Below are 57671 nucleotides of genomic sequence, written 5' to 3'. Positions count from 1 at the left end.
GCGGCGCGGACGTCGTGGTCACCGGCCGGGTCACCGACGCCTCGCTGGTGGTCGGCCCCGGCATCGCCCACTTCGGCTGGCAGCCCGGGGACTACGACGCGCTCGCCGGCGCCACCGTGGCCGGGCACATCCTGGAGTGCGGCGCCCAGGCCACCGGCGGCAACTACGCGTTCTTCACCGAGCTGCCCAACCTGGACCACCCCGGCTTCCCGATCGCCGAGCTGCACGAGGACGGCTCGTCGGTCATCACCAAGCACCCCGGCACCGGCGGCGCGGTCACGATCGACACGGTCACCGCCCAGTTGCTCTACGAGATCGGCGCACCGGCCTACCTCGGCCCGGACGTCACCACGCACTTCGACACGATCCGGCTCACCCAATCGGACCAGGACCGGGTCGAGGTGCGGGGCGTCAAGGGCAGCCCGCCGCCGGACACGCTGAAGGTCGGCACCCCGACGTTCGCCGGCTTCCGCAACAGCATGACCTTCGTCCTGTGTGGACTGCAGATCGAGGAGAAGGCCGCCCTCGTCGAGCGCCAGCTGCGCCGAAGACTGCACCACGAGCTGGAGTTCACCCTCGCCAGGACCGACCATCCGGACGCCGACGACGAGCAACGGGCGAGCGCTCTGCTGGCCGTACACATCAAAAGCGTGGATCAGAAACAGGCCGGCCGGGCGTTCTCGCAGGCGGCGGTCGAGCTGGCCCTGTCGTCTTATCCCGGCCTCACCCTGACCGGGCCGCCCGGCGACGCGACGCCCTTCGGGATTTTTCAAGCGGAGTTGGTGCCACGCAGCGCCATCCAACAGGTAGCGGTCCTGCCGGACGGCACGACGGTGGAGGTCCGATGAGAGTGCCGCTGGGGACGCTGTTCGGCGCCCGGTCCGGTGACAAGGGCGGCGACGCGAACATCGGCGTCTGGGCCCGCACCGACGAGGCCTACGCCTGGCTCAGGGCCACCCTCACCGAGGACCTCCTGAAGGACCTGCTGCCGGAAGTCCAAACCGTGGAGCGCCACGAGCTGCCGAACCTCCGCGCGCTGAACTTCCTGATCCGGGGCATCCTCGGCGACGGAGTCGCGGCCAGCACCCGTTTCGACCCGCAGGGCAAGGCACTCGGCGAATGGCTGCGATCGAGAGTCATCGACATCCCCGACGAGTTGTTGCCATGATCGACGCCTTCGCGAAGCCCGAACTGCGGGACCTGGTGCGGAATTTCACCCGCCGGGAGATCGTGCCGCACCTCGGCGACTGGGAGCGGGCCGGCGAGGTGCCCAGAGACCTGCACCGCAGGGCCGCCGAGGTCGGGCTGCTCGGCATCGGCTTCCCGGAGGAGGTCGGCGGCGAGGGCGGCGACCTGATCGACTCGATCGTGGTCACCGAGGAGATCATCCAGTCGGGTGGTTCGTCGGGCCTGATCGCGGCGCTGTTCACGCACGGCATCGCGCTGCCGCACATCGTCGCCGGCGGCGACCGGGACCTGATCGACCGGTTCGTGCGGCCGACGCTGCGCGGCGAGCTGATCGGCTGCCTGGCCGTCACCGAGCCGGACGGCGGATCCGATGTCGCCGGGATCCGCACCACCGCGAGGGCCGACGGCGACCAGTACATCGTCAACGGCACGAAGCTCTTCATCACCAGCGGCGCCCGGGCCGACTTCGCGACCACCGCGGTGCGCACCGGGGACGGCCTCAAACTGCTGGTGATCCAGGGGTTCACCGTCACCAGGACCCTGGAGAAGATGGGCTGGCACTGCTCCGACACCGCGGAGCTGTCCTTTGTGGACGTGCGGGTGCCCCGCGGCCACGAGGTGGGCGGCATCCACACGCTGCTGGCGCACTTCGCCGCCGAGCGGCTCTCCCTCGCCGTGCAGTGCTACGCCACCGCGCAGCGCTGCCTCGACCTGACCCTCGCCTGGGTCCGCGACCGGCACACGTTCGGCCGGCCCCTCGCGAGCCGGCAGCTGGTCAGGCACCGGCTCGCCGAGATGGCCCGGCAGGTCGACGTCGCCCGGACCTACGTGCGACACGCCGCGAGACGTGTCGCAAGCGGCGAGCTACTCGTTACGGAGGTGGCGATGGCGAAGAACACGGCGGTCGCGGCCTGCGACCACGTCGTCGACCAGGCCGTGCAGCTGCACGGTGGCCTCGGGTATCTGCGCGACGCCGAGGTCGAGCGTCACTACCGGGACGCTCGGATCATGGGCATCGGCGGCGGGACCACGGAGATCATGAACGAGATCATCGCGAAGCAGTTGGGGGTCTAGAGGCATGCCGATCCTGAACAGTGCCCTCGACCCGCGTGGGCCCGCCTACCTGGACAACCGGGAGGCGATGCTGGAGCGGCTGACCGAGCTGGACTCGGCGCTGCGACAGGCGCGCGGCGGCGGGGGCGAGAAGTACGTGACCCGCCACCACGCCCGCGGCAAGCTGCTGCCCCGGGAGCGGATCGAGCTGCTGGTCGACCGCGACTCGCCGTTCCTGGAGATCTGCCCGGTCGCCGCGTGGGGCACCGACTACCCGATCGGTGCGAGCGTCGTCACCGGCATCGGCATCGTCGAGGGCACGCCGTGCGTGATCGTGGCCAACGACCCGACGGTCCGCGGCGGCGCGGTCAACCCGTTCTCGCTGAAGAAGACCCAGCGGGCCGGTCAGATCGCCCGGGAGAACCGGCTGCCGATGATCAACCTGGTCGAGTCGGGCGGCGCGGACCTGCCGCAGCAGGCGGAGATCTTCATCCCCGGCGGGGCGGCGTTCCGCGACCTGACCCGGCTGTCGGCGGCGCGCATCCCGACGGTCGCGGTGGTGTTCGGCAACGCGACCGCCGGCGGTGCGTACGTGCCCGGCATGTCGGACTACACGATCTTCGTGCGGGACCGGGCCAAGGTGTTCCTCGCCGGTCCGCCGCTGGTCAAGATGGCGACCGGCGAGACGGTGGACGACGAGACCCTCGGCGGCGCGGCGATGCACGCCACGCGCTCGGGCCTGGCCGACTACGTCGCCGAGGACGAGCGCGACGCGCTGAGGCTCGCGCGGAGCTGCGTCCGAAATTTCGGATACAACCTGGCAAAAACCTACGGACCCGAGCCTAAATACGAGGCCGACGACCTCCTCGGCATTCCCAGCGCCGACCTTCGCGTGCCGTTCGACCCCCGCGAGATCCTGGCGAGGGTCCTGGACAGCAGCGAGTTCGACGAGTTCAAGCCCGCCTACGGCCAGGCGCTGTGCACCGGCTGGGGCGCCATCCACGGACACCGCATCGGGGTGCTCGCCAACACCCGCGGCGTGCTGTTCTCCGCGGAGGCGCAGAAGGCGGCCCAGTTCATCCAGCTCGCCAACGCCGCCGGCACCCCCCTGCTGTTCCTGCAGAACACCACCGGCTACATGGTGGGCAGCGAATACGAGCAGGGCGGCATCATCAAGCACGGCGCCCTGATGATCAACGCGGTCGCGAACTCCAAGGTGCCGCACCTGACGGTCAACATCGGCGCGTCCTACGGCGCCGGCAACTACGGCATGTGCGGCCGCGCCTTCGAGCCCCGCTTCCTGTTCACCTGGCCGAACGCCAAGTCGGCGGTGATGGGACCGCAGCAGCTGGCCGGGGTGCTGTCGATCGTCGCCCGGCAGGCCGCGGAGGCCAAGGGGCACGCCTACGACGAGGAGCAGGACCGCACCATGCGGTTCATGGTCGAGCACAAGGTCGAGCAGGAGTCGGCGGCGCTGTTCCTGTCCGGCCGCCTCTACGACGACGGTGTGATCGACCCCCGCGACACCCGCACCGTGCTCGGCATGTGCCTGGCGCTGGTCCGTGCCGGCGAGAACGACGCCAACTTCGGCGTTTTCCGACTCTAGGAGACATCGTGATCAGAAGGCTCCTGGTCGCCAACCGGGGCGAGATCGCCAGGCGGGTGTTCGCCACCTGCCGGGCGATGGGCGTCGAGACGGTCGCCGTCTACTCCGACTCCGACGCCGACGCGCCGCACGTCGCCGAGGCCGACTACGCGGTGCACCTGCCGGGCAACGCGCCGACCGCCACCTACCTGCGCGGCGACCTGCTCATCGCGGCCGCCCGCAAGTGCGGCGCCGACGCCGTGCACCCCGGTTACGGGTTCCTGTCGGAGAACGCCGACTTCGCGCGGGCGGTCATCGACGCCGGGCTCACCTGGGTCGGGCCGTCGCCGAAGGCGATCGCGATGATGGGCTCGAAGCTGGAGGCGAAGGCGCTGCTCGCGGACGTCGGCGTGCCGATGCTGCCGACCGCGGTGGAGCCCGAGCAGGTCGACACGTTCCCGGTGCTGGTGAAGGCCTCCGCCGGCGGTGGCGGCCGGGGCATGCGCATCGTGCGGGACCGGGAGTCCCTCGCCGAGGCGGTCGCGGCGGCGCGGCGCGAGGCCGCCTCCGCGTTCGGTGACGGGACGGTGTTCTGCGAGCGGTACGTCGAGCGGGCCCGCCACATCGAGGTCCAGATCATGGCCGACTCGCACGGCAACGTCGTGACGCTCGGTGAGCGGGAGTGCTCGATCCAGCGGCGGCACCAGAAGATCGTCGAGGAGACGCCGTCGCCGGCGGTCGACCCTTCGCTGCGGGACCGGCTCTGCCAGGCGGCGATCGCGGCGGCCCGCGCGGTGTCCTATGTGGGCGCCGGCACGGTCGAGTTCCTCCTCGCGCCGTCCGGCGAGTTCTTCTTCCTGGAGATGAACACCCGGCTGCAGGTCGAGCACCCGGTGACGGAGTGCGTGATCGGCGTCGACCTGGTGCGGCTCCAGCTGGTCGTCGCGGAGGGCGGCCCGCTGCCGTTCAACGGCCCGCCGCCGCTGCGCGGGCACGCGATCGAGGTCCGCCTGTACGCCGAGGACCCCGCCTACGCCTGGATGCCCTCGACGGGCACGCTGCACCGTTTCGACGTGCCGGGCGTCACGCACGCGTTCGGCCCGCTGCCCGGGCCGGGCCTGCGCCTGGACTCCGGGGTCGCGGACGGCTCCGTGGTCGGCGTGCACTACGACCCGATGCTCGCGAAGCTCATCGCCTGGGCGCCGACCCGCGCCGAGGCGGCCCGGATGCTGTCCAACGCGCTCGCCCGCGCCCGCTTCCACGGCGTCACCACCAACCGGGATCTCCTGGTGCGGGTGCTGCGGCACTCGGCGTTCCTGTCCGGCGGGACCGACACCGGCTTCCTGGACCGGCACCCCGAGGTGTTCGCGCCGCTGCTGTCCTCCGTGGACGCGGTGCGCCTGTCGTGCCTGGCCGCCGCGCTGTCCGGCGCCGCCCGCCGGGCCAAGTCGGCGACCCTGCCGGGGCTGCCCTCCGGCTGGCGCAACGTGCCCAGCGCGCTGCAGACGGTGGTGTACGAGGGCCCGACCGGCACGATCGAGGTCGGCTACCGGCTGGACCGCTCCAACGACCTGGCGGCCTGGGCGGTGCGCCGCATCGACCCCGAGGACATCGGCCTGCCGGGCGCCGCGCTCGACCCGGCCGGCTCGCCCGACCACCCGCCGGCGCAGATCCTGTCCGCGACCGGCGACCAGGTCGTGCTCGACGTCGCCGGGGTCCGGCTGCAGTTCGCCGTGCACGAGGTCGGCCCGGTGTCCTTCGTGGACAGCTCCGAGGGCTCGGTGACCCTGACCGAGCTGCCCCGCTACCCGCTGCCGGTCGCCGAGCAGCCGGAGGGTTCCCTGATCGCGCCGCTGCCCGGCGCGGTCGGGCGGGTCCTCGTCGTGCCCGGTCAGCGGGTCGCCGCCGGCGAGCTGCTGCTGACCGTGGAGGCCATGAAGCTCGAACACCCCGTCCACGCACCCACCGACGGGGTCATCAGCGACCTGCGGGTCACGGCCGGCTCGCAGGTCGAGTCGGGAGCCCTGCTGGCGGTGCTGACCCCCGCGTAGCCTCAGATTGGAGCCCACCCCTCATGGACTTCGACTACACATCGGAACAACAGGACCTCCGCGACGCGGTGGCGAAGCTCGGCAAGCGCTACGGGCACGAGTACTTCGTGCGCAAGGCCAAGGCCGGCGAGCACTCCGACGAGCTGTGGGACGAGGCGGCCAGGCTCGGCTACCTCGGCGTCAGCGTGCCCGAGGAGTTCGGCGGCGGCGGTGGCGGCATCACCGAGCTCGCGATCGTCTGCGAGGAGCTGGCCGCGGCCGGCGCGCCGCTGCTGCTGCTCGTCGTGTCGCCCGCGATCGCGGCGACGATCGTCAGCCGGCACGGCACGGCGGCGCAGCGGGCCCGCTGGCTGCCCGGCTTCGCCGACGGCACGCGGAAGGTCTGCTTCGCCATCACCGAGCCCGACGCCGGCTCCAACTTCCACAAACTGTCCACAGTGGCCCGCCGGGACGGCGACGACTACGTCATCACCGGGCGCAAGGTGTACATCTCCGGCGTCGACGAGTGCTCGCAGGTCGTCGTGGTGGCCCGGATGGCCGACGAGCGCACCGGCAAGCTGAAGCCGGCGCTGTTCATGGTCCCCACCGACGCGCCCGGGCTGACACTGTCCAAACTGGACATGGAGATCGTGTCGCCGGAGAACCAGTTCCTGCTGTTCTTCGACGAGGTGCGCGTCCCGGCCGCCGACCTGATCGGCGAGGATCCGGAGGCGGGCCTGCCGGCGCTGTTCTCCGGCCTGAACCCGGAGCGGATCACGGTCGCCGCGATGGCGTGCGGGACCGCCCGGTATGCCCTGGAACGGGCCTCGACCTACACCGCGACCCGCTCCGTGTGGGGCCGGCCGATCGGCAGCCACCAGGGCGTCGCGCACCCCATGGCGCACGCGCACATCCAGGTGGAGCTGGCCCGGCTGATGGTGGCGAAGGCGGCGGCGCTCTACGACGCCGGCCGGGACCTGGAGGCCGGCGTCAACGCGAACATGGCGAAGTACGCGTCGGCGGAGGCGTCGGCGCTCGCCGTGGACACCGCCATCCAGGCGCACGGCGGCAACGGCATGACCACCGAGTACGGCGTGGCGACGCTGCTCGGCGCCACCCGGGCCGGCCGCATCGCGCCGGTCTCGCGCGAGATGATCCTCAACTTCGTCGCCCAGCACCTGATGGGGCAGGAGAAGTCCTACTGACGCGCAGCTGCTGGCCGGTGAACGTGCTCGGCGGGTTGCCGGCCAGGCAGCGGAAGACCGTGGGACCGGCCTGTTGATCGGCCGGTGTCGGCAGGAGGACGTCGACCTTCAGGTTCGCCGCCCGCAGGTCCACCAACAGCAGCGTCTTGAGACTGCACACCTCGTCGACCGGGCTGTCCCTGGCGGTCTTCACCTGGCTGCCCTTGGCCAGGTCGCCGTAGGCGAACTCCTCCCAGGTGTGCGCACCGGCGCACGGGACCGCCCGCTTGTCCGCGTCGAAGCACTCCACCGTCGGCGAGCAGCGGGCCAGCTTCGTCACGGCCGGCGGGCACGCGACCGCACCGGCGGCCTGGCTCTGCGCGGAGGTCGGCGGGGCCGACGGGCTCCTGGTCGGATCGGGGCCGGCTCCGGCGTTGAGGTTGTACGCGATGCCGGCGCCCACGAGCGCGACGACGAGCAGTGCCACGGCGGCGACGATGAGCAGGAACTTGCGGGCGCCCGGCGGGCGCTGCGGCGTGTCGAGGATCACGCCGTCCGCGGGCGGACCGACCGGCGGCGGGCCACCACCCAGCCACGGCGCCTCCACCGCGTGCTGGACGGTCTGTTCGGCGTCCTGCTCCTCGCCGGCCATGAACGGCGAGCCGAGAATACGGTCCGGCGGGGGCGGAGGCGGCGGCGCTTTCGAGGTGTACACCGGTTCGACCGGCGGCGAGCCGAGCGGCGGCACGACCACCTGGGGCACCGGCTCCAGCCGCAGGCCGATCAGCAGGTCGCGCAGCTCGATCGCGCTCGGCCGGTCGGCCTCCTCGTTGGCCATGCCGGCCCGCAGGACCGCCATCAGGTTCTCGGGGCAGCCGGGCAGGTCGGGGACCTGCTCGTTGAACATGTCGACCAGCGACAGCAGGCTCGGCGCCTGGTCGTCCCGCCAGCGCGGCGGGCGGCCCCGCATGAGCGCATACAGCGTGGCGCACAACGCGTACACGTCCGCGGCGGCCGCCGGCGGTGACTGCCGGAACGTCTCGGGCGGCGCGTAGGCCGGGGTGAGCGTGTCGAGCGTCATGGACTCGTCCCGCCATTCGGCGAGGATGGCCAGGCCGAAGTCGGCGAGGGCCGGCTCACCGAACCGGCTGAACAGGATGTTGGCCGGTTTGACGTCGCGGTGCAGCACCCCGAGCGCGTGGGCGTCGGCGAGCGCGTCGGCGATCTTGAAGCCGACGTCGCGGGCCTCGGCCGCGGTGAGCGGCGTGTCCTTCATGCGCTCCGCGTAGGACCCGTCGCAGAGTTCCATGATCAGGTACGGGTGGCCGAGCTCGGTCACGCCGGCGTCGAACAGGTCGACCACGTGCGGGTGGCTGGACATCCGTCCGGCGGCGCGGGCCTCGCGCAGGAACCGGCGGCGGTCCCGGTCGGTCTCCAGGGTGCGGTTCTCCACCTTGACCGCGACCTCACGGCCGACCGATTCCTGGGTCGCCCGGTAGACGGTCGCGTACCCACCGCGCGCAAAGACGGACAACCCGGTCATCCCGGGCACCGTCGGCAAGGGGGCGGCTGCGGTCACGGCTAGAACGGTACGACAGCGACCGGATATTCGCCGTCACGCATCGGCCACAACGCCCGCCGTCGTCAGTGCCGCGGTGACGACCGCGGCCTCGTCGCACTGGCCGTTGGCCTCGAGGGCCTCGGCGAGGATCCGCGCCGCGTAGATCCGGCTGCGGACGTCCTCCCCGGCGAGGGTCTGCGCCTGCCGGGCCCAGTCGAGCGCCTCGACCTGCCGCCCGGCGGCGAGCAGCGCGCCGGCGTAGGAGGCGACCGCGTGCCGGCGGGAGAACATCACCGACGGGCCGGGCCGCTCCGCGGCCACGCAGCCGAGCACCTCCAGGGCCGCCGCCAGGTCCCCTTGCGCCTGGCGGGCCAGGCCGAACAGGACCCGCGGCGCGACCTTCGCCGCCTCCAGGACGTCGTGGGTCTCCACGACCTGGAGCACCGCACGGGCGTCGTCCTCGGCCGCCACGGCGTCACCGCGGTCCAGGCTGACGAACCCGCGCATGGTCCGGGACATGCCGATCAGCAGCGGGTGGCCGGTCTTCTCGCCGTACTCGGTGGCGTCGGTGAGCAGGTCGTAGGCGTGTGCGGGCTCGGCCAGCTCCCGCGCGACCACCCCGCGGACCACCAGCGCCAGCCCGCGGCCCCAGTCGTCACCGGCGGCGGCGAAGTCCCGGTAGGCCCGGCGCGCCTCCCGGTCCGCGTCGGCCAGGTCGCCGCTCTCCGCGGCCGCGAAGGCCTCGACCGCGCGCAGCGTGCCGACCGCCCACGCGTCGCCGACCCGCTCGCCGAACGGCAGGAACGCCTTGGCGAGGCGCCGGGCCTCGCCGAGCCGCCCGGCGAGCAGGCGCACGAAGGCGGTGGTGCCGCGCAGCCAGGCCCGGCCGACGGGGTCGCCGAGCTCGGCGAAGCGGCGGGCGGCCCGGCCGAGGGCCGCGTCGGCGCCGGCGAAGTCGCCGCGGGTCGTGGTGACCCAGGCCAGGTGCTGCAACGACCACGCCTGCGCGCGCCGGTCGCCGGCGCTGACCGCGATCTGGAAGGACTCGGCGAAGCGCCCGCCGGCCTCGGCGAGGCGCCCTTCGAGGAAGTCGGCCATGCCGAGCCGGCGCATGGCGTCGCCGCGCTCGTAGGTGAGGCGGGCCTCGGTCGCGGCGTCGAGGGCGTCGTTCAGCGTCTGGTAGCTGCGGCGCTGGTCACCGGTGGCGCGATAGGCGCGGCCGGCGACGAGGAGCGCGCCGACCCGCACCGCCGGGTCGTCGGGGGTGTTGGCCGTCACCTTCTCGGCGTTGGCGAGGGCCTCCGGCACCCGGCCGAGCTGTAGCAGCGCCCGCGCGTGGACGAGCCGGTCGCCGGGCGGCACGACACCGCCGCCGAGCACCGCGGCCCGTTCGGCGGCCTGCGCGGCCTGGGCGGGCTCGCCGGTCGCGAGGGCCTCGCGGGCGGCCCGGCCGAGCGCCTGCACGCCGAGCGGCGCGGCGGAGCGGGCCAGGGAGTCGGGGCGCAGCCCGACGACGTCGGCGAGCCGCGAGGCCCGTTCGGCGTGCTCGGCGATGAACGCGTCGGCGGCACCGGCGGTCATGTTGAGGCCGGTGACGGTGCCGGCCACGTTGCCGGCGCTCTGGTGGGCGGCCATCGCCGCGGCCGCCCAGCGGGACAGCGCCGCGTGCCGTTCGGCGAGGTCGGCCTTGCCGATGCCGGCATAGGCGGCCTCGCGCAGCAGCGGCGTGGCGAACGCGAACCCGCCCCTGGCGCGCCGCAGCATGCGCCGCTGGAGCAGCTCCTCGACGGCGCGCTCGAGCTCGACCGCGGCGACGACGGCGGGCCGGGCTGGCTGCCCGGGCGGGTTGAACCGCAGCGCCTCCAGGGCCCGGCCGGGCACGGTGTCGCCGATGACGGCCGCGTCGCGCAGCACGGCCCTGGTGTCGGCGGGCAGCGCGTCGATGCGGGCGGCGAGGACGGCGGCGAGGTCGCGGGACAGCAGCCGCCCGCCGAGGGACCCCGGGGTGAGCCGCCAGCCGGTCGGGTCGCTGCCGGGCACGGTGCTCAGCGCGCCGCGCTCCTGCAGCAGCGTGACCAGCTCGGCGAGATAGAACGGGTTGCCCTGGGCGGTGGCCAGGAGCCGGTCCTCGTCGGGCGCGGCGAGCCGCCCGCCGCCGAGATACGCGGTGAGCAGCCGGGCCGCGTCGGCGCCGCGCAGCGGCGGGATCGGCACCAGCTCGGCGTCGGGGACGCGGGTGAGGACACCCGCGGAGCGGACCAGCTCGGGCCGGCCGAGCAGCACGATGAGGACCGGGCCGGTGATCCGCTCGATGGCGGCGCCGAGCGCGTCGACGGTCTCGGCGGTGGCGTCGTGCAGGTCGTCGACGATGACGACCAGGGGCGTCTCGGCGGCCATGCCGGACAGCAGCTCCGCGACCGCGTTGGGCACGGCGTGCAGGTCGAGCTCGTCGGCCTTGGCACCGGGCGCGACCCAGGACGCCTCGGCGAACGAGCCGGAGTAGCCGATCAGGCTCAGCAGCAGGTCGGTGGCGAAACGGGGCGGCTCGGGCCGACCCCGGGCGGCGCGGGCCAGCCGCTGGGCCAGGCGGCGCAGCCGCTCCTCGACCGCCTCACGGGTGAGGTTGGTGGCGTCCGGTGGCAGGCCGATCGCGGCCCGGACCAGGTCGGCGAGGGGGGCCAGCCGGCGGCGTTCGCCGAACGCGGCGCAGTGCACCGAGAGCACCCGGGCCCCACCGCCGGAGGCGAACCCGGCGCTGGGCGTGTAGCCGGCGCTGCCGAGGTAACCGGCGGCGAAGCGCTCGATCTCGCCGGCCAGCCGGGACTTGCCCAGCCCGGCCTCGCCGGTGAAGACCAGGACCCGGGTCTCCTGCCGGTCGGCGATCTCGGCGAGCCGGCCGGAGACCCGGGCCAGCTCCGCCTCGCGGCCGACGAACGGGGCCTCGTCGCCGAGGCCGGAGCGGGTGCCGGGGGCGTCCAGGAGGCCGAGCAGCTCGAACGCCTCGACCGGCTCCCGCTTGCCCTTGAGCCGCAGCGGCCGCAGCGCGCGCCAGGAGGCGAGTCGCCGGGTCGTGGCGGAGGTGCGGTCACCCGCGTAGACGGCGCCGATCGCGGCGGCGTCGGCGAGGCGGGCGGCGGTGTTCACGGTGTCGCCGATGACCGTGTATTCGATGCCGGCCTGGACGCCCGCGACGACCGTGCCGGTGTTGAGCCCGATGCGCAGCCCGAGGGGGGCGCCGCCGCCGCGCTCGTCGTCGAGCACCCGGCGCACCGCCCGCTGCATGGACAGCGCCGCGCGGACGGCCCGCTCGGCGTCGTCCTCGTGCGCGACCGGGGCGCCGAAGACGGCCATGATGCCGTCGCCGGTGAGCTTGTCGACGTGACCGCCGAAGGTCTTGACCGCGCCGGCGAGCGCGGCGAGCACCCGGTCGGTGACGGCACCGACCCGCTCGGGGTCGAGGTCCTCCGACCAGGCGGTGAAGTCGGACAGGTCGCCGAAGAGCACCGTCACGATCCGCCGCTCGGCGGCCGGGAGGGTGGCGGCAGCCGGCAGCGCCGAGCCGCAATGGTGGCAGAACCGCGCACCGGGAACGGCCACGGTCCCACACACCGAACACGTCACGTTGCGTCCAACCCTGGGTGGGGTGGTTGTGATTCCCGCCTCAGGTAGGCAAGTTGCGCGCGCACCGACCACTCGGCGGCGGCCCACAGGCTCCGGTCGACGTCGGCGTAGACCCGGGCGACCACCTCGGCGGGCGCTTCGGCGCCCGCGGCCAGGGCCTCCCGGACCTGCCGCAGGCGCGCCAGGCGGTGCTGGTGGTAGAAGCGGGCGGCCACGGCGGTGTCCGTGAGCGCCGGGCCGTGACCGGGCAGGGCGGGCACGCCCTCGAAGCCGGCGAGCCGGTCCAGGCTGTGCAGGTAGTCGCCGAGGTCGCCGTCGGGCCAGGCGACGATCGTGGTGCCGCGACCGAGGATGGTGTCGCCGGTCAGGATCAGCCGCTGGTCGCCGTGCCGGGCGGCGAAACACACGGAGTCGGCGGTGTGACCGGGCGTGATGACCGGTTCGATCAGCACCCCGTCCACGTCGAGCGTCGTGTGTACGGGTGGCAGGTGCACCGGCGCGCCCGTGAGCTCGGCGAGCCGGGGCACACCTTCGGTGTGGTCCTCGTGGCCGTGCGTGAGGATGATCGCCGCGATCGGTGCGTGCCCGGCGACCGCCCGCAGGTGGCCTTCGTCCAGCGGGCCCGGGTCGACGACGACACAGCCGCCACCCGGCGCCCGCAGGAGCCAGGTGTTGGTGCCGTCGAGCGTCATCGGGCCCGGGTTGGGCGCGCGGACCAACGTCACCCAGTCGGGCAACGACGTGAGGACCTCGGCGGTCGGGGCGGTGACGTGGCTTACCACGAAGAGATCGTACGGCGGGCCGCTTCGCTCGACACGTCACCCGACCGGCCAGGGGGGTGCGCCGGAACCCGCTTCATCCGCACCGGTCGGGCAATCGCACCGTCTCAGGCGACCTCGAAGATCGCCTCGACCTCGACCGGGGTGTTCAGCGGCAGGACGGAGACGCCGACGGCGCTGCGGGCGTGCTTGCCGGCCTCGCCGAAGACCTCACCGAAGAGCTCGCTGGCACCGTTGACGACGCCCGGCTGGCCGGTGAAGCCCGGCGCCGACGCGACGAATCCGACGATCTTGACCACCTGCACGACCTTGTCCAGGCCGACCAGGGCGTGCACGGCGCCGAGGGCGTTGAGCCCGGCCTGCCGGGCGAGGTCCTTGGCCTGCTCCGCGGTGACGTCCGCGCCGACCAGGCCCGCGGCGGGCAGCTTGCCGTCGATCATCGGCAGCTGGCCGGAGACATACACGTGGTTACCGGTCCGCAGGGCCGGCACGTAGGCGGCCACCGGCGGCACGACCGGAGGGATCGTCAGCCCGAGCTCCTCCAGCCGGGCGAACACCTCACTACCCATGTCAGCCCGCCTTCGGCCGCTTGAAGTAGGCGACGAGGTTCTCCGGGTTGAGGCCGGGCACGATCGCCACCAGCTCCCAGCCGTCGTCGCCGAAGTTGTCCAGGATCAGCTTCGTGTTGTGGACCAGCAGCGGTGCGGTCAGGTACTCCCATTTCTGCATGACGCGAGACTATCGGTCGCCCGGTGCACACCGGCCCGATCGGGTCCCCCAATGCATGCGTGCTGCGGCTACCCTGAGGGCCGCGCCGCACGGGTCCCGGACGCCGGACCGCCGGCGGACCCGGCCGTCGCACACGAGGTGGAGACATGACACAACCGCCCCAGTACCCTGGGCAGCCCGAGTACCAGGGCCAGCCAGGTGACCCTTACGCCGCGCCGGGACAGCCACCGCAGGCGCCTCCGGGGCAGGGCTGGCCGCCCGCGCCGGCGGTGCAGGACCCGTTCGCGCCGCCCACCTCGGCCCCGCCGACGTCCGGCCAGCCGTATGAGGTGCCGGTCCAGCCGCCGTTCCCGCAGCAGGCCGGATATCCCCAGCAGCAGCCGCAGCCCGACCCGACGCAGTACGGGCAGCAGCCGCAGTACGGGCAGCCCGACCCCAACCAGTACCCGCAGCAGGGCTACCCGCAGCAGTACCCGCCGACCGGTGCGTTCCCGACCGGGCCGCAGCCGACCGGGCAGTTCCCGACCGGGCCGCTGCAGCAGCAGCCGACCAGCGGGTTCCCCGGCCAGCCGACCAGCGGCTTCCCGGGCCAGCCGACCAGCGGGTTCCCGGGTCAGCCGACGAGTGGTTTCCCGGGTCAGCCGACCACCGGGTTCCCGGCCGACCCGTATGCGGCCGGCTACCAGCCCGGCTACCAGCAGCCGCAGCCGCCGAAGAAGCGCGGCCTGATGATCACGCTGATCGTCCTCGCGGTGGTGCTGGTGCTGTGCGGCGGTGGCGGCGCCGCGGCGTGGTTCGTCACACAGAACAACCAGGGCAAGGGGCAGCCCACCGCGCTCGAGGCGGTCAACGGCTTCCTCAAGGCCGTCTACAAGGACAAGAACACCACCGAGGCGCTCAAGTACGTGTGCGCCAGCTCGCGGAACAAGGACAAGCTGGCGGCCCGGGTCGAGGAGATCAAGAAGTACGACTCCGGCCTGAGCAGCCCGACCTACACCTGGCCGACGCCGGCGGAGGAGAAGAAGGACACCTCCTCCTCGACGTTCCTCGTGCAGATCAAGGTCGCCACGAGTGACGAGAAGGTCGCGGAGACGAAGTACAAGTTCCTCGCGACGAAGGACAACGGCTGGTGGGTGTGCGAGATCACTGCCGCGTAGTCATGGACGACGCCCTGTAGCGTCGAGGGGTGACAACGCGCGAGTCTCAGGACGGGCGGACCGGCTACGGCTGGCCCGCCCGTCTTCATGTGGTCACGGGCAAGGGCGGCACCGGCAAGACCACGGTCGCCGGGGCCCTCGCGCTGGCGCTGGCCCGCGACGGCCGGCGCACGCTGCTCATCGAGGTCGAGGCCCGCCAGGGCATCGCGCAGCTGTTCGACCGCGACCCGCTGCCCTACCAGGAGCTGCGGATCGCGACGGCGAGCGGCGGCGGCGAGGTCCGCGCGCTCGCTGTCGACGCCGAAGAGGCGCTGCTGGAATACCTGGAGATGTTCTACCGGCTCGGCGTGGCCGGCCGGGCGCTGCGCAAGGTCGGTGCGGTCGACTTCGCCACGACGGTCGCGCCCGGGCTGCGCGACGTGCTGCTCACCGGCAAGATCAAGGAGGCGGTGACGCGCACCGTCGACGGCCGCCGGGTCTACGACGCGGTCGTGCTCGACGCGCCGCCGACCGGACGGATCGGCCGGTTCCTCAACGTCACGGCCGAGACCGCCCGCCTGGCGAAGGTCGGCCCGATCAAGACGCAGAGCGAGGGCGTGGCGGCGATCCTGCGCTCGCCGATGACCGCGGTGCACGTGGTCACCCTTCTGGAGGAAATGCCGGTCCAGGAGAGCGCCGACGCGATCGACGAGCTCACCAGGCTGGGCATCCCGATCGGCACGGTGATCGTCAACGCGACCCGGCCGCCGGTGCTGGCCGGCGCGAAGGTGACCCAGGCGGACCTGCGCCGCGGCCTGACCGCGGCGGGGCTCGCCGCCGACAAGGAGACCCTCGCGGGCCTGGCCGGCGAGGCGAAGGCATACCAGACCCGGGTCGCCGCGGAGGCGTCCCTGCGGGCCGACCTGCAGGGTCTCGGCCGGCCGGTGGTGGAGCTGCCGGTCCTGCCGGGCGGCGTCACCGCCCAGTCACTGGAGTCGCTCGGTGATCTGTTGCTCACCTCGGCTTGAGTGAGCACCGAGCGGATACGCTCGCTAGGTGGGGACTCCCAAGCTTGACGTCGACGCGATCCTCGCCGACCCGGCGATCCGCATCGTCGTCTGCTGCGGCTCCGGTGGGGTCGGCAAGACCACGACCGCGGCGGCCCTCGCGGTGCGCGCCGCCGAGCGGCACGGCCGGCGCACGGTCGTGCTCACCATCGACCCGGCCCGCCGGCTGGCGCAGGCACTGGGCCTGACCGAGCTGGACAACACGCCCCGGATGGTCAAGGGACTGCAGCCGGACTCCGCCGAGCTGCAGGCCATGATGCTGGACATGAAGCGGACCTTCGACGAGGTCGTGCTCGAGCACACCGACCCGAAGCGGGCCGAGGAGATCTTCGCCAACCCCTTCTACCAGGCCATGAGCTCGACGTTCTCCGGCACGCAGGAATACATGGCGATGGAGAAGCTCGGCCAGCTGCGGGCCCGCGAGGAGTGGGACCTGATCGTGGTCGACACGCCGCCCTCGCGCTCCGCGCTGGACTTCCTGGACGCGCCGGCCCGGCTGTCGCGCTTCCTCGACGGCAAGATGCTGCGGCTGCTGCTGGCCCCGGCCCGGGCCGGTGGGCGCAGCGTGTTCAACCTCGTGTCGGCCTCGTTCGGGCTGTTCAGCCGCACCGTCACGAAGATCCTCGGGGCGCAGCTGCTGACCGACCTGTCGGGTTTCGTCGGCGCCCTGGACTCGATGTTCGGCGGCTTCCGGGAGCGGGCCGAGCAGACCTACCGGGTGCTCCAGGCCCCGGAGACGGCGTTCCTGGTCGTGGCGGCCCCGGAGCCGGACGCGGTCCGCGAGGCGGTCTACTTCGCCGGCCGGCTCGCCGCCGACCGGATGCCCCTCGCGGGGCTGGTGCTCAACCGGGTCGTGGCGGTGCCGGCGGCGGGCCTGGCTGCCGACGACGCCCGGGCCGCGGCCGAGCGCCTCGACGAGCTGGGCGGGCATCCGGCGACCGCGGAGGTGCTCCGGGTCCACGCCGAGCTCGCCGACCAGCGGGACCGGCAGGCGGCAGTCTCCGGCCGGTTCCTGCGCGCCCATCCCGGTGTGCCGGTGGTGAAGATCCCGGCACAGCCCGCCGACGTCCATGACCTCGACGGGCTGCGCTCGATCGGGACCAGCTTCTAAGGTTGTTCTCGGTCCTCGTGCCGCCGGTGCCTCAGCCGGTCGGAACGAGTTCCTTGGTGGCGTCCTTGTCATTACGTTCCATGGCGGCTTCGAACATCTTGCGCCAGCTGGGCACCTGCGGGTGACGGCGCAGCAACGCACGGCGCTCGCGCTCGGTCATGCCGCCCCAGACTCCGAACTCGATCCGGTTGTCGAGGGCGTCTGCCAGGCATTCGTACCGCACGGGGCAGCTCCGGCAGACCCGCTTCGCCACGTTCTGCTCGGCACCCTGGACGAACAGAGCGTCCGGGTCGCCATTGCGACACGCGGCGATGCTGGGCCAGTCGACGACCATGCTCATATTTCCTCTTCCCCCCTTGGACTCCCCCCGGGTCCATCCGCCGTGCTTGCCCCAGCGAATAGCACCCAAACCACGTCCCCCATGGCATTTGGATGCAGTTCGCCGGGCTACCCGGCGCGACGGCAGGGTCCCCGGCCACGGGAACCCCGAGAGGAGCTTTCCGGAACATCATGCTCTGTAGTCGTCCAGTTACGCAACGTTGTTGCACCAGGTTAACCGCCACTTTGGCGATCCACCAAAGGGTGGAGCGTGGTACCACAGCGTCACGACCGGGTGTGATTTGCCCAAAATGCCTGCACCCCCGTGATCCGTGTATCAGACTCGGCTACGGGTCAACCTCACGACCGGTGTCACGCGTCTAGGACAACGAGGGCGCCACCATCTGGACGCGGCCTCATGACGCCGTCCCGTAGTCTGAGGAAGTGACCTGGATGCGCAAACGCGAACACGGCCTGCTGCCCAACGCAGCATCGCTCCTGCTGTGTGGGCTGCTCGCGGGCTTGGTGGTCGCTGCCGCCGCATTCCCCGCGGTGGCCATGTCGGGCCTCGCCGCGAAGGCCGGCGCCGACACGTTCGAGAATCTGCCGACGGACATCGACGTGCTTCCGTCGCCGCAGATCAGTTATGTCTACGCATCCGACGGCAAGACGCTGCTGGCGATGATGTACGACGAGAACCGGCGCGACGTCCCGCTGACCGATGTCGCGGACGTCATGCGCAAGGCGATCGTCGCGGCGGAGGACAACCGCTTCTACGAGCACCGCGGTGTCGACGTGAAGGGTGTGGCCCGCGCGTTCGTGGCCAACCAGAACGCCGGCGGCCAGACCGAGCAGGGCGCCTCGACGCTGACGATGCAATACGTGCGCCAGGCGATCTCCTACTCGGCGAAGACGCCGCAGGACGTCGTGGACGCCACCGACAAGACGCCGACGCGCAAGCTGCGCGAGATGAAGTACGCGATCGACCTGGAGAAGAAGCTCAACAAGGACCAGATCCTGGAGCGGTATCTCAACATCGCCGCGTACGGGCACGGCGCATACGGCATCTTCGCCGCGTCGCACGTCTACTTCGACAAGGACCCGAAGGACCTGACGCTGCCCGAGGCCGCGCTCATCGCCGGCCTGGTGAAGGCGCCCGGCACGAGCGACCCGGCGACCGCCGAGGGCCTCCCCCGCGCCCTGGACCGGCAGAAGTACGTGCTGAACCAGATGGTCGCGATGGGCTACGCCAGCCAGGCGGCGGCCGACGAGGCAGCCAAGACGAAGCTGAACATCATCGGCAAGCGAACCCCCGAGGGCTGCGAGTCGATCCAGAAGGTCGAGCTGGGCGCCGGCTTCTACTGCGACTACCTGCGCCGCTGGTGGATGGACCAGAAGATCTTCGGCGAGGACCAGTACCAGCGCGCCAACCGGCTCCGCGCCGGCGGTTACACGGTGATCTCCTCGCTCGACGTCAACACCCAGACCGCCGCCGCCAAGTACGCCCAGGACCAGCCCAACGTCGGCAAGGGCGAGAAGATCAAGCTCGGCAACCAGAACGCGGTGATGCTGGCCGCGGTCGAGCCGGGCACCGGCCGGGTCACCGCGATCGCCACCAACCGCACGTTCAGCAATGACAACAGTAAGAACGGGGCGAACACCAACCCCGACAAGAAGGGGCAGAAGGGCAACTGGCCGAACACCACGGTGCCGATCATCACCGGTGACAAGGACATCCCCGGTTATCAGGCCGGGTCGACGTTCAAGATGTTCACCGCGGTGGCGGCGCTGGAGGCGGGCCTGCCCCTCGCGACGACGATCAACACCGAGAAGCAGTTCCAGTCGACCTTCAGGATCGAGCCCGGCAGCCCGGCGTCCTGCAACGGCCCCTGGTACTGCCCGAAGAACGCCGGCGGCCAGTCCGGTCCCTACAACATGTGGACCGCCTTCGGCAGCTCGATCAACACGTTCTTCGTGCCGCTGGAGCAGCAGGTCGGCGCCGACAAGGTCGTCGACGTGGCGAAGCGGCTCGGCATCCAGTTCAACGCGAAGGGCGACGCCGACCTGGCCGCCAACCCGAAGGGCTGGGGCGCCTTCACCCTCGGCGTCAGCGCGACCACGCCGCTGCAGTTGGCCAACGCCTACGGCACCCTCGCCGCCGACGGCCTGTACTGCGAGCCGACCCCGATCGTCGAGGTCCGCGACAACAACGGCAAGAAGGTCGACGGGCTCGACCCGAAGTGCAAGCAGGTCGTCGACAAGGAGGTCGCGCGCGCGGCCGTCGACATGGCCCGCTGCCCGGTCGGCGACCAGTCCGCCAGCGGCAAGTGCGCCGGCGCGACCGCCCAGTACGCCCGCAAGTACGTCGGCCGCCCCCTCGCCGGCAAGTCCGGCACGACCGACTCGGAGAAGAGCGCCACGTTCGTCGCGATGACCAAGCAGCTCGCCGTCGGTGGCTTCCTCACCGACCCGGACTGGCCCGAGACGAACAAGGACATGAAGCACCCGCCGATCAACTACGCCACCCTGGGCACGCTCAAGGACGGCCTGGCGGGCAAGCCGGTGGTCCAGTTCACCGCGCCCACCAAGGACAAGTCGATGGGCAAGCTGGTGGAGATCCCCTCCGTCAAGTGCGCGCCGGTCGACCAGGCCCGCAGCAAGATCAGCCGGGCCGGGTTCAACGTGACGGTCTCCGGCACCCAGGTGGCCTCGGACTGCCCGGCAGGCACGGTCGCCCGGACCGAGCCGGGCGGTGCCACGGTCAAGGGCGGCCCGGTCGCGCTGATCATCAGCAAGGGCCAGGGCGCACCGGCGCCGCCGTACCTGGGCAATGACCCGGGCACCGGCGACGGCATCCGCGACGACACGGCCTGCCCGCTGCCCTGGGTCTGCTGACCCGCACCACACAACGAAAGCGGCCGCCCCGGATCATCCGGGGCGGCCGCTGTGGTCTCCGGCTCGGGTCAACCCTTCGCCAGCTGGGCGCGGACCTCGGCGGCCACCCGGCCCCCTTCGGCCCGTCCGGCGACGGCGGCCTGGGCGGCCTTCATCGCCTGCCCCATGCTCGCCATCCCGCTCAGGCCGGCCGCGGCGAGCGCGTCGCGGACGATGCCGGCGACCTCCTCGTCGGACAGCTGGGCCGGCAGGTAACCGGCGAGCACCTCCTCCTCGGCGCGCTCCTTCGCCGCCTGGGCCTCCCGCCCGGCGCCGGCGAACGCCTCGGCGGCCTCACGCCGCTTCTTCGCCTCCTTGGTGAGCACCGAGAGGATCTCCTCGTCGGACAGCTCGCGGGCGGCCTTGCCGGCGACCTCGGCGTTGCGCACCGCGGTGATCGCCATCCGCAGGGTCGAGGTCACCAACTCGTCACGGGCCTTCATCGCCTCGCGCAAGTCGGACTCCAGACGCTCCTTCAACATGAACGAAGCTTATCCGTGGGACTTTGGTCATATTCGGTTGTAGAAGGTGGGAAGGCTCGGGGTGGGAACCGCGGGCGCAGCCCGGGGAGCTGGAAACAGCCGTCCCGGTACGCTTTGCCCATGCGCTCGAAGACTGTCCGGCGACTCGCTGCCGGTACCGCCGCGGCCGGTGCTGCCGCGTTCGCCTACGCCTCGCTCGTCGAGCGCAACATGTTCACCCTGCGCAGGTTCGACGTGCCGGTGCTCGCCCCCGACGCCGAGCCGCTGCGGATCCTGCACCTCAGCGACTTCCATCTCACCCCGGGCCAGCACCGCAAGCAGCGCTGGATCGCCGAGCTGGCCGGCACCGACCCGGACCTCGTCGTCGTCACCGGCGACAACATGGCCCACGTGGACGCGGTGCCCGCGGTCGTGCGGGCGTTGACGCCGCTGCTGGACCGCCCCGGCGCCTTCGTGTTCGGCAGCAACGACTACCGCGGACCCGTGCTGAAGAACCCGTTCGGGTATTTCAACCGCGACAAGCCCTACGTGCAGGGTGCCGTCCTACCCACCGAGGAACTGCGCGACGTGCTCACCGGCTCCGGCTGGGCCGACCTCAACAACGCCCGCACCACGATCAAGGCCGGCGGCCGCACGGTCGAGCTGGTCGGCGTCGACGACCCACACGTCGGCCGCGACGACTACGACAGCGTCGCCGGCCCGGCCTCGCCCGACGTCGACGTGCGCATCGGCCTCACCCACTCCCCCGAGCCGCAGGTCCTGGACCGCATGGCCGACGACGGTTTCGACCTGCTGCTGGCCGGTCACACCCACGGCGGCCAGGTCGCGCTGCCGTTCTTCGGGGCCCTGGTCACCAACTGCGGCCTCGACCGGCGCATGGCCAAGGGGCTGCACCGCTGGCCGTTCTCGTCGGCGTTCCTGCACGTCTCCGCGGGCCTCGGCACCCACCCGACGGCGCCGGTCCGCTTCGCCTGCCCACCCGAGGCCTCGATCCTGACCCTCGTTCCGCGATGACCGCCGCGTCCGTTCCCGCGGCGACGGTACCGGCAGCAGCCGCCAGGAAGTGGCCGCGCCGGGCCGCGTACGCGGGCGTGGCCGGCGCCGCCGGGCTCGCCGTGCTGCTGCCGACCGGCACCGCTGGCGCCGGCTGGTTCCTCGCCGGTCAGGTCCTCAACGTCAACGCCATGCGGGCCTACCCGGTGCGGGTCCGCGCGTATGCCGGCAACCGGATCACCCTGACCCGCACCCCCGACACGGCCCGCTCGATGCCGCTGGCCTTCGTGTGGCCCTCGGGTCACGCCGTCCTCGGCCCCGTCATCGCCACGGACCGCACCACCGTGACCCGCGAGATCGCCGGCCTCACCCGCGGCACGCTGACGAGCGGGCTCAAGGGGTACACCACCGGGTATGTCTTCGAAGGTGACCCCCTGTCCGCCCGGGGCCTGCCCTTCCAGGAGGTGCTGGTCCCAGCCGAGCTCGGCGACTGCCCGGCGTGGCTCGTCCCGCCGACCAGCGGCCCCGCCGACGACACCTGGATCATCGCCGTCCACGGCCGGGGCGCCCCCCGCGGCGAGGCCCTGCGCATCCTGCCCACCCTCGCCGCGTCCGGTCACAACACCCTCGTCGTCACCTACCGCAACGACCCCGAGGCGTTCCCCAGCCCCGACGCCCGCTTCCACCTCGGCCACACCGAATGGCGCGACGTCCTGTCCGCCGTCGACTACGCCCGGGCCGCCGGCGCCCGCCAGGTCATCCTGTACGGCTGGTCCATGGGCGGCGCGGCCATCCTCAACCTCATGCGCTCCTGGGACCACGGCGGTTTCGTCGGCGGCATCGTCCTGGACTGCCCCGTCGTCGACTGGTCCGCCACCCTGCGGATGAACGCCCGCCAGCTCAACGTGCCGCCCCTGTGGACCTGGACCGCCCTCAAGCTGATCCAGCACCGCCTCGGCGTGCGCGCCGCGGACCTCGACTACCGCACCGTCGCCCTCGACGTGCCGACCCTGCTCTACGTCGACCACGACGACCGCACCGTCGCCCCGCAGCCGACCGTCGCCCTGGCCGCGACCTCCCCGTCCGTCCAGCTCGTCGAGACCCGCGAGGCTGGTCACTGCCGCAGCTGGAACCTCGACCCCGCCGCGTACGAGTCCACGGTGAGCACCTTCCTCAAGTCCCTCTGACGCCACAGGGGATACCGAGTTGGAGCGCTGCCGGGCGTGGGCTACGATTACTCGGCACGCTCGGGGTATAGCGCAGCTTGGTAGCGCGCTTCGTTCGGGACGAAGAGGCCGTCGGTTCAAATCCGGCTACCCCGACTTCGTGAGGGCCGGTTTCCTGGTAACGGGACACCGGCCCTCATCCGTTTCCTGGGGCCATCTGGGAGACAACCCCGTTCCCGGCCGATCACCGCCGCTCCCGAAGCAGGCTGTCGAGTTCGACCGCGGCGACCAGGTCGTGCGCGTCGATCCCGGCCGGCGGTGGAACGGTCGCGCCAGGGTCGTCGGGGTTGTCGGGGTCGACGCCGTCGAGGCGGATGATGGCGTGGAAGTGGATGACGCCCCGGCGTTGCATCTCGGCGGCCTTGCCCATGGCGAGCCGGACGGTCCTGGGGTCGATGTCGCGCCAGCGGGCGAGGCGACGGACGCACTTGCGGATCGTGCGCTCGCTGACCAGGACGGGAACGTTCACGGAACGCCGCGTCACTAGGGTCCCCCCGACAACTCATCCGAGGGGACGCCCGCCATGCACTACATCACCCGCCTGATCGCCACGCTCCGATACCCGTTACGTACGGTGGATTCCCGGCGCACTGACCTCCGCCGATCGCCGTTCTCCTTGACGAACCCGATGCCGCGGTCAGGAGCAACGACGGGGACGGCGCACGCAACCGCCCGGCGACGGCTCGGTGCCGGTCTGCTGGCGGTGATGGCAGCGATGTTCAGCGTGTTCGTCGTGGCGCCCACCGCTGCGTCGGCCGCCACGAACGACTTCAGCATCGCGCTCAGCCCGACGGCGAGCCAGGTGCAGGTCGGCAAGTCGGTCAGCTTCCTCATCTCGACGACCACCACCAGTGGCGCCGACCAGCCGGTGAACCTCGCCGTGAGCGGTCTCCCCACCAACGTCACCGGGCAGCTCGCCTACGTCAGGATCATCTCAGGCACCCAGTCGGCGCTCACCATCGTCGCCGCGTCGGGTGCCGTGGCCGGCATCTACCAGATCACCATCACGGCCACCGGGACCTCGGCGACCCACACGGCGGTGCACACGCTGACCGTCGGCGACCCGCCCGCCTGCGGCCTCGCGACCAACGGCACCGACGTGCAGGTCCCGAACCTGTCCACCGCGGAGAGCACCATCACCTTCACCGGCTGCTCGGGCAACGCCTCGGTCGCAAGCACCGTCGACGTGCACATCGTCCACACCTACAGCGGCGACCTGGTCGTCTCCCTGGTCGCCCCGGACGGCTCGGTCTACGTGCTCCGCAACCGCCAGGGCGGGAGTTCGGACAACGTCAACCAGACGTACCAGCCGAACCTGTCGAGCGAGTCCGTCAACGGCACCTGGCGCCTGCGGGTCCAGGACGCGGCGTCCGGGGACACCGGCTACATCGACGCGTGGACGCTCACCCTGAGCCCGCCCCCGAGCACCTGCACCGGCACCAACCCCACCGACGTGACCATCGTCGACCTGACCACGGTGGAGAGCGGGATCGCTCTGGCCGGCTGCGCGGGCAACGCCTCGGTCGCAAGCATCGTCGAGGTGCACATCGTCCACACCTACAGCGGCGACCTGGTCGTCTCCCTGGTCGCCCCGGACGGCTCGGTCTACGTGCTCCGCAACCGCCAGGGCGGGACTGCGGACAACATCGACCAGACGTTCACGATGAACCTGTCGAGCGAGTCCCGCAGCGGCACCTGGCGCCTGCGGGTCCAGGACGCGGCGACCGGGGACACCGGATTCATCAACACGTGGACGCTGACGGCCTGACCCGCCCGCGCTGATCAGCGGGCACCCTGTCCCCACGGGGTGCCCGCTGCGTCACGCATCGGCGGGCCGCATCGCGGACGGCTGGACCCTGACAAATCTGACCGGAAGACGGGACTGTCGGCCAGCCGACGTATCAGCGGGCGGCGACGCCCGTCATCCTGGTGGCGCATCCGTGCTACCTGGAGGACGGCGTTGGTCCGGCTCGAACTGTTCGGCGGTTTCCGTGTCACGATCGGCACGCTCGTGGTGCCCGACGAGGCCTGGCATCGGCGCAAGATGGCCGCACTGGTCAAGCTGCTGTGCCTGGCCCCGCGGCACCGGCTGCACCGGGATCAGATCACGGCGGCGCTGTGGCCGGACCTGGCCCCGGCGGCGGCCGCGGCCAACCTGCGCAAGACCGTGCACTACGTCCGGCACATGCTGCCGGAGCAGCACTACGAGACGAACCCGATCGTCGCCGACGGCGATGTGCTCGGCCTGCCGGTCGAGCACATCTGGGTCGACGTGGTGGCGTTCCGCACGCAGGTCGTCCAGGCCCGCGAGCGCCGCGACCTGGAGGCGTACGCGGCGGTCGTCGAGCTCTACCGCGACGGCCTGCTGCCCGATGACAACGACGAGTGGACCACGAGCCACCGCTTCGACCTGCGCTGGGACTATGTCGCGATCCTGGAGGAGTACGCGGGCATCCTGGAGGCCGCCGGCCTGCTGGAGGACACGGCCCGGGTGGCCCGGACCCTGGTCGGCCTGGACCCGCTGGTCGAGTCCGCGCACGTGTGCCTGATGCGGGTCCTCGCCCTCGCCGGACGGAGGGCCGAGGCGCTGCGGCAGTACGAGGTGCTGCGCCGGCTGCTGCACGACGAGCTCGGCACGGAGCCCGGCCCGGAGGCGCAGCGCATCCACGCGGAGGTGCTGGCCCGGCAGGTCGCCGAGCCCGCGCTGACCTCCGCGCTGTGGGAGCGGGTCGGCACGCTGCGAATGCGCTCCGGCGACCCGCGAGGCGCGGTCACGGCGTACACCTCGGCCCTGCAACGCTCGACGGGCCCGGCGGACGAGGCCCGGCTGCACCGCCTCCTCGCGTCCGCGCACCTGGACCGCCTCCAGGTCGCGCCGGCCGAGCCGCACCTGGCCCGGGCCGAGGCCATGACGGCCGACCCGGCCGAGGCGACCCGGCTGGCGCGGCTGCGCGCCGAGGTCGACTGCCTGAACGGCGACCTGGACCGGGCCCTGCACCACGCGTTGCGAGCCCGTGAGCTGGCTTCCTTCGACGGCACCGCGGACGACCGCGCCCGGGCCGAGGAGACGATCGCCATGGTGTCCCACGTCCGCGGCGACTGGCGCCGCGGCCTCGACGCCGAGTTGCGCCGGACCGGCGCGCGCCTGGACACCGACGCCTACGCCGGGCCGTTCGACGTCCACCAGTGCATCGGCCAGTTCCACCTGTACTCCGACGAGCTCGCCACGGACGTGGAGCAATACGCCCGGACGACGCTCGCGCACGCCACCGACGCCGGCGTCGTGCGGGTCCAGGCCTTCGCCTGGACCCTGCTCGGCGAGTCGCTGCTGCTGCGCGAGCAGTTCGACGAGGCGGCCGGCTGCCTCGGCCAGGGCGCCGAGCTGCACGCGTCGCTCGGCTCGACCTCCGGCGCCCTGCCGTGGCAGCGGCTGGCCGAGGTCGCCGTCTGCCAGCGCCGCCCCGACGAGGTCGGCCCGGCGCTGCGCCGGGCGTCGGCGATCGCGACGGTCTCGCCGACGGCCCGGCACGTGTGGCAGCGCATCCACGCCACCGCGGCGTTCGCCCGCCTGGAACGCGGCGAGCCCGACCTCGCCGCCCAGTCGATCCGCGCCGCGGCCGCGGCGGCCGCCCGCTACGGCGGCTGTCCCACCTGCGGCGCGCTGCTGCACCCGATCGCCGCCGAGACGTACGCGGCGCTCGGCGACAGCGAACCGGCCCGCGCCCACGCCGCCGCGGCGGCCCGGATCGCCGACCGGTTCGGCGGCTCGGCGTGGCGGGCGATGGCCTCGTCGGCGGCGGCCAGCGCCGCGCTCGTCGAGGGTGACCCGCGGGCCGCGGCCGGCGCGTTCGGCGCCGCCGCGGCCGCCTACGAGCGGGTCGGCCACACCTACTGGGCCCGCCGCTGCGACCGCCAGGCCGCCGACGCCGCGAGCCTGGCCGACGTCGTGCCGTGAACCAGGCCGCTTGGTCACCTCCGCCAGGCCCCGCGATGACCGTCTCCATATCCTCAACCACCTCAAAGAGGGGCGATTCGTACACCACTCCCGTGGGACGCGACCCATCGGCAGCGCTGGATCGGGCAGCAGGCATGCGGCGTGACTGCCGGATTTCCACAACCGGAAGGATCTCCGGGCCCCTGGGATCCTTCTGGTTGTCGCGCGCCACCAACCGCTGAGACCTGCACAGATCGACGGCGCGGGCGGCCGGTCGCCGTCACCGGTCCATCAATCCTTCGACGAAACAGCGGTCGGTCGCCCGTCGGTCCTTGGATCTCGGGAGCGCGATCCTCTATCGCCCGCTGCCCGTTGCCCGTTGCCGGGCATCGCACGCCAAGCCGCCATGATCGAAGTCGCAGGTTGGCCGCCTGAATGGCCACAGGGCAACGTTGCTCAAGTCGGCCAAGATCGATCGGTCGCGCCGGGTATCCAAGCGGCGACCCGAGTCTTGGGGTAGCGGCCAGGGTCGGATGTGGCAGGGCGGGACGGAGCAGGTGGTGAGCGGCGGCCGGCGGCGAGGAGCGAGTGCTGCGCCGGCAACGCGCGGGCACGGCAGGCAACAACGGGTGCGGTCGGTCGTGACTGCGGCCGACATCGACGGGGGCGACGACCACGTGGCGACAAGGCGGCGACGAGCCGGCTGGCTTCAAGAGGTGGCTCAACGGTGGGTGAGCAGGTGGGCGGCGGGCGTCATGGGCGGGTTGGTCATTGCCGCGGACGACCGGGTTGCGGGTGACGCGGAGCCCGGCGGGTGTGCTTACGGGTGGTGGTGGGCGAGCGTTGTCAAGAGCGGCGGCTACATGACGGCGTAGGTGGCGGAGGGACGCGGCGGCCTCATGACGGCGGAGGCAGGGAGGGGCGAAGGTGGCGACGAGATCGGCCGGCTTCGAGGAATGGGGGTCTGGGCGGTGGCGGTGGTGAGGAGGTGAGCGGGAGGCGTTCGCGGTTGGAGTTGTGCAGAGCCGCGGGCGTGGCGGCGGGCGAGGGGCGACAGAGGGCGCCGCGCTTGATGCGACCCAGGCCGCGCTGCGCGCGACCCAGGGCCGTGCGACGGCTAACGGGGCGGGGCGCGAAATGGCGAGGGGGGTCAGGGGGTGGGTTTGGTGGTGACGGCGGTGGCGGCTGTGACGGCGGCTAAGGCGTCGACGAGGCCGGCGCCCGCGGTGTCTGTGGGGCCGCAGGGGGAGTCGGTGGCGTCGACGGGCTGGGTGGTGCGGAGCAGGAGTTGGCGGGTCTGCTCGATGTGGCCGATGAGGGCTGGGTTGGCGGCCCACATGAGGGCGACGACGCCGGCGACGTGGGGTGTGGCCATGGAGGTGCCGCTCAGAGCGCCGTAGCCGCCGCCGGGCAGGGCGGAGACGATGGCGGCGCCGGGGGCCATGAGGTCGGGCTTGGGCACGTTGCCGGGGGCGGGGCCGCGGCTGGAGAAGGAGGTGACCTTCGAGGTCCGGGTGACGGCGCCGACGGTGAAGGTGGCGGGGTAGGTGGCCGGGGGGTCGGTGACGGTGGCGCAGTCGGGGCCGGTGTTGCCGGCGGCGGCGACGAAGAAGATGCCGGCGGCGGCGAAGACGTCGACGGCCTGCTGCAGGGAGCGGGTGTCGCAGCCCTCGACGGACGGGCAGCCCCACGAGTTGGTGAGGACCTGCGGGGCGCGGTCGGGGCGGCCGGCGTGCATGGGGTCGGCGCCGGCGGGATAGGGGGCGAGCATGAACTGCAGGCAGCTCACGTAGTTGGCCATGCTGCCCAGGTTGCGGGGGAGGTTGGCGCAGGCGACCCACAGCGCGCCGGGCGCGACGCCGACGCCCGCGCCGACCGCGGTGGCGAGGGTGTGGGTGCCGTGGCCGTTGCGGTCCACGGGGGCGCTGGTGTGGTCGAGCGGGTCGAGCCAGGAGTCGTCGGCGCCGCGGAACGTGGTCCGCAGCGCCGGGTGGGTGCCGTCGACGCCGGAGTCGGAGCTGCCGACGACGATGCCGCGGCCGGTCGTGAACTGGGACCAGACCTGGTCGGCCTTGATGAGTGTCAGGTTCCACGGCGGGGCGGTGGGGGCCGGCAACGAGCCCACCTCCTCCGGGCCCGGCGTGACGGGCAGCGGGCGCAGGACCGGGTTGAGCAGGACCCGGTCGACGTCGGCGCGGCCCTCCAGCCACTGGCGGGCGAGCGGGCCGGCGTTCACCTCGATGCCGTTGACCAGGTAGAACGGTGTGAACTCGAGGTCCTTGGCGCGCAGCGCACCGCGCAGGGAGGCCTGGGAGCGCTCGGCGGTGCCGACCAGCCGCTCATAGGTCAGCCGGATGCGGGTGGTGCGGTCGGGCTCGTCGCGCAGGCCGCTCAGGTCGGCCTGCTCCTTCATGATCACGAAGAGGTGCTCGCCGTGGAGACCCGGCTGGCCGAGGACCGTGTAGACGATCGCCCCGCCGGCCGCGACGACGGCCGCGGTGAGCGCGGCGAAGCGGGGCCGCCACGGGTCCCGGCCGGTCGCCGGCACGGCGACGGCCGCCGCCAGCAGCGCGAGGACCAGGCCGGCCACGGCGCCGATCAGCGCCCAGAAGGCGACGTCGCGGAAGCCCAGCAGCAGCGTGGTCTCGTCCGGGTCGACCAGGGCGAGCGGGCCGAACAGGGCGGGCGCGAGCAGGGCCGGCACCGCCGGGCGGCCCCGGCGCGCCAGCGCGGCCACCGCGAACGCCAGCGGCGGGATCGCCACCAGCGCGAGCAGCTGCACGGCGGGCTCCCCGACGCCGGCGACGAGGGTGACCAGGCCGACCCCCGCGGTCAGGCCGCCGACCGCGGCGCCGCCCCAGGTGTTGCGCAGCGGCCCGCCGAGTGCGGCGAGCGCGGTGACCGGGCGGACCGCGAGCCAGGCGACCGCCAGCGCGGCGAACGGGGCGACGACCGTCTCCACCAGGCCGCCGAACGCGCCGACCCACAGCCACGGCAGCAGCGCGACCAGCCCGATCGCCAGGGACAGCCACAGCAGCCAGCCGTCGGACCGCTCGGCCCGCCCGCGGACGGCGCGCCGCACGCCGGCGGCGACCGCGGCGGTCACGGCCAGCGCCGCCAGGTAGATCTCGTGATAGGTGTCGGGGATCAGGCGGAGGGTGCCCAGCAAGCCGCCGATCAGGGCGGTGACCGCCCACTGCAGGCCGGCGGTCCGGGCGAACGGCAGCGGGGACAGCCGCGCGAGCAGCAGCGCCGGCCCGGCGACAAGGACGGCGACCAGCCCGCCCGCCACCGGCCAGAACCATCGGGGCAGACCCGATCCGAGCGCTACCAGGCCCTGGCCGACCAGCCAGCCCCCGCCGTGGACCGCGACGGTGACCGCCACCGCCCACAGGCCGAGGACGATGGTCAATGCCAGCGCCAACCCTCGTGATCGAGCCATGGCCGCACTCTACGACCCGCCTCTGACAGTTTCGGATGAACCGGCGAGCGGTGATGGATGAGCCGGCGAGCGGTTTCAACCGCACCGGCGGACGGTCCCAGACGCTCCGGCGGGCGGCTCCGGACGAGCCAAGAGCCGACTCCCGACGAGCCAAGGGCCGACTCCAGACGAGCCAAGAGCCGGCTCCCGACGAGCCAAGGGCCGACTCCGGACGAGGCGGCGGGCGGTTGCGGATGAGCCGGCAGGGCAAACTGAGGGGCATGACGGAGACGGTGGACGCGGTGGTCATCGGTGCCGGACACAACGGTCTGGTCGCCGCCAACCTGCTCGCCGACGCGGGCTGGGACGTCGCCGTCCTGGAGGGCACCGAGCACCTGGGCGGCGCGGTCCGCTCGGCCGAGATCACCGCACCGGGCTTCCTCAGCGACCTGTGCAGCGCGTTCTATCCGCTCAGCGCCGGCTCGCCGCCGCTGCTGGCGCTCGACCTGGAGGCGCACGGGCTGCGGTGGACGCACGCGCCCGAGGTCGTCGCGCACCTGTTCCCGGACGGGCGGTCCGCCGTGCTCAGCCGGGAACTGGACCTCACCGCGGAGTCGCTGGAGCGGTTCGCGCCGGGAGACGGTCAGCGTTGGCGCGAGGTGTACGCCCAATGGCGCCGACTCGAACCCGACCTGCTGGGGTCGCTGCTCACCCCGTTCCCGCCGATCCGTGCCGGCGTGCGGCTGGCCGCGACCGCGGGGCTCGGCGACATGCTGAGGCTCGCCCGCCGGTTCCTGGTCCCGGCCGGGGTCCTGGGCGAGGAGCTCTTCCAGGGTGACGGCGCCCGGCTGCTGCTCACCGGCCTGGCCCTGCACACCGACCTGGCCCCGGACGACGCGGCGAGCGGCGGGTTCGGCTGGCTGCTCGCGATGCTCGGCCAGCAGCACGGCTTCCCGGTGCCGGTCGGCGGCGCCCAGCAGATCACCGACGCCCTGGTCCGGCGGCTCGGCTCGAGGGGCACCGTCCGCACCGGCGCCATGGTGGATCGGGTGATCGTCGCCGGCGGGCGGGCCCTGGGCGTCCGGTGCGCCGACGGCCGGTTCGTCCGCGCCCGCAGGGCGGTGCTGGCCGATGTGCCGGCGCCCACCCTGTACCAAACCTTGATCTTGAAAGATCACCTGCCCGCCCGGCTGCTGCGCGACCTGGAGGGTTTCCGCTGGGACAACGCCACGCTGAAGATCGACTGGGCGCTGTCCGGGCCGGCGCCGTGGCTGTCGCCGGACGTCGCCGGGGCCGGGACGATCCACCTCGGCGCCGACCCGCAGCGCTACGCCGCCGACCTGGCCGCCGGCCGGGCGCCGGAGGACCCGTTCCTGCTCGTCGGGCAGATGACCACGGCCGATCCGACCCGGTCACCGGCCGGCACGGAGACGCTGTGGGCCTACACGCACCTGCCCCGGCCCGCGAAGCCCGGCGAGGTCGACGCGGAGATGGTCCGGACCCAGGTCGAAAGGGTCGAGGACGCGATGCGCCGGCACGCCCCGGGCTTCGCCGACCTGGTGCTCGCCCGGCACGTCAGCGGCCCCGCCGAGCTGGTCGCGAAGAACCCGAGCCTGGTCGACGGGGCGATCAACGGGGGCACGGCGGCGGCGCACCAGCAGCTCCTCTGGCGGCCCGTGACCGGCCTCGGGCGCGCCGACACGCCCGTCGACCGGCTGTTTCTGGCCAGCTCCAGCGCGCACCCGGGCGGCGGGGTGCACGGTGCCGCCGGCGCGAACGCGGCCCGCGCCGCCCTGGCCCGGCACCGGCCGCTGCTCGGCGACGTGTATGCCGCCGGTGTCAGAAAGGCGATGAAGGCAATCTACTGAGCGCGCCGCTCCGCGAGATCGGCGAGGCGGGCGAGTGCCTCGGTGTTGCGGTAGTGCAGCAGGACGTCGCCGACCTTGTTGCGCACCCCGACGAGCGGCCCGTCGGTGAACTGCTCCTGCATGCTCACCCGGGTCGCCTGGTCGTCCAGCGGGTCGAGCGTGAAGCGCACCTCCCCGGCGCCGAGTGGCCACAGCTGCACCTTGAGCAGCAGCATCCGGCCCTGCTCGCACTCCAGCGACTCGCTGCGGTCCTTGATCGACATCGGCCACGGGCCGGCCTTGTGATGCAGCCGGGAACCGGGCGACGGCCAGGACGGGTCGACGTCGCGGACGTGCGCGGTGCCGACGACCCAGTCGCTGTACGTCCAACCGTCGGCGAGGACGGCGAAGACCCGGTCGGCGGGCGCGCTGACGATACGTTCGGTGATGGACACGATGCTGTGATGCCCAATGACAGGCGCGGCTACCGTAGTGAGGTGCGCCGTGAACCCTCCACGTCCCGATTCGAGGCCAGCCGCCTGTCGCCCGGTCGCCGGGCACAGGACGTCGCCAGGCTGCGCCGCGAGCGTTTCGACGTCCTGATCATCGGCGGGGGTGTCACCGGCGCCGGAGCCGCGCTGGACGCCGCGTCCCGCGGGCTGTCCGTGGCCCTCGTCGAGGCCCGTGACCTGGCCTCGGGGACCTCCAGCCGGTCCTCGAAGCTGATCCACGGCGGGCTGCGATATCTGGAGCAGCTCGAGTTCGGCCTGGTCGCCGAGGCGCTCCAGGAGCGTGGCCTGCTCGCCACCCGGCTCGCCCCGCACCTGGTGCGGCCGGTGCCGATCCTGGTGCCGCTGCCCGCCCACCGCGGCCTGACCGGCGCCGTCCACCGCGTCTGGCAGCGGGCCTACTACGGCGCCGGCGTCGGCCTCTACGACGCGTTCGCCACCGCCGCCCAGCTTCGCGGGTCGGCACCGCGCGGGATGCCGCTGCACCGGCACCTGTCCCGCGCCGAGACCCACCGGCGCTTCCCCTCGCTGCGCGAGGACGCGATCAGTGGCGCCATCCAGTACTTCGACGGCCAGGTCGACGACGCCCGGCTGGTCACGACCCTCGCCCGCACCGCCGCCAGCCTCGGCGCGGCGATCGTGCCCAGCGCCCGCGCGGTCGGCCTGCTCCGCGACGCCCGGGAGGTCACCGGGGTGCGGGTCCGGGACCTGGAGTCCCGGGAGGAGTTCGAGGTCCACGCCCGCACGGTCGTCGCCGCCACCGGCGTGTGGATGGACGACATCGCCGGCCTGCTGTCCAACGGCGGCCCCCGCGAGTCGGCGGGCCTGCAGGTGCGCGCCAGCAAGGGCGTCCACCTGGTGGTGCCCCGCTCCGCGATCACCGGCGAGGCCGGGCTGATCCTGCGCACCCAGACCTCGGTCCTGTTCGTCATCCCGTGGGGCGGGCACTGGATCATCGGCACCACCGACACCGACTGGCACCTGGACCGCGGGCACCCGGCGGCGTCGGCGACCGACATCTCCTACCTGCTGGGGCAGGTCAACGAGGTGCTGGACCGGCCGCTGTCCACGGAGGACATCGAAGGCGTCTACGCCGGCCTGCGCCCGCTGCTGTCCCGCGAGGCCCGCCAGCGGCAGCCGCACAGCCGCGACGAGCAGACCTCGGCGCTGTCGCGCACCCACGCCGTCGTCGAGCCGATGCTCGGGCTCATGCTGATCGCGGGCGGCAAGTACACCACCTACCGCGTGATGGCGGCCGACGTCATCGACCGGGTCGCGCACCGCCTGGGCGGCCTGCGCCGGCACGGTGGCCTGGTCCCCGCCTCCCGCACCGCCGACCTGCCGCTGCTCGGCGCCGACGGCTACCACTCGCTGTGGACCAACCGCGCCGACCTGGCCCGCCGGCACGGGATCTCGGTCGGCGTCCTGGAGCACCTGCTGGAGCGCTACGGCTCACTCGCCTTCGACGTCCTGGCCCTGGACCCCGCGCTGCGCCGGCCGTTGCCGGGCGCCCCGGAGTATCTGGCGGCGGAGGTGGCGTACGCCGCCCTCGCCGAGGGGGCCCTGCACCTGGAGGACGTGCTGACCCGCCGGACCCGGATCTCCTTCGAGACCGACCACCGCGGCGCCGCCTCGGCCGCCGAGACGGCGGAGGTCATGGGAGCGGTGCTGGGCTGGGACGCGGCGACCAGAGCCCGGGAGATCGAGCACTACCTGGCTCGGGTGGCGGCGGAGCAGGAGTCGCAACGGATGCCGGACGACCTGACGGCCGACGCGGCCCGACTCGGCGTCCCGGACGTGCGCGGATTCCAGTCCGACCGCACCGCCATTTCGTAAAAGCGGTGCGGCCGGAATTTTCAGATCACTTCCACTTCTTCGCGGACCAGGTGCTGGAGCTCCAGTAGTGCCCGCTCCAGTAGTGCCCGGACCAGGTCCCGCCGGACCAGTAGTGCCCGGACCAGGTGTCGTCGTACCAGGCCTCGTCGGCCCAGCTCTCCCCGGACCAGGTCGCCGACGCCCACGTCTTCGACGCCCACGAGGTGCCGGTCCAGCCGTCGCCGGCCATCCGGCGGCCCATCCAGACGCCGCCGTTCCACGCGGTGCCGTTGCGCGTCTCCTGCGCCCAGACCGCCGGGTTGAACCCGCCGAAGATGTCGAACTCGCCGACGAGCTGCTGGTTGTCGTGCACGACGTGGTTGCTGCCGCGGGCGGACTCGAGCGAGCCGACGCCCGCCGACGTGCCGGCGGCCTGGACGGTGGTCGGGGTGGCGGCCTTCACCGCCGCGGCGAGGTTGAGCTCGCCGACGCCGCCCGCCAGGGGCGTCGCGGTGCCCTTCAGCAGGGCCTTGACCTGGCCGGGGGTGAGGGTGGGGCGTTTCTGCAGGAGCAGGGCGATGCCACCGGCGGCGACCGCCGCGGCCTGGGAGCTGCCGCTGCCGCGGAAGAACCGGTCGCCGACGCGGGCGCCGGGGTAGGTCTGGTCGAGGTAGGAGCCCGGGTCGCGCAGCGACACGATCTGCTCGCCGGGCGCCAGCAGGTCCAGGTTGCGCGTGGTGCCGCGGGAGTTGAACGTCGACGCGGTGTCGTCGGCGTTGGCGACGGTGTTGTTCACCGCGGCGGAGCCGACGGACAGCACCGACGGGTCGTTGGCCGGGTTGGTGAGCGTGGCGACGGTGCCGGTGTTGCCGCCCGCGGCGACGACGACGACGCCGTTGCGCCAGGCGTTCTCGACCGCGTAGTTCAACGGGTCGTAGAAGGTGGACTGGGTGCTGTCGGTGCCGTACGCCAGGGTGATGATCCGGATCGGGCTGGCCTTGTCGTCGTTGCGGTGCTGGACGACCCAGTCGATGCCGGCGATCACCTGCGAGACGTCCACGGCGCCGCCGGACGCGCCGACCTTGATGGAGGTCAGCTTGGCCTTGGGGGCGATGCCGTGGAAGCCGGTGGCGGTGTCGTTGCCGACGATGATGCCGGCGAGATGCGTGCCGTGGCCGAACGTGTCGAGGTAGCGCAGGTTGGCCGACTGGGACTCGAACGACAGGTCCGGGCCGTTGACGATCTGCGCCGCGGGCAGGCCGGCCACGTTGACGACGCCGGTGTCGATGAGCGCGATGCCGACCCCGGTGCCGTCGCCGCCGCCGACCTGCGAGGCGTAGGCGTTGCCGAGGTCCGTGGCGGTGAGGCCGGAGCCGCCCGCGCCTGCCCAGGCGTCGGCGTGCCACAGCCGGGAGCCCTGGTCGTGGGCGTAGGCAACCGTCGGCGCTGAGACCGCCGATCCTGCGACAACGGGCGCTATGAGACCGAGCGCTACGGCACCTGCGACGACAGTCCTGTGAGCTGCCACCAGTGCTCCTTCCTGGGGTCCGGCCCGATCGGTGCCGGCTCACCAAACATGCGGGACCGTTTACAGATAGTCACGTCCTGGCGACGCAACGGCACCTTCGGCGGTGACGAACAGCCACCGGGTGGACACCGGACGGTCAAAACCCGCTGAACACCTCATCGGCGACCCCGGTAGGCCGATCAGTTTGACAATGAACGTGCAGGGCGGTCCGGCACCGGTGACGATGGATCCAGTCACCGGTGCTCATTCGCGTGCCGCTCTGGACGTCGCCCTGCACGACGTCGCGGGGTGCAGCCTGCTGCTGTTCGATGTCGACCACTTCAAGACGGTCAACGACGCCTTCGGCCACCTCCGCGGTGACCTGCTGCTGCGCCAGCTCGCCGACCGGATCGCCGAGCTCATCCGCACCGACGACGTGCTGTTCCGCTACGGCGGCGACGAGTTCGTGCTGCTGCTGCCGAACACCGGCGCCGACGAGGCGCTGCGGCTCGCGATCCGGCTGACGGACGAGATCCGGGCCAGGGAGTTCGCCGGGACCCCGCCGCTGCACCTGTCGATCAGCCTCGGCGTGGCCACCAGCCCCGTGGACGGCACGGACGGCGAGACCCTGATCGCGGCCGCGGACCGGCGCAACTACCTCGCCAAGCGCCGCGGGCGCGGGCAGGCGGTCGGCGACGACGTCGAGGCGTCCGCCGCCGCCGGCTCGTCCCGCCTCTGGGAGCGGGACGCGGCGCTGAGCGCCACGCAGGAGTTTCTCACCCGGGTCGCCGCCGGTGGCCACGCCGCCCTGCGGATCGTCGGCCCGCCCGGCGCCGGGCACACGCGGTTCCTCCGTGAGGTCGCGCAAATCGCCCGTTTACGGGGTTTTCCGGCGGTACTGGCAGCAGACCGCGCGCCCGGCTGCATCCTCCTCGTCGACGTCGGCGACCCGCTGCCGGAGCTGGGTGACGCCGCGGCGATCGTCTACGCCACCACGAGCGTGCACGACGACGACCCGCGCCGCACCGGCCTGCGGGAAGCCGTCGTCGAGCTGACCCCCTGGTCCCCGGCGACGCTGCGGATCTGGCTGCGCATCACCCTCGCAGGCGAGCCCAGCACCGCCCTGGTCGACCGCCTCGTCGAGCGCTCCGGTGGGCTGCCGGCCCGGGCCGAGGCCGAGCTCGGGCGGCTCCGGGCGCAGGGCGAGCTGATCGGCTCGGCGGACGGCACCTGGACCGTCAAACCACAGCAGGCCAGACGCCGCCGCAGCCGGCTGCCCGTACCAATGACCAAACTCGTCGGACGAGACCGGGAGACGGCCAGGGTCGCCGCCCTGGTCCGGGACGGGCGCCTGGTCACCCTGGTCGGGCCGGGCGGCATCGGCAAGACCCGGCTGTCCCTGGCCGCCGCGACCATGCTCGCCGACGACTTCCCCGGCGGCGCCGTGTTCGTGCCCCTCGCCGACAGCACCGACGCCGAGCTGATGACCGCCGCCCTGGCCAGGGCGCTGCACGTCAGCGAACTGCCCGACCAGCACCTGTTCGACACCGTCCTGGACCAGCTCACCGACGCCGAGCTGCTGCTGGTGCTGGACAACTTCGAGCAGGTCGTCGACGACGGCGCGGCCCTGGTCAGTGACCTGCTGGCGGCGGCGCCGGGGGTGCGGGCGCTGGTCACCAGCCGGGAGCGGCTGTCGCTCTACGGCGAGCAGGTGTATCAGGTGCCGACGCTCGCCGACTCGCCCGCCGTGACGCTGTTCGAGCAGCGGGCCCGGGCCGTCGACGCCGACTTCGAGATCACCATCGACACGGCGCTGCCGGTCGCCGCGCTGTGCCGCCGCCTCGACGGCCTGCCCCTCGCGATCGAGCTGGCCGCCGCCCGCATCGACCGCTGGACCCCGGACGAGCTGCTCGACCACCTCACCGAGCACCTCGACCGGGACCTCGACTCCCTCGGCGGCGCCGGACCGCGGGACCTGCCGGCCCGCCAGCAGACCCTGCGCGGGGCGATCGACTGGAGCTTCGTCCTGCTCGACGCCGAGGAGCAGCGGCTGCTGACGGAGCTGTCAGTGTTCGCCGGCGGCTGGACGGCCGCCGCGGCGCTCGCGGTGACCCTGCCCGGCGGCGACCTGGACCTGCTGGTGAAACGGCTGTCGGCGCTCGTGGACAAGCACCTCGTGGTCCGGGACGAGGACGACGGGCGATACCGGCTGCTGTCGACGATCCGCTCCTACGCCCGGCACCGGCTCGATGGCGCGGTCGAGCCCCTCGACCGGCACGCGGACTTCTACGCGGCGTTCGCGGAGGCGTCGGCGGTCGGGCTGTCCGGCCCGGAGCAGGTCGAGTGGACCGGCCGGGTCGAGACGGACTACCAGAACGTCCGGGCCGCCTTCGCCCACGCCGATGTCGCCACCAAGACGCGGATCTGCCTGGGGCTGTGGCGGTACTGGCGCAACGGCGCCCACATCAACGAGGGCCGGGACTGGCTCTCGACCCTGCTGTCCGCCCCCGGACTGGAGGACGGCGCCCTCGCCCGGCTGCTGCACGCCGCCGCGATCCTCGCCGCGACCCAGGACGAGCACGAGGAGGCGCTGCGCTTCGGCGCCTCGGCCCTGGAGAAGGCGACGGCGGCCGGCGACCGCGCGACGGTCGGCCACGCGCACAACGCGATGGGGATCGCGGCGATCGGCGGCGGCGACCACGCGGCCGCCACCGGGCACTTCGGGCACAGCCTGGCGATCTGGCGGGAGCTGGACGTGCCGCAGGGCGTCGCCGCGTCGCTCGGCAACCTCAGCAAGGTGTCACTGTCGCGGGGTGAGATCGCCGAGGCCGAACGGTACGCCACCGAATGCCTGGCACTGGAGCGCGCCGCCGGCAACACGCGGGGCATCCAGCTCGCCCTGGAGTGCCTCGGCCAGATCATGCTCGCCCGGGGCGACGTCGCCGCGGCCCGCGAGGCGCTCGACGAGAGCCTCACGCTCAGCCGGCAGATCGGCGACGCGTTCGGCGCCGCGATGGCCCAGCACCAGCTGGGTCTCGCCGCCCGCCTGGAAGGCGACCGGGTCGAGGCGCTGCGGCTGCTGGTGACCGCGCTGACCACCCGGCACGAGGTCGGCGACCGGCTCGACCTGGCGATCTCCCTGGACGTGGTCGCGGCGCTGGTCGCGGCCGACGACCCGGCGCACGCGGCGCGGCTGATCGGCGCGGCGGACGGCCTGCGGGCCAGGCACCGGCTCGCCGAGCCGCCGGACGCGCAGACGTTGCGCGCGGTGACGCTGCCGCTGCTGCTGGACCATCAACGGGACCGGGCGGCCGGCCGGGCGGTGAGCATCGAGCACATCGTCGAGGCCCTGAGGCCTGTGTCGGAGTAGGGGTCGGTGCGAGGCGACGCCTGGGCCCGCCGCAGCCCGGCTCCTGCTCCGACACAGGCCTTAAAGTCGTCCTATGGTGTCGTTGGCTGACTGGCAGCGCCTGTTCCCCGCGGACTCGCTCATCGGGGCCGACCTGATCGTGCGGTGGTCCGAGCCGCACCGGCGATATCACACTCTCGATCACCTGGCGGTCATGCTGGGCGTGATCGACGAGCACGCCGCCGTCGCCGACGACCCGCTCGCGGTCCGGCTGGCGGCGTGGTTCCACGACGCGATCTACGAGCTGAACACGGCCGACAACGAGGAACGCAGCGCGGTCCTGGCGATCTCCGTGCTCCCCGGTCTCGGGGTTCCGGCGGACCGGGTGGCAGAGGTGGCCCGGCTCGTGCGCCTGACGGCGGGACACGCGGTCGCCCCCGGGGACCGCAACGGCGCGCTGCTCGCGGACGCGGATCTCGCGATTCTCGCCTCGCCGCCGGTGGACTATGCCCGTTATGCGGCGGCGGTACGCGAGGAGTACGCCGCCGTGCCCGAGGAGGCCTTCCGGGCCGGACGGGCGCAGATCCTCGGGACGTTCCTGGCCGAGCCGGACCTGTTCCGGGCGGTGCCGGGGCGGGCGGAGTGGACCGCCCGCGCGCACGACAACCTGCGGGCCGAGATCACGACGCTTCTGGGTGCTCCGTGACGTTCTGCAGATACAGCGGCTCACCGAGCTTCTCGATGAGGCCCAGCTGCGTCTCGAGGTAGTCGACGTGGTGCTCCTCGTCCTCGAGGATCGCCTCGAAGATGTTGGCGGACGTGACGTCGCCGATCGAGCGCATGTAGTCGATGCCGCGGCGCAGCCGGTCGACGGCCTCGACCTCGACCTGCATGTCGCACTTGAACTGTTCCGGGACGGTCTCGCCGATGCGGATCGGGAAGAGCCGCTGGTAGTTGGGCAGACCCTCCAGGAACAGGATCCGGTCGGTCAGCACCTCGGCGTGCTTCATCTCGTCGATCGACTCGTGCCGGGTGTATTTGGCCAGGACCGTATATCCCCAGTTCTCCTGCATCTTCGCGTGTAGGAAGTACTGGTTGATCGCCGTGAGCTCGGCGGTCAGCTGTTCGTTGAGAAATTCAATGACTCGTGCATCCCCCTGCATGTGGGCAGGGTAGCCGCTTTTCTAGGCCAAAGCGGGCAATACCGCATTTGGCACCTCGGCTTCAAGCAGGTCAGCCACCCGATCGAGGCAGGTGCCACACCCGGTGCCGGCGCCACACTCGTCGCCGACGGCGTCCTCGGAGTGCGCGCCGGCGCGGATGACCCGCCGGATCTCGCACTCACGTACCCGGGCGCAGATGCAGACATACACGATTGTGCTCCTCGCTTAGCCTTACCTAAGCAAGGGTCGCCTAAGTTCCCTCCGAAAACAACCCCTGAGCAGCTATTTCACAGCCCTGGATGGGCGCGCTGATTCGGACAAATGGCGTGGGCGGCGCAGGCCGGCAGCTTTCAGGCGGGCCACGATCTCCTTGCCGGTCACGAGACTCGCACCCAGCCAGATGGCGGTCTGCACCCGATGCGCCGGCACGTCGTAGTGATCCCGCTCGAACGCGCGCCGCGGCACGCCCAGCAACTCCGCGAACACGTGCAGCTCGGTCACCGACACGTCGCTGATCAGATGGGCCCAGAGCCGGCCGTGCGCCGGCCACCGCGGCGTGTCGATGTAGAGCACGCCCACTAGCCTGCCAAACATGGATCTCAACTCGGATCTCATTCACGAGCTTCGCGCCGCCCTGCCCCACGAGGGCGGGGTGCTCACCGACCCGGACCTGTTGCGTTCGTACGAGCACGACGAAGCCGACCTCTGCGAGTACGGGACCCCCGCGGTCGTCGTGCGTCCCCGCACCACCGGCCAGGTCTCCGCGGTGCTCCGGGCCGCGAGCCGCCACCGCGTCCCCGTCATCCCGCAGGGCGCCCGCTCCGGCCTGGCCGGCGGCGCCAACGCCATCGACGGTGCGATCGTGCTGTCCCTGGTCGCCATGAACGAGATCATCGACATCGACGCGGCCAACCGCGTCGCCGTCGTCCAGCCCGGTGTCGTCAACGCCCAGCTGCGCCGCGCGGTGGCCGCCCAGGGCCTCTACTACCCGCCCGACCCCGGCTCCTGGGAGCAGTCGACCATCGGCGGCAACGTCTCCACCGACGCCGGCGGCATGTGCTGCGTCAAGTACGGCGTCACCAGCGACCACGTCATCGGCCTGGAGGTCGTCCTGGCCAGCGGCGAGGTCCTCAACTGCGGCCGCCGCACCGCGAAGGGCGTCGCCGGCTACGACCTGACCAGCCTCTTCGTCGGCTCCGAAGGCACGCTCGGCGTCATCACCGAGATCACGGTCAAGCTGCGCCCCGCGCCGGCCTCCTCCCTCACCCTCGTCGCCGTCTTCGACACGCTCCCCGCCGCGGGCGCCGCGGTCGAGTCGATCATCACGGCCGGCATGCAGCCGAGCATGCTCGAGGTCATCGACCGGGTCACCCTCAGCGCCATCGAGGCGTTCCGCCCCATGGGCCTGCCCACCAACGCCGCCGCCCTCCTCATCGCCGCCGTCGACTCCGGCACCAGGGCACCGGACGACCTCGCCGCGATCGCCGCCCTCTGCCGGCAGGCCCAGGCCGCCGACATCCACGTCGCCACCGACACCACCGAGGCCGACGCGCTGCTCACCGCCCGGCGCCTCGCCCACCCCGCGATGGAGCAGTTCGCCGCGCAGCTCTTCCCCGCCGGCGGCGGCATCATGGTCGACGACGTCGCCGTGCCCCGCACCCGCCTGGTCGACCTCATCGAAGGCATCGAGGGCATCGCCTCCGCCCACGGCGTGGTGGTCGCCACCGTCGGCCACGCCGGCGACGGCAACCTCCACCCGATCATCGTCATCGACCGCTCCGACCCCACCAGCCTGGCCCGGGGTCAGAAGGTCTTCGACGCCATCATGTCCCTCGGCCTGTCCCTCGGCGGCACCTCCACCGGCGAACACGGGGTCGGCCTGCTCAAACGCGACTGGCTGGCCCGCGAGATCGGCCCCACCGGACTGAAGGCGCACCGCTCGATCAAGGCCGCCTTCGACCCCGACAACATCCTCAACCCCGGCAAGATCTTCTGAACCGTCACTTGAACCGGTTGACCGGCCCCGCGTCCATCCGCACCATGACCCGGCCGTCGGGCCCGATGTACGCGTCCGGCCGGTGCTCCGAGTTGGGCCGCGAGTACGCCTCCAGATACTCGACCCGGACGTTGCCGTCCCGCCCGTTGTGGATCACCGCGGGCACGCAGGTGTAGATCCGGTTGTTCCGGTTGCCGTTGCTCGCGTCGATCACGGTCCGCTCCCCGGCGCCGTTGCCGACCGCGAGCGACACGCGGTACTGGTGGAACGACCCCGTGCACCGGTTGGCGCCACCCGGTCCGCCCGTCCGGGGCGGTGGCACGGCGCCCGGCGGCTGCACCGGGGCCATGACCGCCGCGCCGGCGCCCGTCAGGTGGCCGACGCCGGCGCGGCGGTCGGTTTCGTGGCCACCCGCATGACTGGTTGCGTTGTCGGCGTCGCCGTGGGGGGGGTCTCGTCGTCGCCGCGATCACGACCCGCTCCACCCCGGCCTCGATCCGCGCCAGGTCGACCGCGATCTCGTCACGCGCCTGTCCGCTCTCGTGCTTCCGGCGTGCCGCACGGCGCCGCCCGGGTGGACCGACGCCCCAAGGCGGCGGTTAGGCCGAAGTGGCGACCGAAGTCGTTCGCAAGCGTCGGCACGGGCAATGCACGGCTTCGATCACCGTTAGGTTGATCAAAATCGTCCCACGGCGACCGGCCCGCGACTTCGATCTCCGTCACGGATCGAAGTTGCATGCTGGCGCGTCGACGGTTGGCGCCGTCCCTCGATCACCCCTGAAGATCCACTCTTGGAGTGGATCAGGGCACCGCTAACAGTTAGGTATCTTTACCAAATGATCGTTGAGCGCGGGGATGACCGTGAGGTGGTTCGGCTGTGTGCTGAGGCGTTGGACCTGCCTGAGGACGCCGGGGAGGCCGGGGCGCTGGTGCGGCGGTTGACCTCGCCGCCGGATGGGCGGGTCACGGTGCGTCTCTCGGCGCTGGGCGACGACGGTGCTCCGACCGGCGTGGTGTTCGGTTCGATCAGCGACGCCGACCCGCTGCTCGGTCACGTCGAGCTGATCGCGGTGCGGCCCGACCGGCGGCGGGAGGGGATCGGTCAGGAGCTCCTCGCGGCGGCGGAGCGGGAACTCGCGGCGCGAGGGGCGCAGCGGATCAGGATCGGCGGCAACCCACCGTGCTACGTGTGGCCGGGCATCGACGTGCGGTACACGCCCGCGGTGTGCCTCGCGCAACGGGCCGGGTACGAGCGCACCAACACCGCCTGGAACATGACCGCCGACCTGACCGGCGGCTGGACCGAGGCGGGGGCGGACGAGGAGCGGCTGGACGGCACGGGGGTCAAGGTCATGCGGGCCGGCCCCGACACGCCGGAGTGGGTGCGCGGGATCTGGGGCGACGGCTGGGCCTGGGAGGTCGCACAGTCGCTGGGGCGTGACGACGCCGGCTGCTGGGTGGCGGTGCGGGACGGCGAGATTCTGGGGTTCGCGGCGTACGGCGCCAACCGCCCCAGCTGGTTCGGCCCGATGGGCACCGCCCCGGCGGCGGAAGGGCTCGGGGTCGGCCGGGTGCTGCTGCGGCGCTGCCTCGCGGACCAGCGGGCCGACGGGCACAGCACGGCGCAGATCGGATGGGCGGGGCCGGTCGCGTTCTACGCCAAGACGGTCGGCGCACGGCTCGAACGGATCTTCTGGATCTACACGAAGCAGCTGTAGGGATCTCCACGAAGCAGTTGTAGGAACGCATGAAGGGCAGGCCGTGGGTTCGCCACAGTCCTGCCCCGCACACGTCGCATCGGCGCGCCCAGTGATCCCCCGTCGTGCCACGGGCGGCCGATGCCGTCTCAAACAGCCGAACAACCCAGACAAGCAGCAGCCGGAAACTCAGCGGTCGGGCTGGTTGGCGCGCTTGTCCTGCAGGCTGGTCTGCTGCTCCTGCTGGAGCTTCTTCGCCTGCATGGTGGCCGTGTTCGCGGTCGCCGACTGGCCCGCGATGTCCGCGTCCGGAGTGATCGTCATGTCGTTGGAAAGGTCCGGGTCCATGTAGCCGAGGTCGTCCTCGCTGCGGTGCATGCCGCGGCTGTCGAAGTTGTCGTTCTTCTTTGACTTACCCATGGCTTTCCCCCTCGTGTAGGCCGCTCCCACCATATGAGGACCCTTCACGTGATGCGGGCAAAATCGGCATTTCGCCCCTAGAGTCGTTGGGATGAGCGGTGCGATACCCGTCATCGACGGCCACAACGACCTGGCCTGGCGCCTGCGGATGCAAGGGCTGCCGGCCGAGATGAACGCCACGGGCCTGCACACCGACCTCCCCCGGCTCAGGAAGGGCGGCGTGCGGGCGCAGTTCTGGTCGGTGTACGTCCCGTGCGCAGGCCCCGAGTCCGCCGCGACCGTCAAGGTGCTCGAGCAGATCGACCTCGTCCGGCGGCTGATCGAGGCCCACCCCGATCACCTGGCCCTCGCGACGAACGCCGGCGAGGTCGAGCGGATCGCGGACAGCGGACGGGTCGCGTCGCTGCTCGGCGCCGAGGGCGGGCACTGCCTGGACGACTCGCTCGGCGTGCTGCGCGGCCTGTACCAGCTGGGCGTGCGGTACCTCACCCTCACCCACGGCAGGAACACGAACTGGGCCGACAGCGCGACCGACGAGCCGAAGGTCGGCGGGCTGTCGGCGTTCGGCGTGGAGGTGGTCCGCGAGCTCAACCGGCTCGGCATGATGGCCGACCTGTCGCACGTCGCGCCGAGCACGATGCACGCGGCACTGGACGTCTCCACCGCACCGGCGTTCTTCTCGCACTCCTCCGCCCGGGCGCTGTGCGACCATCCGCGCAACGTCCCCGACGACGTCCTGGCCCGCGTCCGTGACACCGGCGGGGTGGTGATGGTGACGTTCGTGCCGTTCTTCCTCAACGAGGCCTGCCGGCAGTGGGGCGACGAGCTGTACCGGGTGGAGGACGCCATCCCGGCCGAGTACGGCTCGCCGGAGTTCGAGCGCCTCCAGCGGGAGTGGATCGCCGCCAACCCGTGCCCGCCGTCGAGCGTGCGGGACGTCGCCGATCACGTGGAGCACGTCCGCGACGTCGCGGGCATCGAGGCGGTCGGCATCGGTGGCGACTTCGACGGCACGGAGGTGCTGCCGGAGGGCCTGGAGGACGTCTCGGCGTATCCGGTGCTGTTCGACGAGCTGCGCGGCCGCGGCTGGTCCGACGCCGAGCTGCGGCGACTCGGCTGGGACAACACCCTGCGGGTCCTGCGCGACACCTGCGGCTAGCAGAACGCGACCCGCCAACAGCACGACGCAACCCGCGCGAACGGCAAAGACGCGACCCGCACGGACAGCAAGAAGGGCAGACCCGGAACGGGCCTGCCCTTCTCGACGAGAAACCTGGACTCAGAAGTCCATGTCGCCGCCGCCGGGCGCACCCGCCGGCGCCGGGTTCTTCTCCGGCTTGTCCGCGACCACTGCCTCGGTGGTGAGGAAGAGCGCCGCGATGGAGGCGGCGTTCTGCAGGGCCGAGCGGGTGACCTTGGCCGGGTCGATGATGCCCTCGGCCAGGAGGTTCACGTAGTCGCCGGTGGCGGCGTTGAGGCCCCAGCCCGCTTCGAGGTTGCGGACCTTCTCCACCACGACGCCGCCTTCGAGGCCGGCGTTGACGGCGATCTGGCGCAGCGGCGCGTCAAGGGCGACCTTGACGATGTTCGCGCCGGTGGCCTCGTCGCCGACGAGGTCCAGCTTGTCGAACGCCGACTTGCCGGCCTGCACGAGCGCGACGCCACCGCCGGGGACGATGCCCTCTTCGACGGCCGCCTTCGCGTTGCGAACGGCGTCCTCGATGCGGTGCTTGCGCTCCTTGAGCTCGACCTCGGTGGCCGCGCCGACCTTGATGACCGCGACGCCGCCGGCGAGCTTCGCCAGCCGCTCCTGCAGCTTCTCGCGGTCGTAGTCCGAGTCCGACTTCTCGATCTCGGCCCGGATCTGCGCCACCCGGCCGTTGATGCCGTCGGCGTCGCCGGAGCCCTCAACGATCGTGGTCTCGTCCTTGGTGATGACGACCTTGCGGGCCTTGCCCAGCAGGTCGACGCTCGCGTTCTCCAGCTTGAGACCGACGGTCTCGGAGATGACCTGACCACCGGTCAGGATCGCGATGTCGGTGAGCATCGCCTTGCGGCGGTCACCGAAGCCCGGGGCCTTGACGGCGACGGACTTGAACGTGCCACGGATCTTGTTCACGATCAGGGTCGCGAGGGCCTCGCCCTCGACGTCCTCGGAGATGATCGCGAGGGGCTTGCCGGACTGCATGACCTTCTCCAGCACCGGGAGGAGGTCCTTCACCGCGGAGATCTTCGACTCGACGATGAGGATGTAGGGGTCGTCGAGGACCGTCTCCATCCGCTCGGTGTCGGTCACGAAGTACGGCGAGATGTAGCCCTTGTCGAAGCGCATGCCCTCGGTGAGCTCCAGCTCGAGCCCGAAGGTGTTGCTCTCCTCGACCGTGATGACGCCTTCCTTGCCGACCTTGTCCATCGCCTCGGCGATGATCTCGCCGACCGTGGAGTCACCGGCGGAGATCGAGGCCGTGGAAGCGATCTGCTCCTTGGTCTCGACGTCCTTGGCAAGGTTGGCCAGCTCCGACGCGACAGACGCGACGGCGGCCTCGATGCCACGCTTCAGCGCCATCGGGTTCGCACCCGCGGCGACGTTGCGCAGACCTTCACGAACCAGCGCCTGGGCGAGGACGGTCGCGGTCGTCGTGCCGTCACCGGCGACGTCGTCCGTCTTCTTCGCGACCTCCTTGACCAGCTCGGCGCCGATCTTCTCGTAGGGGTCCTCGAGCTCGATCTCCTTGGCGATGCTCACACCATCGTTGGTGATGGTGGGCGCGCCCCACTTCTTCTCGAGGACGACGTTGCGGCCCTTGGGGCCCAGCGTCACCTTGACAGCGTCGGCGAGGGTGTTCATGCCCCGCTCGAGGCCGCGGCGCGCTTCCTCGTCGAACGCGATAATCTTGGCCATTCGGCGTTGTCCTCCTGGACACTCCGGTTACGCCTCGACCCACGTGGGGCCGGCGGCTCACCGCCTGCTTTCGCACCTTCAAGGACCCAGTGGGATCCCCGGTGGTCGGGCCGGATGAGCCCGCGACGACCAGCCCCTCGACGCTCCCGCGCCCAGGTGCTGCACCGCCCCGACCGTTGGCACTCACCTGACGCGAGTGCCAACTCCTGTTTAGCACTCTGACCGTGCGAGTGCAAGCAAACCCGAGGTGACGGCTCGGGTGGTCGAAGCGCCCTAAACAGCTACAAACCAGGCATGAATGGCACGAACAATGCCGGAATAGACGCAGGGCACCGTTTCTCAGGAATGAGAACGGTGCCCCGGCGGGGTGGATCCAGACGATGTCTCAGGCGAGATGACGGACCTTCTCCGCCTGCGGGCCCTTCTGGCCCTGCGCGATCTCGAACTCGACGCGCTGTCCGTCTTCCAGCGATTTGTAGCCATCCATCTCAATCGCGGAGAAGTGGACGAAGACGTCCTGTCCCCCGTCGACCGCGATGAAGCCATAGCCCTTTTCGCTGTTGAACCACTTCACGGTGCCCTGTGCCACGGTGCACTTCCTCTACTTCGGTCCTTCTTGCTCACTCCGGCTGGCTGTGGGGACCAGCCTTGAGGTCCTCGGCCGGGCACGCCGGGTCCTGGGGTGGCACCGGCGCGAGGATCGACGACCGAAACGGACGGTACACGAGATAACCCGAGGCCCGACAGCCCCAAATCGGACAGCAAGGTCACGAATCATGCGCACGCAAAAGGTTCCCGATGGGACCTTTTCGGGTCGCCTTCTTGACGGTTTCCTGCCGGCGCAGACATCGCCAGTCGACTAAGCCCCGAGTAAGAACCGGGACCGGGACCGGGAAGCGCGCCGGCAGGGCCCCGACTAGGCGTGCCTGCGCGACTGCACCACGCGGAAGCGGCTGGCCACGTACGCACCGTCAGTGAGCGCGGCATTGGCGGCGGGATTGGCGCCGCTGGCGTGGAAGTCGGAAAACGCGGCCGACTGGTTCACGAAGACGCCGCCGGTAAGGTTGACTGACAGATGAACGCCGGCCTGGAGGGCGGCCTCTTCCATCGCGTCCAGCACATCGGCAGACGTCGAATAGACCGAAGCCGTCAATGCGCCCTTCTTACCGACCGTGTCGGCGAAGATCCGCAAACTGCCGGCGGTCGAATCGGTCGCGACAACGAAGGAAATGGGACCGAACCACTCCGTGCCGTAGGTCGCCTCGGCGGCCGCGTCGAGTCGCACGATGAGTGGCGTGCGGACGGTCGCGTCTTGATATACCGGATGCGTAACGTCTGACGATTCCAACACCACCGTGCCGACCGTGCGGGCTTTCTCCAAGCGGCGCAGGACGCCTTCATTGACGATGGCGCCGGAAAGCTCCACACCCTTGGCCGGGTCGCGGGTCAGTGCGGCGACCGCGGCGGCGATCCCGGCGGCGACGTCGTCGAACGAGCGATGACCGTCCTCGGTGTCGATACCGCCCGTGGGCACCAGGACGTTCTGTGGCGTCGTGCACATCTGACCGGAATACAGCAGCAGCGAGAAGCCGATGTTGCGGCACATCCCGGCGAAGTCGCCGGTCGAGTCGACGACGATCGTGTTGACGCCGGCCTTCTCCGTGTACACGGCGGCCTGGCGGGCGTTGTCCTCCAGCCAGTCGCCGAACTCGGTCGAGCCGGTGAAGTCGATGATGCGCACCTCGGGGCGCAGCGCGAGGGTCTTGGCGAGGCCCTCCCCCGGCGCCTCGGGCGCGAGGAGCACCAGGTTGGGGTCGAAACCGGCGTCGACCAGCACCTCGCGGGCGATCTTGACGGTGATCGCGAGCGGCAGCACCGCGCCCGGGTGCGGCTTGACCACGACGGGGTTGCCGGTGGCGAGGGACGCGAACAGGCCGGGGAACGAGTTCCAGGTCGGAAACGTGTTGCAGCCGATCACCAGGGCGACGCCGCGGGGCACGATGTGGAAGGTCTTGCTCATCCGCAGCGGCTCGCCCTTGCCGGCCGGCTTCTCCCAGGTGGCGGTCGCCGGGGTGCGGGCCATCTCGCGGTACGCGTACGCGATCGCCTCGAGCGCCCGGTCGAAGGCGTGCGGGGCGCCGGCCTGGAACGCCATGACGAACGCCTGGCCGGTGGTCGCGTGGACGGCGTTGGCCAGCTCGAACGCGTTCGCGTGCAGCCGGGCGAGGATCTCCACGCACACGCCGGCACGGGTCTGCGGCCCGGCGTCGCGCCAGGCGGGCATGCCGGCCGCCGCGGCGGCGAGCAGCCCGTCGACGTCGAGGTGGGGATACCGCACGTCGAGCGGGAAGCCGAAGGGCGAGGACTCGGTCGCGACCCAGTCCGTGATCGCCGGCTGGTCCTTGAGCGGGAAGTCGCCGCCGAGATATGCCCGGAAGGCCGCCTCGCCGTCGGCCGCGGCGTGCTCGCCGTAGACGCGGGGGCTGGGCGACTCCGGGTACGCCGACCAGTACGCACGCTCGGCGATCGCGGTCAGCGCGCGCTCGAGGGTGTCGGTGTGGGTGGTGAACATGGGGTGTGAGTTCTCCATGCCGCCATCCTGCCATCTGGGAAGCGCCGACCTTGCGGTTGTGACCGGAAGCCGCGACTGGAACCACGCAACCCGTCACAACCGCAAGATCGGCCTACTTCCGCACCATCTCCGTGCCCGCGGAGGGTGCGGACGTCAACTCGCGGAGCTTCCGCAAGGGTGACAGAACGAGTGGCAGTACGGATAGCAGTGATCCGGCGCAACCGATCCACAGTGTCTCGGGAACCCCGGCCCAGTGGCCGAGCGCCCCGCCGACGAGCCCGCCGATCGGCATCGTGCCCCAGACGATGAACCGCATCGTGGCGTTCATCCGGCCGAGGAGGTCGTCGGGGGTGATGCCCTGCCGGAAGCTGACCTGGGTCACGTTGTAGACGACGACCCCGATGCCGAACAGGACATATCCGAACGCGGCGAGCCACAGCCGCCAGTCGGCCTGCGCGAGCGGCACGAGCAGCAGGCCGAGCCCGGCGCCGAGCATCGAGATCCACATCGCCGGACCCTGGCCGAACCAGCGCACGAACGGGTTCACCAGGAACGCGCCGGCGAGCGCGCCCAGGCCCGTGACGCTGAACCACAGGCCGATGACCGCCGGCGACAGGTCGAGGTTGCGGGCCAGATAGATGATGAGCATCGCGTTGACGATCGATCCGAAGAAGTTGCCGGTGCTCGTGCACATCGCGATCGCCCGCAGGAGGCGGTTGCTCAGGACGAACTTCAGGCCCTCCATGATCTCGCGGCCGAGGTGCGCGTCGGCCTTGCGGACCGGGCGCTCCTCGATCTTGCGGATCCGCCACAGGGCCAGCGCCGACACGAGATAGCTGGCCGCGTCGGCGGCGATCGCGAGCGGGCCGCCGAGCAGCTTGATCAGGCCGCCGGCGACGGTCGGGCCGCCGATCTGCGAGGTGGAGCGGACCAGTTCGAGCCGCGCGTTGCCCTCGACCAGGTGCTCCTTGCCGACCAGGAACGGCAGGTAGCTCTGATACGAGACGTCGAAGAAGACCGTGCACACACCACAGAGCAGGCCCACCACGTACAACTGCGGCATGTGCAGTTGGTCCATCCACCAGGCCAGTGGCACGGACGCGAGCAGGACGGCCCGCAGCACATCGGCCACGATCATCGTCCCGCGCCGGCGGAGCCGGTCGACCAGTGCCCCCGCGGGCAGGCCGACCAGCAGGAACGCGGCGGTCTCACAGGCGGCGAGGACCCCGACCTCCAGGGCGGTGGCGTCCAGCGTGAGCACCGCGACCAGCGGCAGCGCCAGCAGGGTCACCTGCGTGCCGACCTGGCTGATGGTGTCTGCGGTGAACAGCGACCGGAAGTCGTGATCGCGGAGCAGTCCGAGTCTCACCAGCACACTGTCATCGACCGATTGGGAAAAGTCAATCAGTAGAATCGAACGATGCGGCGACCAGCTACCGACGCGGAGGCCAAGGCACTCGCCTCCGGCGTCCGCCTGCGCATCATCCGGCTCTGCCTGGACCGGGCGCTCACCAACAAGGAGATCGCCGAGCGCCTCGACGCCAACCCGGCCACCGTGCTGCACCACGTCCGGACGCTGGTCGCGACGGGGTTCCTGGTGCCGCAGGAGGAGCGCCGCGGGCCGCGCGGCGTGCGCGAGGTGCCCTACCTGTCGACGACCAAGTCGTGGGACCTCAGCCTCGGCGACCAGGAGGCGAACACCAACCGGGCCATGCTCGACGCGTTCGAGCAGGAGCTCGCGCTGCTGGGCAACCAGGTCGACGCGGTCAACTTCGCCCGCCTCGGCCTGCGGCTCACCCCGGAGGAATGGCAGGAGCTGCAGGACCGCTTCGAGGCGCTGCTCGACGAGTACGCCCAACGCGACCGCACCCACGGCCGGCCGTATTCGATCTTCCTGGCGATGTACGAGGACCGGTCACGCGACTGAGGCCTGCCAGTTGGCCCAGCGGTCCACGGCGCGGAACCCCATCGCCTCGTTGATCGCGATCATGTGCGCGTTGACCTCGGCGTTGAAGGTGTCGACGATCCGCACCGCCGGCTCCTGCGCGCGCATGGTCCGCAGGTTGACCACCTTGCTGATCATGCCGAGCCGGTGCCCGCGGTGCGCGGGGTTGACCAGCGTCACGAGCTGCCAGGCGTGCCAGTCGACGGACTTCGCGACCCGCAGCGCGCTCCACGCGACGAGACTGCCGGACGCGTCGTGGATGACGCCGGTCTCGTACGGGCGGGCACCGTAGTGCGCCCGCGTCTCGTACGTGCGGCGCAGGCGATCGACGTCGACCTTCTCCGCCTCGAAGTCGAGATCACCCTTCGGCGCCTCGTCCAGGAACGAGCTGTCCAGCAGGGCCAGGTCCTCGAGCAGCTCCTCCGGTGGCCGGTTGCCCCACTGGACCGTGGAGTAGCCGGCCGCCTTCGGCCAGCTCGCGGCGAGGAGGCGGTCCAGCTCGGCATCGTCGGCGGTCGACAGGTCGAGCCGGCGGCGGACGTCGGTGAGCTTGTTCTCCAGACCCGTCGCGGTGGCGAACGGCGCGGACGAGCCGGTCGGCGCGCCGTCCGGATCGGTGATCACGCTGAAGCCCATCACCGAGGTGCGGCCCCGGGCCAGGCCGAAGTCGACGGCGTGCCGGTAGAGCGCGCGCCCGACACCCTGGCGGCGATGCTGCTTGAGGACCAGGACGTCGAGGAACGACTTGTCGAGATTGTCGTAGACCGGCAGGTCGGCCTGGACCAGCCCGACGGGCTCATCACCACGCCAGGCCAGGAAGATGTGCCGCTCGGCGCCCGGCATCGGCAGGCGGACCCGCACCTCATGCTCGTCGCGACAGCTCGGCGGGAAGTCCGGCAGGTCCGCGAGGATCGCCTCGTTACCGATGGTGAAGGCCGCTTCGACTGCCGTCGGGTCATCGACGTCCAGCTCCACGATGCGCAGGTCCTGGTTCATCCGGCCAGCGTGGCCCACCGGCACACGACCCGACAACAGATATATGCAAGGCCGGAAATTGGTCGAGAGGACGCTCGCCAGCACCTCCGGTGCTGTGGTCGCGGGCCTGGACCAGGGTCCGGGCCTCGCGGCGACACGTCCTCCCGCACCGAGCATCCTGGCGCGCACTCGGCGAGGTCGTCAAGTCCCTCGCCGGGTGGCTTCGAAACGCTCGGCTCGATCGCGATCACTATCCGTCGCGGTCAGGTCCGTCGATCGGCTGAGTCCGCCCTCGTCCAAGCGTGGAAGCGCTCTCTCAAACGCAGCCGGACCGACACCGAGCGTCACCGATGCCGGCCGGTTGCGCGAAAAAATCAGCCATCAGCTCAAAAGCCCGGCCTCGCGCACGGACTTCAGGGAGGGCTTCACCCGGTGCGTCGGACCGACCGTGCCGGCGACCGCGTCGAGGGTCTTCAGCCCGTCGCCGGTGTTGAAGATGACCGTCTCCTTCGACGGGTCGAGCTTGCCGGACTCGACCAGCTTCTTCAGCACCGCGGCGGTGACCCCGCCGGCCGTCTCGGCGAAGACGCCGGTGGTGCGGGCGAGCAGCTCGATGCCGGCGCGGATCTCGTCGTCGCCCACATACTCCATCCAGCCGCCGGTGCGCCGCACCGACTCCAGCGCGTAGACCCCCGCGGCCGGGTCGCCGATGTTGAGCGACTTGGCGATGCCGGTCGGCTTGACCGGGACGATCTCGTCGGTGCCCTTGTGCAGCGCCACCGCGATCGGGTTGCAGCCCGCGGACTGCGCGCCGAACACGGACCACTGCGTGTCGGGCACCAGACCGATCTCGACCAGCTCGCTGAACGCCTTGTCAATCTTGGTCAGCAGCTCGCCGCTGGCCATCGGGATGACCACCTGCGCCGGGATCCGCCAGCCGAGCTGCTCGGCGACCTCATACCCCAGGGTCTTGGACCCCTCGGCGTAGAACGGCCGGACGTTGACGTTGACGAACGCGGTGTCCTCGAACTCGTCGGTCTCCGTCAGCTCCGAGCACAGCCGGTTGACGTCGTCGTAGGAGCCCTCGATCGCGACGACGTCGCCGCCGTAGACGGCGCTCATGACGACCTTGCCGGGCTCCAGGTCGGCCGGGATGAACACGGTCGACGGCACCCCGGCCCGCGCCGCGTGCGCGGCGACCGAGTTGGCCAGGTTGCCGGTGGAGGCACACGAATAGCGGGTGAACCCCAGCGCCTTCGCCGCGGTCAACGCCACCGAGACGACCCGGTCCTTGAACGAGTGCGTCGGGTTGGCCGAGTCGTCCTTCACCCACAGCTGCCCGGTGATGCCGAGCTCCTTGGCCAGCAGATCGGCCTTGACCAGCGGGGTCAGCCCCGGGTCGAGGGTGACGCGGCTGGCGGGGTCGGTGCCGACAGGCAGCAGCGGCGCATAGCGCCAGATGTTCTGCGGGCCCGCCTCGATCTGCTCCCGGGTGACCCGGCCGAGCGCCTCGGCGTCATAGCCCACCTCGAGGGGGCCGAAACACTCGTAACAGGCGTGCTGCGCGGCGAGCGGGAACTGGGCGCCACAGCCACGGCACACCAGGTGGCGGGCGGGGGAGTCGGTGAAGACGCTGAGCGTCGAGGTCATGGAGGCCTTCCTCTCATCTTCCCCAGGTGCATGGCCTTGCGCACCGGGACGGATTTGGCACCTACCGCGACCGGCCTCAACGTCGAGACATGCCGCAGGGGTTGCCGGGGCTTCATCGGGCCGTATCCCTCTGCCCCTCTGGATGAGGTATTCAGTTGTGACGTGCGTGTTTCTGATTGTAAGGGCCGACACGGCCGCCGCTGTATGAGTCATCTCACGAGATGGACCTGACTACGGTTTCACTCATGCATCCCGACGCGGCGGCCTGGTTCGCCAAGCGCACTTCCACATGGCGCGACTGGCCCATCGCCGACCTCCTCCGGCGCAAGGGCGGCACCCGCGTCAGCGTCGTGCTGCCCGCCCTGGACGAGGAGCCGACCGTCGCCGAGATCGTCGCCGGCGTGCGCACCCTCATCCCCCTCGTCGACGAGGTGATCGTGGTCGACTCCGGCTCGGTCGACCGCACCGCCGAGGTCGCCGCCCGGGCCGGCGCCACCGTCCACCACCGCGACGACATCCTCCCCGCGACCGGCTCCCGCCCCGGCAAGGGCGAGGTGCTGTGGAAGGCCCTCGCCGTGGCCACCGGCGACATCCTGGTCTACGTCGACGCCGACCTCACCGACTTCCGCCCGCACTTCGTCACCGGCCTGCTCGGGCCGCTGCTGGAGGACCCCGCCACCCTGATGGTGAAGGCCTTCTACGACCGCCCGCTGCTCGACGTCTCCGCGGCCGGCGGCGGCCGGGTCACCGAGCTCGCCGCCCGCCCCCTGCTCAACGCCTACTTCCCCGAGCTGGCCGGCGTCGTGCAGCCCCTGGCCGGCGAATACGCGGCCCGGCGCACGCTGCTGGAGTCCCTGCCGTTCGCGGCCGGCTACGGCGTCGAGACGGGACTGCTCATCGACACGTTCCGCAGCGCCGGCCTCGACGCGGTCGCCCAGGTCGACCTCGGTCAGCGCACCCACGGCCACCAGGACACGGCGGCGCTCGGCCGGATGGCCGCGACGATCCTGCACACCATCCACTCGCGCGTCTTCCCGGACCGGTCCTCGTGGCCGACGCTCACCCAGTTCGAGCGCCACGACGTCACCGTCACCCCGGCCGATCACACCGTCGCCCACCCGGACCGCCCGCCGATGCGCACGGTCCCCGGCTACCGTCCGTCCTGATTCCCCGCTCCGGTCCTGGTCAGTCAGGTCGTCACGCAACGCGACGCGCACCTGACGAACACGCGGGAGAGTCCGTCCCGCCCTGCCCCGGTCCGCCCTGACGTTCCCTGCTCCGGTCCGTCGTGGGCACGACCGCCGCTCCCGTCAGCCACCGGTCAGGCCGTGGACGGCCTTCCCTGCCACCTCCGCGGACAGTCGCGCGGACACGACCTGCGGCCGTGACTGCGACCGGCCGCCTCCGCGGCCTGGTCGTCCGTACGGCGCGGGTCAGCGCCAGGCCGTGGCGGACGCCTCGGGGGTGAACTGCCACAGCGTCGCCGTGGTGATGCCGGCGCCCAGCAGGGCGATCACGACGCCGGCCCACTCCGCGAGCAGCAGCCCGATCGGCGTGTCGATCACCGCGGTCGGCGCCTCACCGGTGAGCGACCCGACCGTGACCACCACCGCGACCAGGGCGATCAGCACGAACGCCAGCACCGCGGTCAGCCGCAGCGCCCAGTGGCCGAGCCTCCGGCCGGTGGCGAACAGCAGGGCACAGACCAGCACCAGGGACGCGACCGCCGCGGCGGCGAACGCGCCGATCAGGGTGAAGATCTGCGCCGTGAGTGCCTCGGCCGGGCCGTTCATCGCGTTGGACGAGGCCTCGTAACGGGTCCAGCCGGCGATGTTGGCCTGGTCGTAGTAGAGGGTGCCGGACAGCACGGCGAGGCCGAGCACGAGCAGCCACGCGCCACGAAGCGCCGAGGTTCGCATGGACCGGCACCCTACCGGTCAGTACGTGAAACCGGTTCAGCTGACCACATCTTTTCGCAGGAACCGCCACCACGCCAGGGAGAAGAAGACCGTCGCGTACGCGAGCGAGGCGATGCAGCCCTTCACGATGTCGTCGGTCTGCAGCGGCGTGGAGAGCAGCCCGAGCCACGCGTCGCCGTAGTGGGTCGGCAGGAAGTTGCGGATCGTGCCGAGCGCGGTGATCTGATCGAGGATGTTGGACAGGATCTGCAGCAGCACCGCGCCGCCGACCGCGCCGAGCGGGGCGTCCGTCGACACGGACAGCAGAAACGCGAGCGAGGCGACCACCAGCAGCGACACGCACAGGTAGCCGACGATCTCCAGCAGCCGCACGACGCTGGTGCCGGCCGCGATCTCACCGCCGATGGGGGCGTTGAGCGGTGCCCAGCCGTACCGCAGCGTCCCGGCGAGCATCGCGGTCCCGACCAGGATCAGCATCGCCAGCAGGCAGTAGAGCAGCGCGGCGGTCACCTTGACGCCGAGCAGCCGGGCCCGTGGGACGGGCATCGCCAGCAGGTACCGCAGGCTGCCCCAGGACGCCTCGCTGGCCACGGTGTCACCGCAGAAGAGGGCGATGACGACCACCAGCAGGAAGCCGGAGGAGACCAGGAGGGTGAAGAGGGTGAAGTTGGCGCCGCCGGCGGTGGCGAGGTCGGCGAGGCGGGAGAACTCGCCGCCGTTGCCGCCCTCGTCGCCGCCGCCGTTGTCGAGCTGGAAGGCGACGAGGATGATCAGCGGCAGCAGGACCATGAAGGCCAGCGCCATCTGGGTGCGGCGGCGGGCCGCCTGGCGGCGGATCTCCGTCCACAGCGAGAGGGTCGCGCCCGGCTTGTAGCCCGGTGCTCCGCCGATGACGTCCACGGATGTTGTCATGCGTCCTCACTCCGTTCCGGGCGCACGCCCTGACACTGAACCCCTGATGACCGGCCCGAGACGCTTCGCTGGCCGGTCATGCGTCCTCACTCCGCTCCGGGCGCCTGACCCAACACTGCGATCCTGATGACCGGCCCGAGA

43 protein-coding genes, 1 tRNA gene, 4 pseudogenes and 1 riboswitch (1 of these 49 running past the window's edge) are annotated in these 57671 nt (G+C 71.8%); of the genes and pseudogenes, 24 read left to right on the top strand and 24 right to left on the bottom strand.

Annotation, left to right across the window (positions count from 1 at the left end):
- The 5 genes and pseudogenes from Dsi01nite_RS25200 to Dsi01nite_RS25180 all read left to right on the top strand — a co-directional run.
- Positions 1-1168: pseudogene (locus Dsi01nite_RS25200) on the top strand (acyclic terpene utilization AtuA family protein) (it extends 385 nt beyond the left edge of the window).
- Positions 1165-2262: an acyl-CoA dehydrogenase family protein gene (locus Dsi01nite_RS25195; RefSeq protein WP_203848721.1), complete on the top strand. Its 1098-nt coding sequence runs from the start codon at positions 1165-1167 to the stop codon at positions 2260-2262. Before Dsi01nite_RS25200 ends, Dsi01nite_RS25195 begins: the two are co-directional and overlap by 4 nt.
- 4 nt (positions 2263-2266) lie before the next feature.
- A complete protein-coding gene (locus tag Dsi01nite_RS25190; protein ID WP_203848720.1) occupies positions 2267-3847 on the top strand; it encodes an acyl-CoA carboxylase subunit beta in 1581 nt (526 codons plus the stop codon).
- Between the two features lie 8 nt (positions 3848-3855).
- Positions 3856-5877 (top strand): ATP-binding protein, encoded by a 2022-nt coding sequence (locus tag Dsi01nite_RS25185; RefSeq protein WP_203848719.1) that lies wholly within the window; start codon positions 3856-3858, stop codon positions 5875-5877.
- 23 nt (positions 5878-5900) lie between these two features.
- Complete coding sequence (locus tag Dsi01nite_RS25180; RefSeq protein WP_203848718.1) at positions 5901-7061, top strand: acyl-CoA dehydrogenase family protein; 1161 nt, start codon at positions 5901-5903, stop codon at positions 7059-7061.
- Here Dsi01nite_RS25180 and Dsi01nite_RS25175 read toward each other — a convergent pair.
- The 5 genes from Dsi01nite_RS25175 to sp36 form a co-directional block, all read right to left on the bottom strand.
- The gene (locus Dsi01nite_RS25175) at positions 7015-8619 is read right to left on the bottom strand and encodes a serine/threonine-protein kinase (RefSeq protein ID WP_308442097.1); all 1605 of its coding nucleotides are present in this window, start codon (positions 8617-8619) and stop codon (positions 7015-7017) included. The genes Dsi01nite_RS25180 and Dsi01nite_RS25175 overlap by 47 nt on opposite strands.
- Before the next feature lie 36 nt (positions 8620-8655).
- On the bottom strand, positions 8656-12222 hold the full coding sequence (locus Dsi01nite_RS25170; protein ID WP_203848717.1) for an adenylate/guanylate cyclase domain-containing protein: 3567 nt from the start codon (positions 12220-12222) through the stop codon (positions 8656-8658).
- Complete coding sequence (locus Dsi01nite_RS25165) at positions 12219-13004, bottom strand: MBL fold metallo-hydrolase (protein ID WP_239136152.1); 786 nt, start codon at positions 13002-13004, stop codon at positions 12219-12221. Before Dsi01nite_RS25165 ends, Dsi01nite_RS25170 begins: the two co-directional genes overlap by 4 nt.
- 104 nt (positions 13005-13108) lie before the next feature.
- Positions 13109-13570 (bottom strand): RidA family protein, encoded by a 462-nt coding sequence (locus Dsi01nite_RS25160; protein WP_203848716.1) that lies wholly within the window; start codon positions 13568-13570, stop codon positions 13109-13111.
- A 1-nt stretch (position 13571) separates the two neighbouring features.
- A complete protein-coding gene (gene sp36, locus Dsi01nite_RS25155) occupies positions 13572-13730 on the bottom strand; it encodes a Sp36 family protein (RefSeq protein WP_203848715.1) in 159 nt (52 codons plus the stop codon).
- 146 nt (positions 13731-13876) lie between these two features.
- On the opposite strand from sp36, the gene Dsi01nite_RS25150 reads away from it, so the two are divergent.
- The 3 genes from Dsi01nite_RS25150 to bagB are packed head-to-tail and all read left to right on the top strand — an operon-like array spanning position 13877 to position 17044.
- On the top strand, positions 13877-14887 hold the full coding sequence (locus Dsi01nite_RS25150; RefSeq protein WP_203848714.1) for an Rv0361 family membrane protein: 1011 nt from the start codon (positions 13877-13879) through the stop codon (positions 14885-14887).
- Positions 14888-14916: 29 nt separating this feature from the next.
- Entirely contained in the window at positions 14917-15894 is a 978-nt protein-coding gene (bagA, locus tag Dsi01nite_RS25145; RefSeq protein ID WP_203848713.1) for an ATPase BagA, read from the top strand.
- Positions 15895-15922: 28 nt separating this feature from the next.
- The gene (gene bagB / locus Dsi01nite_RS25140) at positions 15923-17044 is read left to right on the top strand and encodes an ArsA family ATPase (RefSeq protein ID WP_203848712.1); all 1122 of its coding nucleotides are present in this window, start codon (positions 15923-15925) and stop codon (positions 17042-17044) included.
- Positions 17045-17075: 31 nt separating this feature from the next.
- On the opposite strand, the gene Dsi01nite_RS25135 is transcribed toward bagB, so the two are convergent.
- Positions 17076-17384, bottom strand: a complete 309-nt coding sequence (locus Dsi01nite_RS25135) for a WhiB family transcriptional regulator (protein ID WP_203848711.1) — start codon at positions 17382-17384, stop codon at positions 17076-17078.
- Positions 17385-17815: 431 nt separating this feature from the next.
- Here Dsi01nite_RS25135 and Dsi01nite_RS25130 point away from each other — a divergent pair, with 431 nt between their 5' ends.
- On the top strand, positions 17816-20257 hold the full coding sequence (locus tag Dsi01nite_RS25130; protein WP_203848710.1) for a transglycosylase domain-containing protein: 2442 nt from the start codon (positions 17816-17818) through the stop codon (positions 20255-20257).
- A gap of 68 nt (positions 20258-20325) precedes the next feature.
- Here the strand turns inward: Dsi01nite_RS25130 and Dsi01nite_RS25125 are convergent, their stop codons facing one another.
- On the bottom strand, positions 20326-20778 hold the full coding sequence (locus tag Dsi01nite_RS25125; RefSeq protein WP_203848709.1) for a GatB/YqeY domain-containing protein: 453 nt from the start codon (positions 20776-20778) through the stop codon (positions 20326-20328).
- Between the two features lie 120 nt (positions 20779-20898).
- Between Dsi01nite_RS25125 and Dsi01nite_RS25120 the strand changes: the two genes are divergently transcribed.
- The 3 genes from Dsi01nite_RS25120 to Dsi01nite_RS25110 all read left to right on the top strand — a co-directional run bounded on the left by Dsi01nite_RS25120 (position 20899) and on the right by Dsi01nite_RS25110 (position 23093).
- On the top strand, positions 20899-21792 hold the full coding sequence (locus tag Dsi01nite_RS25120) for a metallophosphoesterase (protein ID WP_203848708.1): 894 nt from the start codon (positions 20899-20901) through the stop codon (positions 21790-21792).
- Positions 21789-22958: an alpha/beta hydrolase family protein gene (locus Dsi01nite_RS58410; protein ID WP_203848707.1), complete on the top strand. Its 1170-nt coding sequence runs from the start codon at positions 21789-21791 to the stop codon at positions 22956-22958. Before Dsi01nite_RS25120 ends, Dsi01nite_RS58410 begins: the two co-directional genes overlap by 4 nt.
- 61 nt (positions 22959-23019) lie before the next feature.
- Positions 23020-23093, top strand: a tRNA-Pro gene (locus tag Dsi01nite_RS25110).
- A gap of 121 nt (positions 23094-23214) precedes the next feature.
- Here Dsi01nite_RS25110 and Dsi01nite_RS58735 read toward each other — a convergent pair.
- Positions 23215-23481, bottom strand: a pseudogene (locus Dsi01nite_RS58735) (replication initiator); the annotation flags it as partial.
- A gap of 603 nt (positions 23482-24084) precedes the next feature.
- Between Dsi01nite_RS58735 and Dsi01nite_RS59195 the strand changes: the two are divergent.
- Together Dsi01nite_RS59195 and Dsi01nite_RS25095 are read left to right on the top strand one after the other, a co-directional pair.
- Positions 24085-24765 (top strand): annotated as a pseudogene (locus tag Dsi01nite_RS59195) (proprotein convertase P-domain-containing protein); the annotation flags it as partial.
- Positions 24766-24957: 192 nt separating this feature from the next.
- Complete coding sequence (locus Dsi01nite_RS25095) at positions 24958-26952, top strand: AfsR/SARP family transcriptional regulator (RefSeq protein ID WP_203848705.1); 1995 nt, start codon at positions 24958-24960, stop codon at positions 26950-26952.
- A gap of 1129 nt (positions 26953-28081) precedes the next feature.
- Here the strand turns inward: Dsi01nite_RS25095 and Dsi01nite_RS25090 are convergent.
- Positions 28082-30373 carry a S8 family serine peptidase gene (locus tag Dsi01nite_RS25090; RefSeq protein WP_239136150.1) on the bottom strand — a complete coding sequence of 764 codons (2292 nt, stop codon included), beginning with the start codon at positions 30371-30373 and terminating at the stop codon, positions 28082-28084.
- A gap of 260 nt (positions 30374-30633) precedes the next feature.
- On the opposite strand from Dsi01nite_RS25090, the gene Dsi01nite_RS25085 reads away from it, so the two are divergent.
- Positions 30634-32220, top strand: coding sequence for a phytoene desaturase family protein (locus tag Dsi01nite_RS25085; RefSeq protein WP_203848704.1), 1587 nt, complete (start codon positions 30634-30636; stop codon positions 32218-32220).
- On the opposite strand, the gene Dsi01nite_RS25080 is transcribed toward Dsi01nite_RS25085, so the two are convergent.
- Positions 32214-32654, bottom strand: a complete 441-nt coding sequence (locus tag Dsi01nite_RS25080) for an SRPBCC family protein (protein ID WP_203848703.1) — start codon at positions 32652-32654, stop codon at positions 32214-32216. The genes Dsi01nite_RS25085 and Dsi01nite_RS25080 overlap by 7 nt on opposite strands.
- Positions 32655-32663: 9 nt before the next feature.
- On the opposite strand from Dsi01nite_RS25080, the gene Dsi01nite_RS25075 reads away from it, so the two are divergent.
- Positions 32664-34544: a glycerol-3-phosphate dehydrogenase/oxidase gene (locus tag Dsi01nite_RS25075; RefSeq protein WP_203848702.1), complete on the top strand. Its 1881-nt coding sequence runs from the start codon at positions 32664-32666 to the stop codon at positions 34542-34544.
- A 25-nt stretch (positions 34545-34569) separates the two neighbouring features.
- On the opposite strand, the gene Dsi01nite_RS25070 is transcribed toward Dsi01nite_RS25075, so the two are convergent.
- Complete coding sequence (locus Dsi01nite_RS25070; protein ID WP_203848701.1) at positions 34570-36051, bottom strand: S8 family serine peptidase; 1482 nt, start codon at positions 36049-36051, stop codon at positions 34570-34572.
- A 223-nt stretch (positions 36052-36274) separates the two neighbouring features.
- On the opposite strand from Dsi01nite_RS25070, the gene Dsi01nite_RS25065 reads away from it, so the two are divergent.
- Both Dsi01nite_RS25065 and Dsi01nite_RS25060 read left to right on the top strand, forming a co-directional pair.
- On the top strand, positions 36275-39400 hold the full coding sequence (locus Dsi01nite_RS25065; protein WP_239136153.1) for a diguanylate cyclase: 3126 nt from the start codon (positions 36275-36277) through the stop codon (positions 39398-39400).
- A 73-nt stretch (positions 39401-39473) separates the two neighbouring features.
- Entirely contained in the window at positions 39474-40085 is a 612-nt protein-coding gene (locus tag Dsi01nite_RS25060) for an HD domain-containing protein (RefSeq protein WP_203848699.1), read from the top strand.
- Here Dsi01nite_RS25060 and bfr read toward each other — a convergent pair.
- The 3 genes from bfr to Dsi01nite_RS25045 form a co-directional block, all read right to left on the bottom strand.
- Positions 40060-40542, bottom strand: a complete 483-nt coding sequence (gene bfr, locus Dsi01nite_RS25055) for a bacterioferritin (RefSeq protein ID WP_203848698.1) — start codon at positions 40540-40542, stop codon at positions 40060-40062. The genes Dsi01nite_RS25060 and bfr overlap by 26 nt on opposite strands.
- Before the next feature lie 21 nt (positions 40543-40563).
- Complete coding sequence (locus Dsi01nite_RS25050) at positions 40564-40752, bottom strand: (2Fe-2S)-binding protein (RefSeq protein WP_203848697.1); 189 nt, start codon at positions 40750-40752, stop codon at positions 40564-40566.
- 72 nt (positions 40753-40824) lie between these two features.
- Positions 40825-41115 (bottom strand): DUF4031 domain-containing protein, encoded by a 291-nt coding sequence (locus Dsi01nite_RS25045; RefSeq protein WP_203848696.1) that lies wholly within the window; start codon positions 41113-41115, stop codon positions 40825-40827.
- Positions 41116-41134: 19 nt separating this feature from the next.
- On the opposite strand from Dsi01nite_RS25045, the gene Dsi01nite_RS25040 reads away from it, so the two are divergent.
- The gene (locus tag Dsi01nite_RS25040) at positions 41135-42538 is read left to right on the top strand and encodes an FAD-binding oxidoreductase (RefSeq protein ID WP_203848695.1); all 1404 of its coding nucleotides are present in this window, start codon (positions 41135-41137) and stop codon (positions 42536-42538) included.
- 4 nt (positions 42539-42542) lie between these two features.
- On the opposite strand, the gene Dsi01nite_RS25035 is transcribed toward Dsi01nite_RS25040, so the two are convergent.
- Positions 42543-42791: a hypothetical protein gene (locus tag Dsi01nite_RS25035; RefSeq protein WP_203848694.1), complete on the bottom strand. Its 249-nt coding sequence runs from the start codon at positions 42789-42791 to the stop codon at positions 42543-42545.
- 583 nt (positions 42792-43374) lie between these two features.
- Between Dsi01nite_RS25035 and Dsi01nite_RS25030 the strand changes: the two genes are divergently transcribed.
- Positions 43375-44256, top strand: coding sequence for a GNAT family N-acetyltransferase (locus Dsi01nite_RS25030; RefSeq protein WP_203848693.1), 882 nt, complete (start codon positions 43375-43377; stop codon positions 44254-44256).
- 168 nt (positions 44257-44424) lie between these two features.
- Here Dsi01nite_RS25030 and Dsi01nite_RS25025 read toward each other — a convergent pair whose 3' ends face one another.
- Positions 44425-44655, bottom strand: a complete 231-nt coding sequence (locus Dsi01nite_RS25025; protein WP_203848692.1) for a hypothetical protein — start codon at positions 44653-44655, stop codon at positions 44425-44427.
- A gap of 91 nt (positions 44656-44746) precedes the next feature.
- Between Dsi01nite_RS25025 and Dsi01nite_RS25020 the strand changes: the two genes are divergently transcribed.
- Positions 44747-45814, top strand: a complete 1068-nt coding sequence (locus Dsi01nite_RS25020) for a dipeptidase (protein ID WP_203848691.1) — start codon at positions 44747-44749, stop codon at positions 45812-45814.
- A gap of 120 nt (positions 45815-45934) precedes the next feature.
- Here Dsi01nite_RS25020 and groL read toward each other — a convergent pair whose 3' ends face one another.
- The 4 genes from groL to Dsi01nite_RS25000 all read right to left on the bottom strand — a co-directional run bounded on the left by groL (position 45935) and on the right by Dsi01nite_RS25000 (position 51498).
- On the bottom strand, positions 45935-47557 hold the full coding sequence (groL, locus tag Dsi01nite_RS25015; RefSeq protein WP_203848690.1) for a chaperonin GroEL: 1623 nt from the start codon (positions 47555-47557) through the stop codon (positions 45935-45937).
- A gap of 385 nt (positions 47558-47942) precedes the next feature.
- Entirely contained in the window at positions 47943-48146 is a 204-nt protein-coding gene (locus Dsi01nite_RS25010; protein ID WP_203848689.1) for a cold-shock protein, read from the bottom strand.
- Between the two features lie 327 nt (positions 48147-48473).
- Positions 48474-50147, bottom strand: coding sequence for a phenylacetic acid degradation protein PaaN (gene paaN / locus Dsi01nite_RS25005; protein ID WP_239136149.1), 1674 nt, complete (start codon positions 50145-50147; stop codon positions 48474-48476).
- A gap of 94 nt (positions 50148-50241) precedes the next feature.
- Positions 50242-51498 carry an MFS transporter gene (locus Dsi01nite_RS25000; RefSeq protein WP_203848688.1) on the bottom strand — a complete coding sequence of 419 codons (1257 nt, stop codon included), beginning with the start codon at positions 51496-51498 and terminating at the stop codon, positions 50242-50244.
- 51 nt (positions 51499-51549) lie between these two features.
- Between Dsi01nite_RS25000 and Dsi01nite_RS24995 the strand changes: the two genes are divergently transcribed.
- Entirely contained in the window at positions 51550-52056 is a 507-nt protein-coding gene (locus tag Dsi01nite_RS24995) for a winged helix-turn-helix domain-containing protein (protein ID WP_203848687.1), read from the top strand.
- Here Dsi01nite_RS24995 and Dsi01nite_RS24990 read toward each other — a convergent pair.
- Both Dsi01nite_RS24990 and thrC read right to left on the bottom strand, forming a co-directional pair.
- Positions 52045-53070 carry a GNAT family N-acetyltransferase gene (locus Dsi01nite_RS24990; RefSeq protein WP_203848686.1) on the bottom strand — a complete coding sequence of 342 codons (1026 nt, stop codon included), beginning with the start codon at positions 53068-53070 and terminating at the stop codon, positions 52045-52047. The two genes, Dsi01nite_RS24995 and Dsi01nite_RS24990, sit on opposite strands and share 12 nt — an antisense overlap.
- Positions 53071-53430: 360 nt before the next feature.
- On the bottom strand, positions 53431-54699 hold the full coding sequence (gene thrC, locus Dsi01nite_RS24985; protein ID WP_203848685.1) for a threonine synthase: 1269 nt from the start codon (positions 54697-54699) through the stop codon (positions 53431-53433).
- A 10-nt stretch (positions 54700-54709) separates the two neighbouring features.
- Positions 54710-54848: riboswitch (SAM riboswitch) on the bottom strand.
- 96 nt (positions 54849-54944) lie between these two features.
- On the opposite strand from thrC, the gene Dsi01nite_RS24980 reads away from it, so the two are divergent.
- Complete coding sequence (locus Dsi01nite_RS24980; RefSeq protein ID WP_239136148.1) at positions 54945-55865, top strand: glucosyl-3-phosphoglycerate synthase; 921 nt, start codon at positions 54945-54947, stop codon at positions 55863-55865.
- A gap of 12 nt (positions 55866-55877) precedes the next feature.
- Positions 55878-55985 (top strand): annotated as a pseudogene (locus Dsi01nite_RS58925) (lysine 5,6-aminomutase subunit beta); the annotation flags it as partial.
- Between the two features lie 147 nt (positions 55986-56132).
- Here Dsi01nite_RS58925 and Dsi01nite_RS24975 read toward each other — a convergent pair.
- Entirely contained in the window at positions 56133-56618 is a 486-nt protein-coding gene (locus tag Dsi01nite_RS24975; RefSeq protein ID WP_203848683.1) for a hypothetical protein, read from the bottom strand.
- A gap of 36 nt (positions 56619-56654) precedes the next feature.
- Entirely contained in the window at positions 56655-57530 is an 876-nt protein-coding gene (locus tag Dsi01nite_RS24970; RefSeq protein ID WP_203848682.1) for an ABC transporter permease, read from the bottom strand.
- Positions 57531-57671 lie beyond the last annotated feature (141 nt).

The organism is Dactylosporangium siamense (genome assembly GCF_016862795.1).
Lineage (GTDB): Bacteria > Actinomycetota > Actinomycetes > Mycobacteriales > Micromonosporaceae > Dactylosporangium > Dactylosporangium siamense.
The sequence above is the reverse complement of the archived record's forward strand: the minus strand, read 5'-3'. Positions and strand labels throughout refer to the sequence as shown.

What these genes read in the sequence shown, in the direction of transcription:
- Dsi01nite_RS25195 (WP_203848721.1), top strand. Translation starts at nt 1,165, where the DNA reads ATGATCGACGCCTTCGCGAAGCCCGAACTGCGGGACCTGGTGCGGAAT.
- Dsi01nite_RS25190 (WP_203848720.1), top strand. Translation starts at nt 2,267, where the DNA reads ATGCCGATCCTGAACAGTGCCCTCGACCCGCGTGGGCCCGCCTACCTG.
- Dsi01nite_RS25180 (WP_203848718.1), top strand. Translation starts at nt 5,901, where the DNA reads ATGGACTTCGACTACACATCGGAACAACAGGACCTCCGCGACGCGGTG.
- Dsi01nite_RS25160 (WP_203848716.1), bottom strand. Translation starts at nt 13,570, where the DNA reads ATGGGTAGTGAGGTGTTCGCCCGGCTGGAGGAGCTCGGGCTGACGATC.
- sp36 (WP_203848715.1), bottom strand. Translation starts at nt 13,730, where the DNA reads ATGCAGAAATGGGAGTACCTGACCGCACCGCTGCTGGTCCACAACACG.
- Dsi01nite_RS25150 (WP_203848714.1), top strand. Translation starts at nt 13,877, where the DNA reads ATGACACAACCGCCCCAGTACCCTGGGCAGCCCGAGTACCAGGGCCAG.
- Dsi01nite_RS25135 (WP_203848711.1), bottom strand. Translation starts at nt 17,384, where the DNA reads ATGAGCATGGTCGTCGACTGGCCCAGCATCGCCGCGTGTCGCAATGGC.
- Dsi01nite_RS25130 (WP_203848710.1), top strand. Translation starts at nt 17,816, where the DNA reads ATGCGCAAACGCGAACACGGCCTGCTGCCCAACGCAGCATCGCTCCTG.
- Dsi01nite_RS25125 (WP_203848709.1), bottom strand. Translation starts at nt 20,778, where the DNA reads ATGTTGAAGGAGCGTCTGGAGTCCGACTTGCGCGAGGCGATGAAGGCC.
- Dsi01nite_RS25120 (WP_203848708.1), top strand. Translation starts at nt 20,899, where the DNA reads ATGCGCTCGAAGACTGTCCGGCGACTCGCTGCCGGTACCGCCGCGGCC.
- Dsi01nite_RS58410 (WP_203848707.1), top strand. Translation starts at nt 21,789, where the DNA reads ATGACCGCCGCGTCCGTTCCCGCGGCGACGGTACCGGCAGCAGCCGCC.
- Dsi01nite_RS25090 (WP_239136150.1), bottom strand. Translation starts at nt 30,373, where the DNA reads ATGGCTCGATCACGAGGGTTGGCGCTGGCATTGACCATCGTCCTCGGC.
- Dsi01nite_RS25085 (WP_203848704.1), top strand. Translation starts at nt 30,634, where the DNA reads ATGACGGAGACGGTGGACGCGGTGGTCATCGGTGCCGGACACAACGGT.
- Dsi01nite_RS25075 (WP_203848702.1), top strand. Translation starts at nt 32,664, where the DNA reads ATGCCCAATGACAGGCGCGGCTACCGTAGTGAGGTGCGCCGTGAACCC.
- Dsi01nite_RS25065 (WP_239136153.1), top strand. Translation starts at nt 36,275, where the DNA reads ATGGATCCAGTCACCGGTGCTCATTCGCGTGCCGCTCTGGACGTCGCC.
- Dsi01nite_RS25060 (WP_203848699.1), top strand. Translation starts at nt 39,474, where the DNA reads ATGGTGTCGTTGGCTGACTGGCAGCGCCTGTTCCCCGCGGACTCGCTC.
- bfr (WP_203848698.1), bottom strand. Translation starts at nt 40,542, where the DNA reads ATGCAGGGGGATGCACGAGTCATTGAATTTCTCAACGAACAGCTGACC.
- Dsi01nite_RS25040 (WP_203848695.1), top strand. Translation starts at nt 41,135, where the DNA reads ATGGATCTCAACTCGGATCTCATTCACGAGCTTCGCGCCGCCCTGCCC.
- Dsi01nite_RS25030 (WP_203848693.1), top strand. Translation starts at nt 43,375, where the DNA reads ATGATCGTTGAGCGCGGGGATGACCGTGAGGTGGTTCGGCTGTGTGCT.
- Dsi01nite_RS25025 (WP_203848692.1), bottom strand. Translation starts at nt 44,655, where the DNA reads ATGGGTAAGTCAAAGAAGAACGACAACTTCGACAGCCGCGGCATGCAC.
- Dsi01nite_RS25020 (WP_203848691.1), top strand. Translation starts at nt 44,747, where the DNA reads ATGAGCGGTGCGATACCCGTCATCGACGGCCACAACGACCTGGCCTGG.
- groL (WP_203848690.1), bottom strand. Translation starts at nt 47,557, where the DNA reads ATGGCCAAGATTATCGCGTTCGACGAGGAAGCGCGCCGCGGCCTCGAG.
- paaN (WP_239136149.1), bottom strand. Translation starts at nt 50,147, where the DNA reads ATGGAGAACTCACACCCCATGTTCACCACCCACACCGACACCCTCGAG.
- Dsi01nite_RS24995 (WP_203848687.1), top strand. Translation starts at nt 51,550, where the DNA reads ATGCGGCGACCAGCTACCGACGCGGAGGCCAAGGCACTCGCCTCCGGC.
- Dsi01nite_RS24990 (WP_203848686.1), bottom strand. Translation starts at nt 53,070, where the DNA reads ATGAACCAGGACCTGCGCATCGTGGAGCTGGACGTCGATGACCCGACG.
- thrC (WP_203848685.1), bottom strand. Translation starts at nt 54,699, where the DNA reads ATGACCTCGACGCTCAGCGTCTTCACCGACTCCCCCGCCCGCCACCTG.
- Dsi01nite_RS24980 (WP_239136148.1), top strand. Translation starts at nt 54,945, where the DNA reads ATGCATCCCGACGCGGCGGCCTGGTTCGCCAAGCGCACTTCCACATGG.
- Dsi01nite_RS24975 (WP_203848683.1), bottom strand. Translation starts at nt 56,618, where the DNA reads ATGCGAACCTCGGCGCTTCGTGGCGCGTGGCTGCTCGTGCTCGGCCTC.
- Dsi01nite_RS24970 (WP_203848682.1), bottom strand. Translation starts at nt 57,530, where the DNA reads ATGACAACATCCGTGGACGTCATCGGCGGAGCACCGGGCTACAAGCCG.